The 57,671-nt window shown below is 42.4% G+C and carries 55 protein-coding genes, 1 tRNA gene and 1 pseudogene (2 of these 57 cut by a window edge); 47 read left to right on the top strand and 10 right to left on the bottom strand.

Going from position 1 to position 57,671, the window contains the following annotated elements:
- Positions 1-210 carry the beginning of a GNAT family N-acetyltransferase gene (locus FLK61_RS10400; RefSeq protein ID WP_176009396.1) on the bottom strand. Its footprint begins 306 nt before the window's first position, so the window shows 210 of its 516 coding nt (coding positions 1-210); it begins with the start codon at positions 208-210; the stop codon falls past the left edge of the window.
- A gap of 133 nt (positions 211-343) precedes the next feature.
- Here FLK61_RS10400 and cotE point away from each other — a divergent pair, with 133 nt between their 5' ends.
- The 11 genes from cotE (at position 344) to FLK61_RS10345 (ending at position 13,745) form a co-directional block, all read left to right on the top strand.
- Positions 344-901 (top strand): outer spore coat protein CotE, encoded by a 558-nt coding sequence (gene cotE / locus FLK61_RS10395; protein ID WP_176009395.1) that lies wholly within the window; start codon positions 344-346, stop codon positions 899-901.
- 181 nt (positions 902-1,082) lie between these two features.
- Entirely contained in the window at positions 1,083-3,620 is a 2,538-nt protein-coding gene (mutS, locus tag FLK61_RS10390; RefSeq protein WP_176009394.1) for a DNA mismatch repair protein MutS, read from the top strand.
- 12 nt (positions 3,621-3,632) lie between these two features.
- A complete protein-coding gene (mutL, locus tag FLK61_RS10385) occupies positions 3,633-5,594 on the top strand; it encodes a DNA mismatch repair endonuclease MutL (protein WP_176009393.1) in 1,962 nt (653 codons plus the stop codon).
- Positions 5,594-6,379 (top strand): class I SAM-dependent methyltransferase, encoded by a 786-nt coding sequence (locus FLK61_RS10380; RefSeq protein ID WP_176009392.1) that lies wholly within the window; start codon positions 5,594-5,596, stop codon positions 6,377-6,379. Before mutL ends, FLK61_RS10380 begins: the two co-directional genes overlap by 1 nt.
- Positions 6,376-7,299 (top strand): tRNA (adenosine(37)-N6)-dimethylallyltransferase MiaA, encoded by a 924-nt coding sequence (gene miaA, locus FLK61_RS10375; RefSeq protein WP_176009391.1) that lies wholly within the window; start codon positions 6,376-6,378, stop codon positions 7,297-7,299. Before FLK61_RS10380 ends, miaA begins: the two co-directional genes overlap by 4 nt.
- A 46-nt stretch (positions 7,300-7,345) precedes the next feature.
- Complete coding sequence (hfq, locus tag FLK61_RS10370) at positions 7,346-7,579, top strand: RNA chaperone Hfq (protein WP_176009390.1); 234 nt, start codon at positions 7,346-7,348, stop codon at positions 7,577-7,579.
- Positions 7,580-7,678: 99 nt separating this feature from the next.
- Complete coding sequence (locus tag FLK61_RS10365) at positions 7,679-8,602, top strand: AAA family ATPase (RefSeq protein ID WP_176009389.1); 924 nt, start codon at positions 7,679-7,681, stop codon at positions 8,600-8,602.
- Positions 8,574-9,854: a GTPase HflX gene (gene hflX, locus FLK61_RS10360; RefSeq protein ID WP_176011208.1), complete on the top strand. Its 1,281-nt coding sequence runs from the start codon at positions 8,574-8,576 to the stop codon at positions 9,852-9,854. The genes FLK61_RS10365 and hflX overlap by 29 nt, the downstream gene beginning before the upstream one ends.
- Positions 9,855-9,877: 23 nt before the next feature.
- Positions 9,878-11,119, top strand: a complete 1,242-nt coding sequence (locus tag FLK61_RS10355; RefSeq protein ID WP_176009388.1) for a methionine gamma-lyase family protein — start codon at positions 9,878-9,880, stop codon at positions 11,117-11,119.
- 275 nt (positions 11,120-11,394) lie between these two features.
- Positions 11,395-12,732 (top strand): type I glutamate--ammonia ligase, encoded by a 1,338-nt coding sequence (gene glnA / locus FLK61_RS10350; protein ID WP_176009387.1) that lies wholly within the window; start codon positions 11,395-11,397, stop codon positions 12,730-12,732.
- A gap of 308 nt (positions 12,733-13,040) precedes the next feature.
- Positions 13,041-13,745 carry a hypothetical protein gene (locus tag FLK61_RS10345; RefSeq protein ID WP_176009386.1) on the top strand — a complete coding sequence of 235 codons (705 nt, stop codon included), beginning with the start codon at positions 13,041-13,043 and terminating at the stop codon, positions 13,743-13,745.
- Between the two features lie 44 nt (positions 13,746-13,789).
- Here the strand turns inward: FLK61_RS10345 and lexA are convergent, their stop codons facing one another.
- Positions 13,790-14,407, bottom strand: coding sequence for a transcriptional repressor LexA (gene lexA / locus FLK61_RS10340; protein WP_176009385.1), 618 nt, complete (start codon positions 14,405-14,407; stop codon positions 13,790-13,792).
- Positions 14,408-14,623: 216 nt separating this feature from the next.
- Between lexA and yneA the strand changes: the two genes are divergently transcribed.
- The 13 genes from yneA to FLK61_RS10275 all read left to right on the top strand — a co-directional run bounded on the left by yneA (position 14,624) and on the right by FLK61_RS10275 (position 28,324).
- A complete protein-coding gene (gene yneA / locus FLK61_RS10335) occupies positions 14,624-14,923 on the top strand; it encodes a cell division suppressor protein YneA (RefSeq protein ID WP_176009384.1) in 300 nt (99 codons plus the stop codon).
- Positions 14,920-15,576 carry a YneB family resolvase-like protein gene (locus FLK61_RS10330; RefSeq protein ID WP_176009383.1) on the top strand — a complete coding sequence of 219 codons (657 nt, stop codon included), beginning with the start codon at positions 14,920-14,922 and terminating at the stop codon, positions 15,574-15,576. Before yneA ends, FLK61_RS10330 begins: the two co-directional genes overlap by 4 nt.
- Before the next feature lie 67 nt (positions 15,577-15,643).
- The gene (locus FLK61_RS10325; RefSeq protein ID WP_176009382.1) at positions 15,644-15,877 is read left to right on the top strand and encodes a DUF896 domain-containing protein; all 234 of its coding nucleotides are present in this window, start codon (positions 15,644-15,646) and stop codon (positions 15,875-15,877) included.
- 251 nt (positions 15,878-16,128) lie between these two features.
- Positions 16,129-18,129 (top strand): transketolase, encoded by a 2,001-nt coding sequence (gene tkt / locus FLK61_RS10320; RefSeq protein ID WP_176009381.1) that lies wholly within the window; start codon positions 16,129-16,131, stop codon positions 18,127-18,129.
- Between the two features lie 1,075 nt (positions 18,130-19,204).
- On the top strand, positions 19,205-19,642 hold the full coding sequence (gene sirA / locus FLK61_RS10315; RefSeq protein ID WP_176009380.1) for a sporulation inhibitor of replication protein SirA: 438 nt from the start codon (positions 19,205-19,207) through the stop codon (positions 19,640-19,642).
- 84 nt (positions 19,643-19,726) lie between these two features.
- On the top strand, positions 19,727-19,948 hold the full coding sequence (locus FLK61_RS10310; protein WP_176009379.1) for a YneF family protein: 222 nt from the start codon (positions 19,727-19,729) through the stop codon (positions 19,946-19,948).
- A 216-nt stretch (positions 19,949-20,164) separates the two neighbouring features.
- A complete protein-coding gene (gene mnmH, locus FLK61_RS10305; RefSeq protein WP_176009378.1) occupies positions 20,165-21,241 on the top strand; it encodes a tRNA 2-selenouridine(34) synthase MnmH in 1,077 nt (358 codons plus the stop codon).
- Between the two features lie 6 nt (positions 21,242-21,247).
- Positions 21,248-22,996 carry an ABC transporter transmembrane domain-containing protein gene (locus FLK61_RS10300; RefSeq protein WP_176011207.1) on the top strand — a complete coding sequence of 583 codons (1,749 nt, stop codon included), beginning with the start codon at positions 21,248-21,250 and terminating at the stop codon, positions 22,994-22,996.
- A complete protein-coding gene (locus FLK61_RS10295) occupies positions 22,996-24,789 on the top strand; it encodes an ABC transporter ATP-binding protein (RefSeq protein WP_176009377.1) in 1,794 nt (597 codons plus the stop codon). The genes FLK61_RS10300 and FLK61_RS10295 overlap by 1 nt, the downstream gene beginning before the upstream one ends.
- A gap of 102 nt (positions 24,790-24,891) precedes the next feature.
- Positions 24,892-25,188 carry a metal-sensitive transcriptional regulator gene (locus FLK61_RS10290; RefSeq protein WP_176009376.1) on the top strand — a complete coding sequence of 99 codons (297 nt, stop codon included), beginning with the start codon at positions 24,892-24,894 and terminating at the stop codon, positions 25,186-25,188.
- 13 nt (positions 25,189-25,201) lie between these two features.
- Positions 25,202-27,400, top strand: coding sequence for a heavy metal translocating P-type ATPase (locus FLK61_RS10285; protein WP_249777718.1), 2,199 nt, complete (start codon positions 25,202-25,204; stop codon positions 27,398-27,400).
- Positions 27,397-27,600 (top strand): cation transporter, encoded by a 204-nt coding sequence (locus FLK61_RS10280; protein WP_176009375.1) that lies wholly within the window; start codon positions 27,397-27,399, stop codon positions 27,598-27,600. Before FLK61_RS10285 ends, FLK61_RS10280 begins: the two co-directional genes overlap by 4 nt.
- Before the next feature lie 286 nt (positions 27,601-27,886).
- Positions 27,887-28,324: a DUF2621 domain-containing protein gene (locus FLK61_RS10275; RefSeq protein ID WP_176009374.1), complete on the top strand. Its 438-nt coding sequence runs from the start codon at positions 27,887-27,889 to the stop codon at positions 28,322-28,324.
- Between the two features lie 728 nt (positions 28,325-29,052).
- On the opposite strand, the gene FLK61_RS10270 is transcribed toward FLK61_RS10275, so the two are convergent.
- Both FLK61_RS10270 and FLK61_RS10265 read right to left on the bottom strand, forming a co-directional pair.
- Positions 29,053-29,553 carry a CcdC family protein gene (locus tag FLK61_RS10270; RefSeq protein ID WP_176009373.1) on the bottom strand — a complete coding sequence of 167 codons (501 nt, stop codon included), beginning with the start codon at positions 29,551-29,553 and terminating at the stop codon, positions 29,053-29,055.
- Between the two features lie 122 nt (positions 29,554-29,675).
- Positions 29,676-29,772 (bottom strand) — tRNA-Sec (locus tag FLK61_RS10265).
- Between the two features lie 121 nt (positions 29,773-29,893).
- Between FLK61_RS10265 and selB the strand changes: the two genes are divergently transcribed.
- Positions 29,894-31,780 (top strand): selenocysteine-specific translation elongation factor, encoded by a 1,887-nt coding sequence (selB, locus tag FLK61_RS10260; RefSeq protein ID WP_176009372.1) that lies wholly within the window; start codon positions 29,894-29,896, stop codon positions 31,778-31,780.
- A gap of 42 nt (positions 31,781-31,822) precedes the next feature.
- On the opposite strand, the gene selD is transcribed toward selB, so the two are convergent.
- A complete protein-coding gene (selD, locus tag FLK61_RS10255; protein WP_176011205.1) occupies positions 31,823-32,872 on the bottom strand; it encodes a selenide, water dikinase SelD in 1,050 nt (349 codons plus the stop codon).
- Between the two features lie 186 nt (positions 32,873-33,058).
- Here selD and FLK61_RS10250 point away from each other — a divergent pair.
- The 6 genes and pseudogenes from FLK61_RS10250 to FLK61_RS10230 all read left to right on the top strand — a co-directional run.
- Positions 33,059-33,250, top strand: a pseudogene (locus FLK61_RS10250) (Rdx family protein); the annotation flags it as partial.
- Between the two features lie 450 nt (positions 33,251-33,700).
- Positions 33,701-33,832: a hypothetical protein gene (locus FLK61_RS20200; protein WP_283811904.1), complete on the top strand. Its 132-nt coding sequence runs from the start codon at positions 33,701-33,703 to the stop codon at positions 33,830-33,832.
- Positions 33,832-35,238 (top strand): L-seryl-tRNA(Sec) selenium transferase, encoded by a 1,407-nt coding sequence (gene selA, locus FLK61_RS10245; protein ID WP_176009371.1) that lies wholly within the window; start codon positions 33,832-33,834, stop codon positions 35,236-35,238. The genes FLK61_RS20200 and selA overlap by 1 nt, the downstream gene beginning before the upstream one ends.
- A gap of 166 nt (positions 35,239-35,404) precedes the next feature.
- Positions 35,405-38,125 carry an aconitate hydratase AcnA gene (acnA, locus tag FLK61_RS10240; RefSeq protein WP_176009370.1) on the top strand — a complete coding sequence of 907 codons (2,721 nt, stop codon included), beginning with the start codon at positions 35,405-35,407 and terminating at the stop codon, positions 38,123-38,125.
- 130 nt (positions 38,126-38,255) lie between these two features.
- Positions 38,256-38,954: a DUF421 domain-containing protein gene (locus FLK61_RS10235; RefSeq protein ID WP_176009369.1), complete on the top strand. Its 699-nt coding sequence runs from the start codon at positions 38,256-38,258 to the stop codon at positions 38,952-38,954.
- An 84-nt stretch (positions 38,955-39,038) separates the two neighbouring features.
- Positions 39,039-39,521, top strand: coding sequence for a VanZ family protein (locus FLK61_RS10230; RefSeq protein ID WP_249777717.1), 483 nt, complete (start codon positions 39,039-39,041; stop codon positions 39,519-39,521).
- Here the strand turns inward: FLK61_RS10230 and FLK61_RS10225 are convergent.
- Positions 39,511-40,173: a TVP38/TMEM64 family protein gene (locus FLK61_RS10225; RefSeq protein ID WP_176009368.1), complete on the bottom strand. Its 663-nt coding sequence runs from the start codon at positions 40,171-40,173 to the stop codon at positions 39,511-39,513. The genes FLK61_RS10230 and FLK61_RS10225 overlap by 11 nt on opposite strands.
- A 109-nt stretch (positions 40,174-40,282) precedes the next feature.
- Between FLK61_RS10225 and FLK61_RS10220 the strand changes: the two genes are divergently transcribed.
- From FLK61_RS10220 to FLK61_RS10180, 9 genes are read left to right on the top strand one after another with little or no spacing between them, the layout of a single operon-like run.
- Positions 40,283-42,520 (top strand): AAA family ATPase, encoded by a 2,238-nt coding sequence (locus FLK61_RS10220; RefSeq protein WP_176009367.1) that lies wholly within the window; start codon positions 40,283-40,285, stop codon positions 42,518-42,520.
- The gene (locus tag FLK61_RS10215) at positions 42,514-42,933 is read left to right on the top strand and encodes an acyl-CoA thioesterase (protein WP_430708816.1); all 420 of its coding nucleotides are present in this window, start codon (positions 42,514-42,516) and stop codon (positions 42,931-42,933) included. The genes FLK61_RS10220 and FLK61_RS10215 overlap by 7 nt, the downstream gene beginning before the upstream one ends.
- A 12-nt stretch (positions 42,934-42,945) precedes the next feature.
- Complete coding sequence (locus FLK61_RS10210) at positions 42,946-43,272, top strand: hypothetical protein (protein WP_176009365.1); 327 nt, start codon at positions 42,946-42,948, stop codon at positions 43,270-43,272.
- A gap of 2 nt (positions 43,273-43,274) precedes the next feature.
- Positions 43,275-44,105, top strand: coding sequence for an NAD(+) synthase (gene nadE / locus FLK61_RS10205; protein ID WP_176009364.1), 831 nt, complete (start codon positions 43,275-43,277; stop codon positions 44,103-44,105).
- Positions 44,102-44,962 carry a PHP domain-containing protein gene (locus tag FLK61_RS10200; protein WP_249777716.1) on the top strand — a complete coding sequence of 287 codons (861 nt, stop codon included), beginning with the start codon at positions 44,102-44,104 and terminating at the stop codon, positions 44,960-44,962. The genes nadE and FLK61_RS10200 overlap by 4 nt, the downstream gene beginning before the upstream one ends.
- A 19-nt stretch (positions 44,963-44,981) precedes the next feature.
- Positions 44,982-46,190 carry an EAL domain-containing protein gene (locus FLK61_RS10195; protein ID WP_176009363.1) on the top strand — a complete coding sequence of 403 codons (1,209 nt, stop codon included), beginning with the start codon at positions 44,982-44,984 and terminating at the stop codon, positions 46,188-46,190.
- Positions 46,187-47,344, top strand: a complete 1,158-nt coding sequence (locus FLK61_RS10190; RefSeq protein WP_176009362.1) for an MFS transporter — start codon at positions 46,187-46,189, stop codon at positions 47,342-47,344. The genes FLK61_RS10195 and FLK61_RS10190 overlap by 4 nt, the downstream gene beginning before the upstream one ends.
- 3 nt (positions 47,345-47,347) lie before the next feature.
- On the top strand, positions 47,348-48,016 hold the full coding sequence (locus FLK61_RS10185) for a TVP38/TMEM64 family protein (RefSeq protein WP_176009361.1): 669 nt from the start codon (positions 47,348-47,350) through the stop codon (positions 48,014-48,016).
- Positions 48,013-48,936 carry a DUF2207 family protein gene (locus FLK61_RS10180; protein WP_176009360.1) on the top strand — a complete coding sequence of 308 codons (924 nt, stop codon included), beginning with the start codon at positions 48,013-48,015 and terminating at the stop codon, positions 48,934-48,936. The genes FLK61_RS10185 and FLK61_RS10180 overlap by 4 nt, the downstream gene beginning before the upstream one ends.
- Here the strand turns inward: FLK61_RS10180 and FLK61_RS10175 are convergent.
- Entirely contained in the window at positions 48,933-49,685 is a 753-nt protein-coding gene (locus FLK61_RS10175; RefSeq protein WP_176009359.1) for a hypothetical protein, read from the bottom strand. The two genes, FLK61_RS10180 and FLK61_RS10175, sit on opposite strands and share 4 nt — an antisense overlap.
- Positions 49,686-49,794: 109 nt before the next feature.
- Here FLK61_RS10175 and FLK61_RS10170 point away from each other — a divergent pair, with 109 nt between their 5' ends.
- Both FLK61_RS10170 and FLK61_RS10165 read left to right on the top strand, forming a co-directional pair.
- Complete coding sequence (locus tag FLK61_RS10170) at positions 49,795-50,283, top strand: YwpF-like family protein (protein ID WP_176009358.1); 489 nt, start codon at positions 49,795-49,797, stop codon at positions 50,281-50,283.
- Positions 50,280-51,140 carry an amidohydrolase family protein gene (locus tag FLK61_RS10165; protein WP_176009357.1) on the top strand — a complete coding sequence of 287 codons (861 nt, stop codon included), beginning with the start codon at positions 50,280-50,282 and terminating at the stop codon, positions 51,138-51,140. The genes FLK61_RS10170 and FLK61_RS10165 overlap by 4 nt, the downstream gene beginning before the upstream one ends.
- On the opposite strand, the gene FLK61_RS10160 is transcribed toward FLK61_RS10165, so the two are convergent.
- Entirely contained in the window at positions 51,067-51,486 is a 420-nt protein-coding gene (locus FLK61_RS10160; protein WP_176009356.1) for a YhjD family protein, read from the bottom strand. The two genes, FLK61_RS10165 and FLK61_RS10160, sit on opposite strands and share 74 nt — an antisense overlap.
- 148 nt (positions 51,487-51,634) lie before the next feature.
- Here FLK61_RS10160 and FLK61_RS10155 point away from each other — a divergent pair, with 148 nt between their 5' ends.
- Complete coding sequence (locus FLK61_RS10155; protein ID WP_176009355.1) at positions 51,635-52,438, top strand: peptidylprolyl isomerase; 804 nt, start codon at positions 51,635-51,637, stop codon at positions 52,436-52,438.
- A 482-nt stretch (positions 52,439-52,920) separates the two neighbouring features.
- Here the strand turns inward: FLK61_RS10155 and FLK61_RS10150 are convergent, their stop codons facing one another.
- Complete coding sequence (locus tag FLK61_RS10150) at positions 52,921-54,576, bottom strand: alpha-amylase family glycosyl hydrolase (RefSeq protein ID WP_249777715.1); 1,656 nt, start codon at positions 54,574-54,576, stop codon at positions 52,921-52,923.
- A 243-nt stretch (positions 54,577-54,819) separates the two neighbouring features.
- On the bottom strand, positions 54,820-55,017 hold the full coding sequence (locus FLK61_RS10145; protein WP_176009354.1) for a hypothetical protein: 198 nt from the start codon (positions 55,015-55,017) through the stop codon (positions 54,820-54,822).
- A gap of 200 nt (positions 55,018-55,217) precedes the next feature.
- On the opposite strand from FLK61_RS10145, the gene FLK61_RS10140 reads away from it, so the two are divergent.
- The 4 genes from FLK61_RS10140 to FLK61_RS10125 all read left to right on the top strand — a co-directional run.
- Positions 55,218-56,096, top strand: a complete 879-nt coding sequence (locus FLK61_RS10140) for a chemotaxis protein (protein WP_176009353.1) — start codon at positions 55,218-55,220, stop codon at positions 56,094-56,096.
- A gap of 179 nt (positions 56,097-56,275) precedes the next feature.
- Entirely contained in the window at positions 56,276-56,422 is a 147-nt protein-coding gene (gene yhfH, locus FLK61_RS10135; protein WP_176009352.1) for a protein YhfH, read from the top strand.
- Positions 56,423-56,534: 112 nt separating this feature from the next.
- Positions 56,535-57,176 carry an HD domain-containing protein gene (locus tag FLK61_RS10130; RefSeq protein ID WP_176009351.1) on the top strand — a complete coding sequence of 214 codons (642 nt, stop codon included), beginning with the start codon at positions 56,535-56,537 and terminating at the stop codon, positions 57,174-57,176.
- Positions 57,177-57,218: 42 nt separating this feature from the next.
- Positions 57,219-57,671, top strand: the 5' portion of a protein-coding gene (locus FLK61_RS10125) for a type 1 glutamine amidotransferase domain-containing protein (protein ID WP_176009350.1). It continues 69 nt past the right edge of the window; 453 of the gene's 522 nt are visible here — the first part of the coding sequence; the start codon lies at positions 57,219-57,221; the stop codon falls past the right edge of the window.

Below are 57,671 nucleotides of genomic sequence, written 5' to 3'. Positions count from 1 at the left end.
TTGTGTTTTATCATCAACAATGGCAAAGATCTCGATCTCCCCGGCTCGTTGTTTTGCTAAAACGGCTTGAAGGAACATGGTGGCACCATCCTCTGGATAAGGGTGGGGAATAGTAAGTGTAGATTTCGCAATATCTGGATCACTTACTTCGTGCTGGATCCATGGTGCGTCATCTAAAGAGAGTGGTCGTAACGAAATAGAAACTGTCATTTATGTAGCCTCCTAAGAAAATGTATTCCTTATTTTAACAAATAGAGCGGAAGTTGCAACCTTGCTTTGTCATACTTCGGACAGTCCTGCATATGCTGTCAGTAGATTGCATTCGTAAAGGGGGTAAAAACTCGTGTATCGCGAAATTATAACGAAAGCCATATGTGGTAAAGGGACATCGTTTCAAGAAACATTTGATCGCATCCAGCCAGAAGAGACGCCAACTAACATTTTAGGGTGCTGGATTATCAACCACCGCTTTCAAACAACGCTAGATGGGCAAGACGTAGAGATCAGCGGCACCTATGATATTAACCTTTGGTACTCGACAGAGGACGATACGAAGACAAAAGTAGCAACAGAAACAATCGAATACAAAGAGCCAATTGTCTTAAAAATGTCAGATGGGGACATTCTATCTGACATGGAGATTGTAGCAAGGGAAATTCAGCAACCTCAAACGCTAGAAGCGAAGATATTGGCTGATAAAAAAACGGTCCAAGTGCATGTGCAAAAAGAAATGGGCATTGAAGCTGTTGCAGAAACAAAGCTACTTGTTAAAGTGAAGGAATCTGCTGAAGTAGAAGAGGTGGAATATGAAGAGCAGGAAGAAACGGATCATTCCTTCCCTTCAGATGAAGACTTTGCATCTTTGCACGCTGATTTTTTAGAAGAAGAAGCGAAAAACTAGTAGCGATCGCATAGCAATAGGTATAAGTAGAGCAGGAATCGATATACACAATCGATTCCTTTTTCTATTGTTATATAAATAATGCGACTATTTTTCCTGTCAGCCGTACACCCTGCTTCCTTCCTCCTTGCTATGCTATAATATACGGAGTAAACATGACAAAAAGGTTGGCTGATACATAATGACAAAAGAAACTCCTATGATGAAACAATATAAGGAAATTAAGGCACAGTATACGGATGCCTTTTTATTTTTTAGGCTCGGAGATTTTTATGAGCTGTTTTTTGAGGATGCGATTAATGCAGCAAGAGAGCTTGAAATTACGTTGACAAAGCGTGGAAAAGGAGAAGATGCAACGCCAATGTGTGGTGTTCCTCATCACTCTGCCAGTAACTACATTTCTCAGTTAATAGAAAAAGGCTACAAGGTAGCGATTTGTGAACAGACAGAGGATCCGGCAATGGTCAAGGGGATTGTAAAACGAGAAGTTGTGCAACTCATTACGCCAGGTACTGTCATGGAGGGTGGCGCTCTTACAGAGAAGCAAAACAACTATTTCGTTTCGCTCACGGAAGCCGATGGACAGATCGTTGTTGTAGCAGTTGATATGACAACTGGCGAGGTTCGTGTAACAAAAGTAAATGAGACAGACGCGCTAAATGAAATTTCGTCTTATCGAGCAAGAGAAATTGTACTCGCATCGGAATTAAGTGAGGCGTTCCTTCAGCAAATAAAAGAGCGCGTTTCAGCCACGTTTTCAATAGAAGAGAATGAGACAGCGCTAGAAGAAGCGGAGACAGTTGCAAGCTCACTACAAGATGATGCGTGTAAACGTGGCATTTACCGCGCTATTCACTACGTAAAACGTACAACCAAGCGAGCACTAGATCATTTGCAAGAAGCGACGTACTATGAGCCAAGACAGTTTTTACTCATGGACGTACACTCGAAGCGTAACTTAGAGCTTGTTGAAACCGTAAGAGAGAAGAAAAAAGCTGGCTCTTTATTATCCGTTTTAGATAAAACCGAGACATCCATGGGCGCGAGATTGTTAAAGCAGTGGATCGAACGACCGGCGATCTCTGTTCAGGAAATAAAAGACCGACAAGAGCTTGTTTCCGCGTTTATCGATGGTTTTTTTGAGCGAGTTGAGGTTCGTGAACTTCTGCGAGGCGTGTATGATTTAGAGCGCTTATCCGGAAGAATTTCTTTCGGTAACGTGAATGGACGAGATTTACTTCAGCTCAAAAACTCGTTACTCCAAGTACCTAAGATAGTGGAGAATGTGCGTGCGCTAAACACCTCTTTTGGAGAAAAGCTTGTACAATCAATGGAGGATATGTCCCCAGTGGTTGCCCTATTAGAGGAAAGTATTAAAGAGGATTGTCCAATAAGTATTACAGAGGGTGATCTAATTAAAGACGGCTATAATAGTACGTTAGATGACTACCGACACGTGATGCAAAACGGGAAGAGCTGGATTGCAGAGCTTGAGCAAAAAGAGCGTCAGGAAACAGGAATTAAAACACTTAAAGTTGGGTTTAATAAAGTGTTTGGCTACTATATTGAAGTGACAAAAGCAAATGTTCGACTCTTACCGGAAGGGCGCTATGAAAGAAAGCAAACACTTACAAATGCCGAGAGATACGTTACTCCTGAGCTAAAAGAGCGTGAAGTGCTTATTTTAGAAGCGGAAGAAAAAAGTGAGAAGCTTGAACACACGCTTTTCTTAGAGATAAGGGAGCAAGTGAAATCATATATCCAGCAGTTACAGCTTGTGGCTAAACGAATCAGCACAATTGATTGCTTGCAGAGTTTTGCCGAAGTAGCGGAGCAACATAATTACGTAGAACCTACATTTACAGAGGATCGATCGTTGCAACTTAAAGAATCGAGGCATCCTGTAGTCGAGCAGGTAATTGACGCTGGTGATTATGTGGCCAATGACATTGAACTACGCGATGATCGCCAAATGCTCCTAATTACCGGTCCAAACATGGCTGGTAAAAGTACGTATATGAGACAAGTTGCGTTAACGTCTATCATGGCGCAAATAGGATCGTTTGTACCAGCAACGGAAGCTAGACTCCCAATCTTCGATCAAATCTTTACGAGAATTGGCGCGGCGGATGATTTAGCTTCTGGGCAGAGTACGTTTATGGTAGAAATGCTTGAAACAAAGCAGGCTGTGCTTCATGCGACGGATCGAAGCTTGCTGTTACTGGATGAGATTGGACGCGGCACATCCACGTATGATGGGATGGCGTTAGCGCAAGCGATTATGGAATATATTCATGATGAAATTGGTGCGAAGACCCTATTTTCTACCCACTATCATGAACTCACGGCACTAAGCGAGACATTGCCGAAGCTTTGGAATGTGCATGTATCAGCGAAGGAAGAGAATGATTCCATCGTGTTCCTTCATAAGGTTGTAGAAGGGGCAGCAGATCGAAGCTATGGTATTTATGTAGCAGAGCTCGCGGAACTGCCGTACGGCCTCATAACGAGAGCGAAAAGTATTTTACAGACGCTAGAGTCCGAGCGTGATCGCGAGCCGCAGGCGGAGCCGGAGCAACTTACGCTGTTTGCCTTAGAAGATCCGATGACGAAGACCAAACAGGAAGTATTAGACGAAGTCTCAAAAGCAAATATTTTAACGATGACACCGCTCCAAGTGATGGAGCTCGTAGATAAATGGCAACGTAAACTATCGTAAGGAGGGATTACTATGGCGCTTATTCAACAGCTATCTGATACATTATCGAATAAAATTGCGGCAGGTGAAGTTGTAGAGAGACCTGCTTCGGTTGTAAAAGAACTAGTCGAGAACGCCATTGATGCAAAGAGTACGTCTATTCGCGTCGATGTCAAAGACGGCGGTTTAGCATCTATTCGCGTGTTAGATAACGGGAACGGCATTGAGCCAGATGACCGAGAGACGGCATTCCTCCGCCATGCAACAAGTAAAATTAAACACGACCATGACCTGTTTCGTATTAAAACACTAGGGTTTAGAGGAGAAGCATTACCAAGTATTGCGTCCGTATCTAAACTTACCTTAAAAACGTCATCGGATGGTTTATCGGGAGAAACGCTATCCTTTGAAGCGGGAAAATTAACGGAAAGAGTAAGCTCGTCGGCCAGAAAAGGAACAGAGATTATTGTAGAAGAGCTCTTTTTTAATACGCCAGCACGGTTAAAGTATGTCAAAACCATTCACACAGAGCTCGGACACATAACGGACGTGATGAATCGGATGGCACTCGCTCACCCTACTATTGCATTCACATTAACTCACGAGTCCCATACGCTTTTAGAAACAAGTGGCAAAGGGGATCTACTGCGAGTGATTGCCGCTATCTATGGGGTGAACATGGCGAAGAAAATGATTCCGTTTCAAGCGGAATCACTAGATTATAAGGTGACAGGGTTTTTAGCAAGGCCAGAGGTTACGAGGGCGAACAGATCATATATGTCCACCGTTATAAATGGTCGATTTGTTAAAAACTACGCCATGATGCGAGCCATTCAAGCAGGCTACCACACGTTACTTCCGATAGGGAAATACCCTGTTGTCGTCTTACACGTCGAGATGAATCCTCTTTTAGTAGACGTGAACGTACATCCATCAAAACTAGAGGTACGTTTAAGTAAAGAACAGGCGATGGAAGAGCTAATTCGTGATGCGATTGCCGCACGCTTTAAAGAAGAGACGCTTATTCCGTCGATGCAAAAAGAAAAGCCAAAGCAAAAGGTGCAATCAGAGCAACTAGCGTTTTCGTTTGATCCGGCAAAAGAAAGAGAACAAGGTAAAAACGAGGTCCAGACAGAAGAGACTTCATGGCTTCGTGAGCAGGCTAAGGAATCTGCAGCTACGTATCCAGGCGAGTCGACTCAAGCGTCTACTAGAGTGGAGAAGTCTGATGCTGAGGAGTTAAGAGATGAACAACGAGTTTCGAGTTCGATTAACGAGTATACGAAAAGTCCGGTAGATCATACACCTTCAAATAGAGAAGAGAATGAAACTGATGCAAACAGTGATGCATACTCAAGTGATATGGACAAATCAAGCGATGAGGTAGCTTCTACTGACACAACTACCTCTACCATGCCACAGCTACACGTAATTGGACAGTTGCACGGCACGTATATTTTAGCCGAGAACGAGACAGGCTTTTATATGATTGATCAACATGCGGCACAAGAAAGAATTAAATACGAATTTTATGTAGAAAAATTAGCACATCCAACACAGGAAGTACAAGAACTCCTTGTCCCTCTTACCTTTGATTTTACGCAGCAGGAGGCTAGTATGATTGCTGCCCATATAGAGGACCTAGAACAGGTAGGTCTGTTTTTAGAGCCATTTGGCAAGCTAAGCTATCTAGTACGAGCTTACCCTACTTGGTTCCCAAAGGGAGAAGAGGAGGATACGATTCTTGAGATGCTGGAGCAACTACGTAAGCTTCGCAAAATTAATGTGAAAGAGTTGCGAGAAGATGCCGCAATCCTAATGTCTTGTAAAGGATCCATTAAAGCTAATCATCATCTAGAAAAGCGTGATATGGAGCGTTTATTATTGGATTTACGGTTGTGTCAAAGCCCATATACGTGCCCACATGGACGACCAATTATTGTGCACTATTCTACCTATGAAATCGAAAAATTGTTTAAACGAGTGATGAATTAATGGAAGTAGCCGTAACGACAGCAAGTAAACGTAGAGAAATACTTCAGCCAAAAGCAATGGAGCTAGCCAAGGAGTGGGGCTACACGTATGTACCTCGTGAACGCCACTCTATAGACAAGATGCTAGAAGATAGCGATATATTAGTAGTCGTCAAAGCAACAAGAGTCGATTTGTTCAAAAAAGGACAAAAAGAAGCATTTTATTTCCACCCAAGTGGATCTCATTTGCGCGCTTTAGAAATAAGACGATCAGGACGGGATCCACTCATAAAAGCAGCAAATATTAGTCCTGACGATAAAATCGTTGATTGCACTCTGGGACTGGGATCTGATGCGATTATACTAAGTGTGGCCACGCCTAAAGGGCAAGTTATCGGATTGGAGTCCGTACCGTATACAGCTAACATAGTGAAACACGGTCTCCAAACCTATGAGAGTGAGCTCGATGAGCTAACGCAAGCGATGAGACGAATAACAGTGCAAACATACGACTATACGGAATGGTTGATAGAGCAGCCGACAAACTCTCAGGATATCATTTATTTTGATCCTATGTTCCACGAGCAGGTCGCAAGCTCGAATGGGATAAACGCCTTACGCGCCTTTGCGAATGGAGAAGCTTTATCAGAAGCAGCCGTTTTACACGCTAAACGCGTTGCAAGAAAGCGCGTCGTTTTAAAAGATTCTTATCATAGTCCCGTATTTGACCATTTCGGGTTTGAAAAGATCGATAGGCAAGCAAGTCATATATACGGTGTGATCGACTGTTCGGAGGGGTCCTTATGAAGCCTAAATTAATTGTCATTATTGGTCCGACGGCAGTCGGCAAAACAGAGACAAGCATACGTCTAGCTAAGCATTTCAATGGAGAAGTGATTAGCGGTGATTCGATGCAGGTGTATAAAGAAATGGATATAGGCACAGCTAAGATTAAACCGGAAGAAACAGCCGGGGTTCCTCACCACTTAATTGACGTATTAACACCAGACGAATCATACTCCGCAGCTGATTTTCGCACGCAAGCAACAGAATTAATCGAGGATATTGTAAGTCGTGGTAAGGTGCCGATGATAGTTGGTGGGACTGGCATGTACATTCAAGGCCTGCTTTACAACTATCAATTTTCAGAGATTGGGGAAGATGAGTCGGTGCGTCAAAAATATGAGGCGTATGAGGCAGAGCATGGAAGTGAGGCGCTTCATAAGCTATTAGCTTCAAAAGATGCCGACCGTGCAGCGACAATTCATCCCAATAACATTCGTAAAGTGATTCGAGCTCTTGAGATTATCGAGCTTACCGGTGAAAAAATAGATCAATCAGCAGAAGAGCTAAAAGAAAGTCCCTTCGACTTTATCCTTATTGGACTTACGATGGAGCGTGAAGCATTGTATACTCGCATTAACGAACGCTGTGAGCTCATGATGCGAGAAGGTCTGTTGAAAGAAGCCACACGCCTCTATGAATCAGGCTACGAAAATGCTCAGTCGATGCAAGCTATCGGATATAAAGAATTATTACCTGCTATTCGAGGCGAGGAAGACATAAAAACGAGTTTAGAAGAGCTTAAAAAGCAGTCTCGCAGATTTGCTAAACGGCAATTAACATGGTTCCGTAACAAAATGCCCGTTACATGGTTTGATATGAGCCATTCACGTGATGAAAGAATAAAAGAAATGATTGAATTTATAGAAGGAAAGTGGGCATAATAATAGAATAATACATGTAGTGTAGACAATAGAGGGGGACAAACTCATGAAGCAACAGCCGGTTAATATCCAAGATCAGTTTTTAAATCAGTTACGAAAAGAAAATATTCCAGTAACCGTATTCCTGTTAAATGGATTTCAGCTTCGAGGACATGTAAAGAGCTTTGATAACTTTACTGTCATTCTTGATACGGATGGAAAACAGCAGCTTGTTTATAAGCATGCAATCTCCACGTTTTCGCCGCAAAGAAATGTCTCGCTCCAGCAAGATACAAAGTAAGATGAAGTATCATGGTCGACACTCGGCCATGGTACTTTTTTTACCCTCTCATGCACATCTAGGTCCCTATCACGTATCGTGTAGGGAGGAGGCGAGAGTATGGCTAAAGAGCGACTGAAAGGACGTATATCCTTTACGATCGAAAAAGAGAAGCAGGTAAGTAAGGAGCTTGCTTCATTAGCAACGTTTGTAGGTCTAGCTGATATGAAACGATATCTTGAGCGCTTATATGCATCGCTTCAAATAGATAAAGAGCGAACAAATGCAAAGCTACCGGCTTTGACGAAGGCTCGCCACATGATGTTTATTGGAAATCCGGGGACGGGGAAGACCTCAGTCGCTCGGGAGCTTGCTACTATTTTCTACAAAATTGGGTATATAAAAGAGAATAAGCTTATAGAAGTCTCCAGGTCAGATCTAGTCGGGGAGTACGTTGGTCACACTGCGCAAAGAATGAAGCAGTGCGTCACTCAAGCACTAGGTGGCATTTTATTTATTGATGAAGCCTATGCTCTCTCAAGAGGCGGAGAGAAGGATTTTGGGCGCGAGGCTGTCGATACGTTAGTAAAGCTAATGGAGGATTACAAGGATGAGTTAATTGTTATTTTAGCTGGCTACCCAGTTGAGATGGGGCAGCTTCTGCAAACAAACGCTGGGCTCACGTCTCGGATCGGAGAGATCATTCCCTTCGATGACTTTACAAACAAGGAGCTTTATCAGATATTTATGTCACGACTTGACCAAGCCTCTTTAGTGGGCGAAAATATAGAAAGTGTCTTTATGAGAGAGTTAGCTATTCTGCATTCAAAAGATAATTCGATACCAAACGGGCGATTTATCAGATCGCTGTTTGATCATGTCGTGCGCGCTCAATCTGTCAGGTTGCTTCGAGAAGAAAATCGGACAACGAGGGATTTAACACGTATCCTCCCTCAAGATATGAGGCGTGCATTCGCAGACATGGAGTTTAAAAGTAGAAGGGAGCAAGATTATTATCGACAACGTAACCGAACGCACTCATGAGCGCGTCATCTTAGTTGGCGTCATGCGTCAACAGGTAACGGAGGAGGACTTTGCCTATCGCGTGGAGGAGCTAAAAGCTCTTACTAAAACAGCTGGTGGTGAAGTCGTTCTCACAGTTACACAGGCGCTCAATCAACCTAAAACAGCTACTTATATAGGTAAAGGGAAGCTTGAGGAGCTTTCTTTAGCAATCGAAGAAACGGATGCCTCACTTGTTATTTTTAATGATGAGCTAAGTCCCTCTCAGCTTCGTAATATCTCAAATGCATTAGACGTTGCTGTATTAGATCGTACGCAACTTATCTTAGATATATTTGCACAACGAGCAAAATCAAGAGAAGGTATTTTACAGGTAGAGCTTGCACAACTATCCTATACGTTACCTAGATTACGTGGACAAGGTGTCAGTTTATCACGTCTAGGTGGAGGAATAGGAACAAGAGGACCTGGTGAGACAAAGCTGGAAACGGATCAACGTCACATTCGAAGCCGCATGACGGAAATTAAACGACAGCTCGAACAAGTAGCGAAGCATCGCGTTCAATATCGAGAGCGTCGTAAAAAGAATCAGGCGTTCCAAGTGGCGATTGTCGGGTACACGAATGCAGGTAAATCAACGCTATTAAACCGACTAACAGATGCAAATACGCTAGAGGAAGATCAACTGTTTGCAACGCTAGACCCAACAACGAAGCAAATTGCTCTCCCTTCAGGCTTCTCTGTGCTATTAACAGACACCGTTGGATTTATTCAGCAACTACCAACGACGCTCATTGCAGCCTTTCGCTCTACGCTTGAAGAGGTGACAGAAGCAGATTTTCTCGTCCATGTCATTGATGGATCAAATGATGACGCAGACAATCATGAACGATCCGTTTTAAAACTTATTAATGAGCTCGGAGCTTCTGAGATTCCGATGCTTACTATCTTTAATAAGCAGGATAAAATGAAGCCATCGATCGTAGGAGCTAACAAACAAGCTTTTTACATGAGCGCAGTAGATCCCGCTGATCGTCATCGATTTTTAGAACGTCTCGAAAAAGAGGTATCATCCATGTTCTCCCCATACTTTACTCGGGTGCATGCAAAGGACGGGCATATCCTCCACCGATTTAAAACAGAGACGATCTTAAAGTCTCAAAAGTTTTATGAAGAAAAAGAAGTGTACGAGCTGAGTGGCTTTGTAGCAAAGGACTCCTCTATTTACTTCGAATATTTACAAGAAAAAAGCGATCAACCAGAAAGGTGGTGAAGCTGTCATCTAGACAGCTCCCAATGAGTTACCTACAAGAATTAGCAGACACGATTCACGAATCACAGTTAACACCCTTTTTTAAGCGTAGTAAAATTGCGGAAGAAAATCAGCGTCGCGTATTAACGGCCTTCAGAGAAGAAAGTGTTTCGGAATTTCATTTTCAAGCTTCAACTGGCTATGGCTACGATGATGCTGGAAGAGAGACGCTTGAGCGCGTCTATGCAAGAGTATTTGGTACAGAAGAAGCAATCGTCCGTACGCAGCTCATTTCTGGTACACATGCGATTGCAACCGCACTCTTTGGTTTATTACGACCAAAGGAAGAACTCCTTTATGTCACGGGTAAGCCATATGACACGCTAGAAGAAGTTATTGGCATTCGCGGATCAGAACGAGATGGATCTTTAAGAGACTACGGCATTGCTTACCGAGAAGTTGATTTAGTTAATGGGGAGATTGATGTTGAAACGGTCATCCAAACGATTACACCAAAGACAAAGGTCATCGGTATTCAACGTTCGAAGGGGTACGGTGATCGCCCATCTTTAACGATTTCAAAAATCGAGAAAAGTATTAAAGAAATCAAAGAAGCTTATCCGAATGTTCTCGTATTTGTTGATAACTGCTATGGGGAGTTTGTGGAGACGAGAGAGCCAACACACGTTGGAGCAGATGTCATGGCAGGCTCGTTAATTAAAAATCCAGGTGGTGGCATCGCGAAAGCTGGAGGTTACATAGTTGGTTCAAAAGAAATCATTGAAGCATGTGGCGCGAGATTGAGCGCACCAGGGATAGGTTTAGAGGGTGGTGCGACATTAGGCACACTACTCGATATGTTCCAAGGCTTCTTTCTCGCGCCTCATACGGTAAATGAGGCTGTTAAAGGTGCGATCTTTACTTCCGCATATTTAGAAGCGCTCGGAATGACGACGTCTCCAAAAGCGGATGCAGAGCGAACAGATTTAATTCAATCTGTCTCCTTTAAGGATAAAGAGTCGATGATTGCCTTTTGTCAGGCCATCCAATCCTTTTCCCCAGTGGACGCACACGTATTACCGTCTCCTGCACCAATGCCGGGCTACGAGGATGATGTGATTATGGCAGCAGGAACGTTTATTCAAGGTGCAAGCATTGAACTTACTGCAGATGGACCAATACGACCTCCATATACAGCCTACGTGCAAGGTGGATTAACATTCGAGCACATTAAAGTAGCCGTTGTAGGTGCGACGATGCAACTTGAGCAAAAAGGATTATTATAAAGCTTTTTGGAGAAAATACGAGAAATATAAGCATAGTTAGTTTAAAAGCTGGCACAAGGGGTAGGGGAGAGATATCCTGCCCCTTTTACATTGTCAGAAAATTTCCCTGTCAGATTATCTGACAAACATGAACATATGACTACATACTTTCGTTAAGATACAACTATCGCAGCAAAGCAGTTAGAATGTTTAGAGTATACAGGAAATTTGGCTGTAACTGTTGCAGGATAAAGAGAGCCATTTTGGCTCACATTTTGAAGGAGGAGACTATTTGCATGAGTAATTTTACAAAAGACGACATTAAGCGAATGGCGGATGAGGAGAACGTAAAGTTTATCCGTCTACAATTTACGGACCTACTAGGGATTATTAAGAACGTAGAAGTTCCAGTGGATCAGCTAACAAAAGCACTAGACAACTTGATGATGTTCGACGGATCTTCCATCGAAGGTTTCGTACGTATTGAAGAATCGGATATGTACCTATACCCAGATCTTGATACGTGGGTAGTCTTCCCATGGACTCCGGAAAAAGGTAAAGTTGCTCGTCTCATCTGCGACATTTACAATCCAGATGGAACACCTTTCGAAGGTGACCCACGAGGCGTACTTAAAAAGGTATTAAAAGAAGCGAAGGATATGGGCTACTCTGATTTCAATATCGGACCTGAGCCAGAATTCTTCCTATTCAAGAACGACGAAAATGGCGAACCAACTTTAGAGCTAAACGATAAGGGTGGATACTTTGACCTTTCTCCTACAGATCTAGGTGAAAACTGTCGCCGTGACATCGTATTAGAGCTTGAGGACATGGGCTTTGAAATTGAAGCATCTCACCATGAGGTTGCTCCAGGGCAGCATGAAATCGACTTTAAATACGCGGATGCTGTAACAACATGTGATAACATTCAAACGTTTAAGCTAGTTGTTAAGACAATCGCGCGTAAGCACGGTCTTCACGCAACGTTTATGCCTAAGCCATTATTCGGTGTTAACGGAAGCGGAATGCACGCTAACATGTCTCTATTCAAAGAGGGTGGCGTGAACGCATTCTTCGACGAAAACACAGAAAACCAGCTAAGCGAAACAGCTATGAAGTTCCTAGGCGGAATTTTAGAGCACGCTGACGCATTTACAGCTATCACAAACCCAACGGTTAACTCATACAAGCGTCTAGTACCAGGATACGAAGCACCTTGCTACATTGCATGGTCCATGCGTAACCGTTCACCACTAGTTCGTATTCCTTCTTCACGTGGCCTAAGCACACGTATCGAAGTACGTAGCCCAGACCCAGCAGCTAACCCATACCTAGCTATGGCGGCAATGCTTGCGGCTGGTCTTGACGGAATCCGTCGTAACCTAACACCTCCTGCTGAAACAAACCGCAACATCTATGCAATGGATGAAGCAGAGCGCGATGCAGAAGGAATCAAAGCACTTCCAGCTTCTCTTAAGGATGCGATTGACGCACTTCAAAAGAGCGAAACAATCAAAGCATCTCTTGGTAACCATGCAGTAGAACACTTCGTGGAAGCAAAAGAGATCGAGTGGGACATGTTCCGTACGCAGGTGCACCCATGGGAGCGCGAGCAGTATATCCAAACGTATTAATAGTCAGAACCCTCGACACCACTGGTGTTGGGGGTTTTTGTTTGGTTGTTTGGGAAGGATGAAGAGGAGTTAGAGGGGCAAATTTGCGAGTGCTGTTGCAATGGGTTCATACGGTGTTATAATGCGCGCAAACAGGGTGGATGGAGGAGCAAAGAGATAGACGGGACGCTCAAACCAAGTGCCAGAACGTGCAATCAAAAGCCGAAGGTTCGACCGAAATGCCAGACAATGCTTTTTCCTAAGGCAAAGAGATGGTATGATGAGAATCGGATTACATATGAGATAATCAATATTTAAAGGAGAACACTATGAGAAGAAAATTATTATTCATTTTCGCCGTATTAACATGCCTACTCCTATACGTTGCGATCATGAGTGTTTATTCCATCGTTCAGGAATATCAGTTAGATGTAGAAGTGAACGAGGCGTATGACTTTGAGCAGGTATCTACTAGAGAGCTTTCTCCAGGTAATTCAATTACGTTTGGAGATTTTGATATTACGATTTCAGAACAGGCTGTTGAATCATTTAATGAGGAGGCTCGTGCCGAGGTTATTGTCAAGGTAAATGGGATTAATGCGACGAATCCTGCAGTGATAGCAATTGATCCAGATAGTGACAACCGCTATGCTGGCTCACTAGGACTGATTTTCGTTCAGAATAACGAGACGGGAGTAACAAGGCTTGCTATTGCAAAACGTCTTACACCGAACGTGACAGACATAGAGGATCAAGAATGGAAACTTTACTATGCAAACCGTTTTGGTCAATCTCGCGAGGAGACGATCACGTTTGATACGAGAATGACGTCATCCCTTGGCGTTAAAATCATCAATGACTCTAATATCTCGCCGGAGAGCCTTGGATATCAGTCTAATATCGTACAAGGATATCAGCCGTTGTTTTGGCCGCTTTGGATCGTCTTTTATTTAGCCTTTGCTGCCGTGATCTTTGTTATCATGAGAAAATCGTATAAGCCCGTTGAAAAAACGGAAGAAAAGAACGACGAATAAAAACACGGAAAGGAGCCCATCGGGATATCCTTTCCGTGTTTTTTTTAATGGAGGCTACGGAATACACCGATAACCTTCCCTAAAATTTGTACATAATCTAAAATAATCGGCTCAAGCGTCGCATTCTCAGGCTGTAAACGAAAATGCTCTTTTTCTTTGAAGAAACGCTTTACTGTAGCTTCATTTTCTTCCGTCATCGCAACGACGATGTCTCCATTATCTGCGTAGGTTTGCTGTTTAACAACGACGTAGTCCCCGTCAAAAATACCTGCCTCAATCATTGAATCTCCAGAGATCTCTAAAATAAACGAACGCTCATCGTGCACAAAGCTTGCTGGTAAAGGCAAGTATTCGTCTACGTTCTCGATCGCTGTAATCGGGTTACCTGCTGTAACTTTACCAATTACCGGAATGGAGATGTGAGGAGCTTCGTTGAAGTTGTCCCCTTCCGTATTTGTTACTTCGATTGCGCGTGGCTTTGTAGGGTCGCGGCGAATATATCCTTTTTTCTCTAATCTAGCTAAGTGACCATGAACGGTAGAGCTTGAAGCGAGACCTACTGCTTCTCCAATTTCTCTAACGGAAGGTGGATACCCTTTCGCTCGCACTTCGTTCCGAATGAAATCTAAAATAGACTGTTGTCGTGCTGAAAGCTTAGTCAATCATAACACCCCGTTTTCGTAGTAGTTTCGTTCTATCAACATGTGCTAGCACATACGTTGTAAAATCAGTAGCCTTACAAGGTATATTATACCATGAGAACACAGGTTGCGCAAACGTTCGTTCTATATTTCTTGTTGACACGAACAATCGTTCTTAGTACAATCATATACGAACAGGTATTCCGAGAACAAATATTCTAACAGGAGTGATTTTCCGTGAAAACAATTCGTCAGTATGTAGATGGTTCCATCTTTTTAATCGTGATAGCGGTCGGTTTCTTTGCCTTTACTTTCTTTTCTTCTGATTCAAATGACGTGCCATTTTACCCAGCTGAAGAACGAGTTGTTTCTGAAGGAGACTCTCTTTGGACAATAGCACGAACAGCAACGGTAGACTTACCGATAGAAGAAACGATAAACTGGATGAAGCATGAGAATGGACTTGATAACGAAACAATCGTACCAGGTCAAAAAATTCATGTCCCAGTTTCATTGAATGGAGTTGCTTCTGATTGATAGGAATTATTTACGCGAGAGTGAGCACATCTAAAGAGACACAAAAATCTTCCCTTACTCGTCAAGTAGAAGAATTAAAAGCCGCGGCATCAGCTTGGAATATCGATATCGTGGAAGTAATAGAAGAGTCAGAGAGTGGTTACGAAAGTGATCGCAACGGGATTTTACAAGTGCTTGAAACAGTAAAAAGTAGACAAGTAGATGTTATTTTAGTTCAAGATGAGACGCGTTTAGGCCGAGGAAATGCACGAATTGCGTTAATCCATGAATTTAAAAAACTCGGCTGTCACATTTATTCTTTGCAGGATTCAGGTGAACTACAGCTATCCGAGACGGATTCGATGGTGCTTGATATTGTGGCAATTGTAGAAGAATATCAGCGGAAATTACAAAATGCAAAGATTAGACGAGGAATGAAGAAGGCCGTAGCAAAGGGGTATAACCCAGCTAAAAACTTAAAGCGTACTGGATCGAATGATGGTGGCAGAAAGAGAAATGAAGTCCCCCTTGAAGAAATCGTTCGTTTAAGGCAAAATGGCATGACTTTCCATGAAATTGCAGCAATGCTTCGCGGGTTAGGCTTTCAGGCTTCAAAAGCTACTGTGCATCGCCGTTATCAAGAATATCAAGACGATTTAGAAGGACAAGCCTAGATACTTGCAACTGGGCGATATTTTTACTATCATTGACAAAGCATATTCTTTACTGGAGGAATTCATTGTGATTAGTCAAGATAAATTAGCGCGCATCAATGCGCTTGCAAACAAAGCAAAGTCGGAAGGCTTGTCGTTAAAAGAACAGAAGGAACAAAAAGAGCTTCGCCAAGAATATTTAAAAAATGTACGTAGTTCTTTCCGCAACCAGCTTTCTTCTGTGAAAGTGGTGGATGAAGATGGGAACGATGTCACACCATCTAAGTTAAAAGAAGAGAAAAATTCTCGCTTGATGCACTAAGGTGCACGGACACTGTCTAAAGATAGTGTCCTTTTTTGTATGTAGAATTTATCTCAATTAAATATATGAACCTACCTTCAGCACAAAATTCCCCATCATTTTCCTTAAAAAGCCTATAGAATACCAGTTTGATTGCTTCTTTTACTTGAATTACGATAATTTAGCGCCTAAGGTTGTCTAACGAAAAGAGAAGGTATATCATTGTACTAGGCGTTGTGAATACTACTTAGAAGAAAAGAGGTTTTTATTGTATGACAAATGCGATTGATCAACAGGCAATTAGTACAATTCGAACACTATCTATCGATGCAATTGATAAAGCGAACTCCGGACATCCGGGAATGCCGATGGGTGCTGCACCTATGGCGTATAAATTATTCGCTGACCACATGAATCATAATCCACATAATCCAGAGTGGTTTAACAGAGACCGATTCATTCTCTCAGCTGGTCACGGATCCATGCTTTTATATAGCCTTTTACACCTGCATGGCTATGACCTATCTCTTGACGACCTAAAAAACTTTAGACAGTGGGGCAGTAAGACTCCTGGTCACCCTGAGTTTGGTCATACTCCTGGAGTAGAAGCTACAACAGGACCACTTGGGCAAGGTGTAGCGATGTCAGTTGGTTTTGCGATGGCGGAGCGTCATTTAGCTGCTACATATAACCGTGAGGATCACGACATTATTGACCATTACACATACAGCATTTGTGGAGATGGCGATCTAATGGAAGGTGTATCTGCAGAAGCGGCATCACTAGCAGGTCATTTAAAGTTAGGAAAGCTAGTTGTACTTTATGATTCAAATGATATCTCTCTTGATGGAGACCTTCACGAATCGTTTTCTGAAAGCGTAGAAAAGCGTTTTGAAGCATACGGCTGGCAGGTTATTCGTGTAGAAGACGGCAACGACTTAGACGCGATTAATAAAGCGATTGCAGATGCTAAAACAGATGACCGTCCAACATTAATTGAAGTAAAAACAGTTATTGGTTACGGTTCTCCTAACAGAAGTGGTAAGTCAGCTTCACACGGTGCACCACTAGGGAAAGAAGAAACGCTACTTACAAAAGAAGCGTATAAGTGGGTATATGAAGAAGATTTTTACGTATCAGATGAGGTACGTGCTCACTATAAAGAGCTTGCAGAAGAAGGCGCTAACAAGGAGCAAGCTTGGAATCAAGCATTTGAAGCATACAAGGCTGCTTACCCAGAGCTTGCGGCTCAGCTTGAGACAGCAATTAAAGGTGATCTTCCTGAGGGCTACGATTCTGAAGTACCAGTTTACGAAGCAGGAAGCTCATTAGCATCCCGCGCTTCAGGTGGAGAAGTATTAAACGCATTAGCGAAGCAAGTGCCAAGCGTATTTGGTGGATCTGCTGACCTTGCGTCATCGAATAAAACAAACTTAAAAGGCGAAGAGAACTTCTCCCGTGATAATTATGCAGGACGCAATATCTGGTTTGGCGTGCGTGAATTCGCAATGGCTGCTGCAGGTAACGGTATGGCCCTTCACGGCGGCGTGAAGCCTTATGTAGCAACATTCTTTGTATTCTCTGACTACCTACGTCCAGCTATGCGACTATCCGCTCTAATGGGTATCCCTGTGACGTATGTGTTCACTCATGATAGCATCGCAGTTGGTGAAGATGGCCCAACTCACGAGCCAGTTGAGCAATTAGCGGCGATTCGTGCGATTCCTAACATGTCTGTCATTCGTCCAGCTGATGGCAACGAAACAGCTGCAGCGTGGAAGCTAGCGCTTGAGACGAAGGATCAGCCTACAGCACTTGTATTAACTCGTCAAAATCTCCCTACTCTAGAAACAACAGCGGAGAATGGCTACGAGGGTGTGAAGCAAGGTGCTTACGTCGTTTCTGCAGCTACTCAATCAGAAGTAGATGGTCTACTACTTGCTTCTGGTTCTGAAGTATCTTTAGCAGTTGACGCACAACAAGCTCTTGAAAAAGAAGGCATTCACGTGTCTGTTGTAAGTATGCCAAGCTGGGATCGCTTCGAGAAGCAATCTGCTGCATACAAAGAAAGCGTTATTCCTAAGAACGTGAAAGCTCGTCTTGGTATTGAAGTTGGCGCTACTTTGGGCTGGCATAAATACGTTGGAGACGAAGGATCCGTTTTAGGTATCGATACATTCGGTGCTTCTGCTCCTGGTGAAAAGATCATGGAGGAATATGGCTTTACAGTAGAGAACGTGGTAAGCCAGTTCAAGCAGTTACTCCAAAAGTAAAATAGTGTAATAGGAGCTGGGACAAAAGCAATTATTTTGTCCCAGCTTTTTATGTTGTGGGAGGGATAGTACTTATATGTGTTTGACTGCTTTGTAAGTAAAAAATCGCGCAAGTTAAGTACTTGAATGCGTATGTTTGAAGGGGAACTGCGTGAAAAACAGGTTCAATCGCGTGAAAGTAAGGACCAACTGCGTAAGTTAACGAAAACCGCGCAAGTTGAGGCCAGAATTGCGCAAATCTAAAGAGGAACTGCGTAAAAATCAGGTTCAACTGCGTGAAAATAAGACCTGATTGCGTAAGTTAACGAAAACCGCGCAAGTTGAGGCCAGAATTGCGCAAGTTCAAAGAGGAACTGCGTGAAAATCAGGTTAAACTGCGTGAAAATAAGACCTGATTGCGTAAGTTAACGAAAATCGCGCAAGTTAAGGCCCAAATTGCGCACGTTTAAAGAGATACTGCGTGGAATTTAGGGTCAACCGCGTGAAAGTAAGGTCCGATTGCGTAAGTTAAAGTAAACCGCGCAAGTTGAGGCCAGAATTGCGCAAATCTAAAGAGGAACTGCGTAAAAATCAGGTTCAACTGCGTGAAAATAAGACCTGATTGCGTAAGTTAACGAAAATCGCGCAAGTTAAGGCCAGAATTGCGCAAGTTCAAAGAGGAATTGCGTGAAATTTAGGGTTAACCGCGCGAAAGTAAGGACCAACTGCGTAAGTTAACGAAAACCGCGCAAGTTGAGACCAGAACTGCGCAAGATAAAAAACCACGCAACCTAACCGCAGAAATGCACATGCTGATGAAGATACGAGGTAAAAGAAGGCTCCACCACGCAAAAACATCCCACCCTATCAACTTTTCTACTAATACATTGATCTAAACAAGCCTTATATTAATTAAAATCAGGCTCATCCAAGCATCACATCCTTATCAAGATCTCACCAGAAACTCGCTTCCTCTGGCAAAATTCGTCGAAATGTTTTTCTAGAATCGAAGAGGATCTACACAAATTTTGACAATATTTTTCTGAATATACTGTATAATATAGAGACAGAGAGAATGAGAGTAAGGGGGATGGGAATGCGAGAGTATGAGATTTCGTTGCTTTCTGCAAGTGTCGCAAAACGTTACTACCGAATGGAAAACAAGCTTTATCAGCTCTTTTGTGAAAATCGATTAGCGCACGGGACGTTAAAACTAATTACGACGAAACAAATAGAATACATTCGAAAACCGTTTGATCAGCAAGCATTGGATGAATACTTATATTCTCACTTAGTAACTAAAGAAGGCTATTCACATCACGCATTCTTACACCGTCTCTCGTTTACACACGGGGAAGTAACTGTTTATGTTGGACCGGATTCGATGAAGGTACAAGCAACAGGCTCGTTAGATCATGAACTACATATTTTTGATCTACTAGCGAGCTTCGAGCAAACGTTTTTAGCGATTGAGTTTGGACAGGGAAGGTACGGCTGGGTCTCCCGAGAAGTGGTCAAACAGAAAGTCATATAATATTTTTATCCCGACCTTTTCAGCTTGGTCACCTTCGTGTATAATTGTAGGGGTGCAAGTTACATAAAAAGGAGGGTCAAGGCGATGCATTTATGGCTAGCTATACTACTTATCGTCGTCGCTTTATTAGCCGGAATCGCTCTCGGGTTTTTCATTGCTCGAAAGTACATGATGAATTACATGAAAAAGAATCCGCCTATTAACGAAAAAATGTTACGCGTAATGATGATGCAAATGGGTATGAACCCATCACAAAAGAAAATTAATCAAATGATGAAAGCAATGCAGGGACAGCAAGATAAGTAAGCGTCCTCACGCATATAAAGATAGAGCTATCGTTTGTTAATAGTTATGAGAACCACTTTTTTGCCACAAGCAGAGAGGTGGTTTTTGTGTTCTCCATAGCTTTCAGTGAAGCTTCATTCAAACAAATTCATTAAACGTATAGCTTTTCTCATTTGCTTAAAAGACAATTCCTGTATACTAGAGAAGGGTACTATTAGGTAGATAGAGGTGAATAGATTGGATAATGGAATGCCACAGATTAGTTTGCCTGATCTTGTAAAAGATGAGGCGATTGTGATTGATGTTCGCTCTCCATCTGAATTTGCGGAGTTTCATCTTCCCGGTAGCGTGAATATTCCGCTATTTGATGATGAGGAACGAAAAATGATTGGGACCATGTATAAGCAAGTTAGTCCTGAAGAGGCGAAGCGCGAGGGTATGCGAATTTTTTCTCAAAAGCTGCCGACCTTTTATGAGCAGTGGCTAGAGATCCATGACGGAGCTCGAGATAAAGATATTGTGGTGACATGTGCGAGAGGCGGTATGCGAAGCGGATCCTTCGTGTCAATGATGAGTGCACTAGATTTACCTGCCAAAAAGCTTATCGGGGGTATGCGAAGCGTTCGAAGCTATATCCGAGAAGAACTCGACCGATTCGCACAAACACCGATGCAGGCAATCGTTCTCGGAGGTAATACGGGTACAAGAAAAACGGTTTGGTTACACGAGTTGGAGCGTGAAGGCTACCCAGTGCTTGATTTAGAAGGATTAGCGGGTCACCGTGGATCTGTGTTTGGTCACATCGGACTTGAGCAACGATCGCAAAAAGAGTTTGAATTCTTGCTTGTACAAGCTCTTCAGCGTCTTGAAAACAAGGAGTATGTCTTAATTGAAGCAGAAAGTAAGCGCATTGGAAAGGTCGTCCTCCCAGAGTGGTTGCAAGATGTAAAAGAGAACGGTGTGTTTATTGAGATCGATGATCGAATAGAGAGACGCGTCTCTTATTTGGTCGAGGAGTATCAGCCCGAGGTGCACCATGATAGTGTAGCAGAGGCGCTCTCAAAAATTACAAAGCGTTTAGCAGATGATGTGAAACAGGAAGCTCAGCATGCGCTTGAACAAAAGGATTATGCGACGTTAACACGTATTCTCCTAGAAGACTACTATGATCCGATGTATACGTATAAGCAGCACCGCTATGTAGACATGGAGAAAAAGAAAGATCTTTCTTTTGTCGCTCATAAAGAGGAAGAAATCTTACCTGCGTTAAAAAAAGAAATTGATGAAGCCTATCACGCATTTATAAAGGGGTAGAGGAAGCTGAAAGTATTTAAAGATTTATTTTGGTATTTTAAACAAGAAAAGTGGAGCTATGGGGGCGGTGTCGGGATTCTTTTTCTCGTCTCGCTCCTTACACTTGTGCCACCGTACATAATCGGTATTATTATTGATGCTATCGCAACAAATACGTTAACCGAATCCATGCTCATGCGGTTTATGGGCATTCTACTCTTTATCGGGATTGCCTCGTACGTTCTTCGTTACATATGGCGAATTTTAATTTTTGGTTCATCGATAAAGCTTGCAAGGCTTCTACGTAATAATTTATATCATCACTTCACATCCATGCCTTCGTCCTTTTTCCAACGAAGACGCACTGGGGATTTAATGGCCCACGCTACGAACGATATTCGTGCTGTGGAGCAAACAGCTGGAGCTGGAGTACTAACCTTAGTTGACTCCCTCACGATGGGTGGACTCGTTATAATTACGATGGCTGCAACGATCAGTTGGGAACTCACGCTCATTGCACTCATTCCGATGCCGATTATGGCATTTGCTACGAGTAAATATGGATCCATGCTTCACAAACGGTTTGGTGTTGCACAAGCCGCTTTCTCCTCTCTAAATGACAAAGTACAAGAGAGTATGTCAGGTATTCGAGTCGTTAAGGCATTTGGTTATGAAGAGAAGGAGATTGAGGCGTTCAAGGAGCAATCAGAGGATGTCGTTGCCAAAAACATGCGTGTTGCCAAAGTAGATGCGCTGTTTGATCCGACCATCTCACTCATCGTTGGTATTTCTTTCTTCCTCTCGATCGTGTTTGGCGCGGGTTACGTGATTAATGGAGCCCTCACAATCGGACAGCTAACGAGCTTTACCGTCTATTTAGGTCTACTTATTTGGCCAATGCTAGCCTTTGGATGGCTATTTAATATCGTGGAGCGCGGTCGGGCTTCCTATGATCGCATTCGACTTCTTTTTGAGGAAAAGAATGAGATAACGGAATCGACTTACGCAGTTACCTCTATGGAACGTTTTGATCTTACCTTCCGTATTGACCACCTAACGTACGGAGGAAGCGAGTTACTTAAAAACATTCATGCTCACGTCAAAGAAGGTCAAACACTTGGTCTCGCTGGTAAAACAGGGTCTGGTAAATCAATCTTAATTAAGTCTTTAATGCGTGATTTTGATATTACAGTAGGAGATGTGTTTATAGGGGGCGAATCGATTAAAAACTATTCGCTAGATCGTTTAAGGCAGTCTATTGCCTATGTGCCACAGGATCACTTTTTATTTTCTGCTACGATTGCTGATAATATCGCCTTTGCAAAGCCTGATGCAAGCTATGAAGAAATCATCCGAGCAGCGAAGAGCGCGCGGATCCATGAGGATATCGCGACGTTTAAGGACGGCTATGAGACGATTGTTGGAGAGCGTGGCGTAACGCTATCAGGAGGACAAAAACAACGATTATCAATAGCACGAGCCCTGCTAAGCGATCCTTCTATCTTAATTCTGGATGATTCGTTATCAGCTGTAGATGCTAAAACGGAGGAAGCCATCCTTTCTGAACTAAGGGGACTAAGGTCAGGCAAAACAACGATTATCACGACACACCGTTTGAGTGCGATCGAGCACGCGGATCTTATTCTTGTCTTACATGATGGTGCGGTGTCAGAAGAAGGGACTCATGAGGAGCTCATGCAGAAGGACACATGGTATAGAGCTATGTATCAGTCCCAGCAACTAGAATCGGCTGTGATGAGAGGGGGCGATGCGTGATGAAGGATCATGACTATTTAGCTAAACCACTCCCACAAAAGCAGGTATTTAAGCGATTAATGGGATACGCAAAGGCGCACTGGAAGCTACTCACTATTGCGATGCTCTTATTAATCGCAGGTACATCCGGCCAGTTAATCGGGCCAATTCTTGTGCAGATTTTTATTGATGATTACTTAACCGTGCAAAATTTAGACGTGACGCCTCTTGCGATTCTAGGTGGACTGTATTTATTTCTTCACATAGGGTCGGCCGGGGTTAACTATATTCAGCTTTATTTATTTCAAAAAATCGCACTCGCTATTATTCAACAAGTACGAGTGGACGTTTTTACTCAAGTAGAGAAACTAGGACTATCGTTTTTTGATCGCTTTCCGACGGGCGGCTTAATTTCGCGAATTACAAACGACACGGAGCAAATTAAAGAGCTTTACGTCACCGTACTCGCAACCTTTATCCAAAATATTGTTTTCTTAATTGGTATCTTTATCGCGATGTTTTATTTAAACGCGCAACTAGCACTATTTTGCTTATTCATCTTACCGATAATCTTACTCGTCATGCAACTTTATCGTAAATATAGCTCCGTTTACTACGCTAATATGAGCGAACGATTATCTCAGCTAAACGCGCGAGTCAACGAGACGATTCAAGGCATGTCTATCGTCCAAATGTTTAGGCAAGAAAAACGAATGAACGAGGAATTTAAAGACATTAACCAACAGCACAATAAAGCTTGGTTTAAGAGTATGCAACTAGATGGTCTCTTACTTAGACCAGCGATTGATCTCATTTCGATTATCGCGCTCGTCATTGTACTGAGCTATTTTGGAATCGCATCATTTACTGGACCAGTTGAAATTGGTGTCATTTACGCATTTGTAAACTATTTAGACCGATTCTTTGAGCCAGTCAATCAAATGATGCAACGTCTTTCCATGTTTCAGCAGGCCATGATATCAGCGGGGCGTGTATTTAGACTGATGGACCACGATGAGCCTGCACCGAAGCAGAGTGAGCAACAGGCTCAAGAGATTACGCGTGGAGATATTGAGTTTCGTAACGTCAGCTTTTCGTATGATGGTGTGGAGCCGATTCTCTCCAACGTATCTTTTAAGGTGAATCAAGGAGAAACGCTTGCTATTGTTGGTCACACAGGGAGTGGAAAAAGCTCGATTATTAATGCGCTCATGCGTTTTTATCCTCATAAAGAGGGAAATATAATGATTGACGGGCACCCTCTCGCTTCCTATTCGGACGCGGAGCTTCGTAAAAAGCTTGGTTTAGTGTTGCAGGATCCGTTCTTATTTGTTGGAGATATAGCGTCTAACATTAGACTTTATGATGAGCAACTTACGGATGAAGACGTGAGGCACGCTGCAGAATTTGTGCGAGCATCTACGTTTATTGGAAAGTTAGATAATGGCTATAAAGAGCCAGTATTAGAGCGCGGTTCCACGCTATCTTCAGGAGAAAGACAGCTTATCTCCTTTGCTAGAACGGTAGTAAGAGATCCACGAATCCTTATTTTAGATGAGGCAACTGCATCGATTGATACCGAAACAGAGCAGGATATTCAGCTGGCACTTACACGCATGGCAGCAGGTCGTACGACGATCGCCATTGCTCATCGTCTCTCGACTATTAAGCATGCAAATCATATTATCGTGCTTCACAAAGGAAAAATTGCCGAAGAAGGAACGCATGAGTCCTTATTACGAAAGCAAGGCCTGTATGAAAAAATGTACCGGTTACAAAAAGGCAAGGAGTCATTAGCAGAGACATCGATGTAAATAAAGAGCCCTAAATGCTACCTAGCTTTTAGGGCTTTTTTAAAACAAATAGGTTGATATTTATACCATACGGGGGTATGGTAGTAACAAGAGGTGATACGTATGAAAGATACCGAACATAAAGTGCATCCGCGTTCAGAAGAAGAGAAAGCAGCCTTACTAAGACGCTTAAAGCGAGTCGAAGGGCAAATACGAGGCATTCAGCAAATGGTGATAGATGATCGCTACTGTATGGACGTCCTTGTTCAGCTCCGTGCTGCAGAAGCAGGGCTAAAAAAAGTAGGACTTGAAGTAGTCGAAGAGCATACGAAAGGCTGCATGATGCATGCTATGGAGAAAGGAAATGACGAAAAAGTGGTAGAAGAACTCATGACAATTATTCATCAATACGCAAAGTAAGGAGGGGAGCCATATGTCTACACAATCGCCCAGTAATCAAGAGAGTATGGACTTTTCGATAGAAGGCATGACGTGTGCCGCTTGCTCCGCTCGAATAGAAAAGGTTTTAAATAAACACCCCGACATTCAAGTAGCAAATGTAAACTTGACGATGGAGTCTGCCCATATCGAATATGATCCGTCCTCTTTATCGAAAGAAGATATATACGCAAAAGTTCACAAGCTTGGATATAAAGCGATTGAGCGTGAAGTGACAGAGGAGAAAGCGGAGCGAAAGGAAGAGGCGTTTCAAAAGCAAAAGCGGCTCTTTATTGTAGCGCTAATTTTTTCCGTACCTCTATTTATCACGATGATTGATCACTTTTATCCCCAAGAGATGTTATTGCCACACTGGCTCATGAACGGGTATTTGCAGTGGGCACTCGCAACGCCTGTTCAATTTTATGTCGGCTGGCAGTTTTACCGTGGGGCCTACCAATCCCTGCGAAGCGGTAGTGCGAACATGGACGTCCTCGTTGCCATGGGGACCTCAGCTGCCTATATTTACTCGGTGTATTTAGTACTTCTAGGACAAAACTTATTGTTTTTCGAAACGAGTGCTATCATCATCACCCTCGTGCTTTTAGGTAAATTATTGGAGCTTCGTGCAAAGGGGCGTACTTCTGATGCAATTAAAAAGCTCATGGGTCTTCAACCTAAAAAAGCCCTCGTGGTGAGAGATGGAGTTGAATCCTTACTTGCAATTGATCAGGTCGTGGTAGGAGATCACGTACGTATTCTTCCAGGTGATAAAATACCGGTAGATGGTATCGTCATTAGCGGAAGCTCCTCTGTCGACGAGTCTATGCTAACAGGAGAGAGTATGCCAATAGATAAGCATATAGATGACGAGGTAGTTGGTGCCACGATCAATAAACACGGCACCTTAACGATTCAAGCAACCAAAATTGGCAGTGACTCTGTTCTCGCGCAAATCGTCCAAATCGTAGAACGAGCGCAAGGCTCGAAAGCACCGATCCAGCGAATGGTGGACTTGATCTCGAGCTACTTTGTCCCAGCGGCGCTTGGTATAGCAATCTTGTCGTTTTTAGGCTGGTACTTCGTTGCGGGAGCTTCTTTTGAGGTAGCACTTATTAACTTTACTGCTGTACTAGTCATTGCCTGCCCCTGCGCGCTTGGGCTCGCTACCCCTACGTCTATTATGGTAGGTACAGGAAAAGGCGCCGAGCACGGCATTCTTTTTAAAGGTGGCGAGTACGTGGAACGAGCGCATAAGGTGGATACGATTTTACTTGATAAGACAGGGACAATTACGGAAGGAGCTCCTACCGTAACGGACCTCATAGAGGTAGCTGGAAACGATTCTTCACACGTCCTGCAATTGGTCGCGTCTGTTGAAGCGAACTCGGAGCATCCATTAGGAGCAGCCATTGTACAGTATGCAAAAGACCAGGAACTTTCTCTTTTAGAGACTGACTCATTTAACGCTGTTCCAGGCTTCGGTGTTGAAGCTAAGATTAATGATCAAACAGTTAAGGTTGGTACAAGAAGGTTTATCGGTTCATTTTCTCATGAAGAAGAGATTAAAAAGCTCGAGAATGATGGGAAGACAGTCATGCTTGTTTCTGTCAATGAGTCGTTTGCTGGTGCTATTGCAGTCGCAGATAAGGTGAAGCGGACATCGAAAGAGGCGATTAGCCTTTTAAAGAATGCAGGCTATCAAGTGATGATGATCACGGGTGATAATGAAGCAACGGCGCTCTCGATCGGAGAGCAGGTTGGTATTCTGGATGTGTACAGTCAGGTGCTCCCTGAAGACAAGGCGCGAATCGTCGACGAGTTAAAAGCGAAAGGTAACCGTGTTATGATGGTAGGGGACGGCATTAACGATGCGCCAGCATTAGCCACTGCAGATGTTGGTGTCGCTATCGGCACGGGGACAGATGTAGCAATGGAAGCGAGCCACATCACGTTAATGAGAGGCGATTTGCATTCCCTTTATCAAACGGTGCTTTTAAGTCGTAAAACGATGACAAACATTAAGCAAAATTTATTTTGGGCGTTTATTTACAATTCGATCGGCATTCCAATCGCGGCGCTTGGTTTTCTTGCACCGTGGGTAGCGGGAGCAGCCATGGCGTTTAGCTCGGTGTCCGTCGTCTCCAATTCCCTACGTTTAAAACGAATAAAATTAAAGGAGAGTGTCTCATGAAATCAGTAGTCTTACAAGTAGAAGGTATGACATGCGGTCATTGTAAAAGTGCAGTAGAGGGTGCAGCATTATCCGTTGATGGCGTAAAGCAAGCAGCTGTGGACCTAGCAGCAAATACGGTATCTGTTGAAATGGATGAACAAGTTGACGTTAATCTCGTAAAGCAAGAGATTGAAGATCAAGGATATGATGTTAATTAAATGATCGTGTAAAATCGCCTGGGACATAAGTGTAAACTTTGTCTCAGGCTTTTTTTGCGTTCAAGTTATGAGGGTAGCTAGCGTTTGAGGAGTTGCTGTGATTAACCGAAAATATTGCATTATCGTATAGTTGGTTGATAGGTATGTGGATGTTGTACTTTTTAACGGTGGCTCAAAGTTACTCCTTCATATTCTTTAAACCTAGACTCTATTTAGGTGAAAGAGCTCTTTATCTAAAGGAGAAAATAGCGTAAACTATAAGTGGAAGAGAGGTGAGAATCGTAAAATGGAAGATTTATTTATGTGGTTTATTTTATTCTGGTCCATTTTAGTTTTTGTACTAGTTGCGATCGGTGGCTACTTTATGTTCCGCAAATTCCTAAAAAAATTGCCTAAAGAGGATGGAAAGTCTATTCTTGACTGGCAGGACTACTATATTGATCAAACGATTCACCTATGGACAGACGATAAAAAAGCATTTTTGAATGAGCTAGTTGAACCAGTACCTGAGTTATTCCGTGATATTGCGAAGCATAAAATTGCCGGCAAAATTGGCGAATATGCGATTCAAGAAAAGTCCGATAGGCTTACAGAAGAGCTTATTGTGAAGGGCTACATTGCAGCCACACCTAAACGTGACCATAAGTTTCTTCGCAAGAAATTAAAAGAGAAACAAATTGATGTTACTCCATATGAAGTGTATTTTGCAGAATCACCACGATAAAAAGCGTAGCAGCTGCTACGCTTTTTTTGGTGAGTAGAATAGGGCTTGTAGGTGGTGACGTAGGAGGAGGATCTTCTTCGCGAAGTCCATAACTGCGTAACGCGGCACATAAATCTAGAATGGGGAACATAAATTCAGATTAAGGAACATAACTCTGGGCGTTGCAATCACGAAGTCCATAACTTCGTAACGCGGCACATAAATCTGGAATGGGGAACATATATTCAGGTTAAGGAACATAACTCTGGGCGTTGCAATCACGAAGTCCATAACTTTGTAACGCGGCACATAAATCTGGAATGGGGAACATAAATTCAGGTTAAGGAACATAACTCTGGGCATTACGATCACGAAGTCCATAACTTCGTAACGCGGCACATAAATCTGGAATGGGGAACATAAATTCAGATTAAGGAACATAACTCTGGGCGTTGCGATTACGAAGTCCATAACTTCGTAACGCGGCACATAAATCTCAAATGGGGAACATAAATTCAGATTAAGGAACATAACTTCCTAATCAGGAACATTTTCTCCTAATCAAAATAATAATCTAACCATATTTCCCTTATATATCAAACAAACCTCATGCAAAGCCCACTTCCTCCTCTCTCAAACACTACCTTTTTAACACCTCCGTTGCCAAAGAGCCAACTAGCGAGGTCACAACCGATCACATTCATTACGTTATATACAAAAAAAGCTCTACCCATATAGGGTAAAGCTTTTTATTTGGCTGTTGCTAAGGTGTGAGATTCAGTGGTGTGAAGCTCTGTTTCCATTGCTTTGAATTTTCTGTACATGGCAATGCGCCACGGTAAAATCATTCCGAATGCGAGTAAGAAGAACATGCCTGCTAAAACTTCATATTCAAAATTGATTCCGAAGGTTAATTTGAAGATGATTCTAGCTATTAGTAGTCCAACTAAGATAAATGGAAATACCTTTGATCGTTTCATGTACACATCGTTATCTCTAATTTCAAACGAAGATGTTTTAATAAGTAAGATTGAAAATAAAGCCCCAACTGTTAACGACTCTACCACTTCGAGTGCTGTAATTGCTTGCACGGGAGGGTAGAAAAACATCAAGAAACCCGTCGACATAGCGATAGGTGGAATGAGTATTTTCCTTGCAGTTGCGGGGCGTTTCATCGCACGCATACGTACGAATATAGCCATGATAGCCATAAGCGTAGCTGCGATCATAAAAAACGTTGAATATTCCATAAAATGACCCCCAATCACCTACAATAAGTATAGCATAGCTTAAACGGGTTGAAAGCGTTAATCTTTACAGAAATGTGGCATAAAAAAAGAGACGAAGCTATTCGTCTCGTGTTAAGTGATAGTGGCGGGACCGTGTGGGAATCGAACCCACCGGAGACGGCACGCGCCTCCCTGAAGGCTTTGAAGGCCCCGGTAAGCACCAGCTACACAACCGGCCCCAAAGTTTTAAGCACAAAGAGAATTATAAGTCTCATAAAGTAAAAATGCAACTATTGATGCCTTTATCGATGATTTAAGGCATAACTTCCTGTACAATTATCGAAGGAAAGGGGTGTCCTGAATGGAACCTTCATTTTATACTGTCGGAATGGCAGGGCATATTGATCACGGTAAAACAACGCTCACAAAAGCATTAACGAATATAGATACCGATCGTTTAAAAGAAGAGAAAGAACGCGCGATCTCCATCGAACCTGGATATGCGCCTCTTGATTTAGGAGAGGACATGGCCGTTTCGATCGTAGACGTGCCAGGTCATGAGAAGTTTATTAGGCAAATGATTGCTGGAGTTGCGGGCATTGATCTCGTTATGCTCGTCATTGCAGCAGATGAGGGGATTATGCCTCAAACACGCGAGCACGTGGAGATTATTAACTCGTTAGGTATCGAGCATGGGCTCATTGTCGTAACAAAAGCGGACTCCTTAGATGATGAAATGGAAGAGCTTATTAAAGAGGATATTCAAGATTACGTAAAAGATACATTCTTACGAGACTGTGAGTTTCATTTTGTTGATAGTATCTCGGGGAAAGGGATTACAGAGCTAAAGGACCGCATCGCGACCAAGTTAAAAGAGGTGCCGACTAAAAAAGTTGGAACAACGTTTAGACTCCCAATTGACCAAGTCTTCACGGTTAAAGGGCAAGGTACGGTTGTGCGTGGCACGATTTACGAGGGCAAGGTGAACGAAGGCGATGTTCTTCGCCTCTTACCATCTGACAAAGAAGTACGAGTCAGACAAATTCAAGTTCACCATAAAAGCTATTCTACTAGCCAAGCAGGTCAACGAACTGCTATAAACGTTGGCGGTGTTTCTCATGAGGAAATTAGCCGTGGCGATGTGCTCGTCTCGAGCGGTGACTATGTCATGACGCAGGTTGTCGACTTAGCCCTTACGCCAGTGACACTTTTTGAGCATGCCTTAAAGCAGCGCACAGCTATCAAGCTTCATATTGGTACGGCTGAGGTCTTTGGTAAGGTCGTCTTTTTTGATCGGAATGAGCTTGAGCCCGGTGATACAAATGAGGTGTTGTGTCAGGTTAGGCTAGACGAGCCTGTCGTGACGAAGCGTGGCGATCGCTTTATTTTAAGACGTCCTTCTCCGGTCGAAACAATTGGAGGCGGGATTGTCATTCAAACAAATGGTGGGAAATACCGATTTGGTCAAGCGACAGTCGATCAGCTTTCTAAAATAAAAGAGGGAACTCCTAAAGAACGTGTACTAGACGTATTGGAGGCAAAGGAAGTTGCACCTATAAGCGCACTACATCAAGCTGTCGGTCTTTCGGTAGAAGAGCTACAAATGGTGCAAGACGAGCTTGTAGCATCACGAGATATCGTCTTCATCCATCAGCATGTGATGAGTATGTCTATGTTTTTGCGCTATCAAGCTGAGCTTCTACAAGAGCTCCAGGCTTTTCATGAGCAGCACCCAATGCGACCAGGTAAAGATCTTGCGTCTGTTTGGCCGAATAATCAAGCGTTTGATCCAATCAGAGCGGCATTTATGGATCAGCTTGTTGAGCAGGAGAAGATTCGTCGTAATGGGAATTTTGTTTACTTGCCAGAGTTTTCATCATCGTTTCCAAAACAGTGGGCAAAGCGAATGGAGCAGGTGACAGAGGCGATTAAGGTGTCAGGGATAGAGGTTGCTGACTTTGAGGAGCTTACGGCTAAAGCTGGATTACCTGAGGAGCAACAAGTAGATTTAGCGCACTATCTTATTCGTGAAAAGATTGCCGTGCGTTTAGACGACAAACGATTAGTTTCAAATCACGCGCTTGATGAGGCAAAAAGAAAGCTCCAATCAAGCTTTAAGGAGTCATTTACTCTTCAGGATGCGAAAAGCGTGCTCGGTTTATCACGTAAGTACTTAGTTCCTCTTTTAGAGTTGTTTGATGAGTTGGGTTGGACAAAGAGGCAGGATCAAATAAGAGAGTGGAAATAATAACGAAGGAGCGCAGACATTGTCTGCGCTCCTCTTGCTTAATTACTTAGTAAATACTAAGGACGTTCCTGATGCTTCAGATACAGTTCCGATAATGTGTGCACCAAATTCACTTTGCTCCATATCGTTTACGTATTGCTTCGCTTCTTCTTCAGACATTGTAATGAGTAGTCCGCCAGAAGTGATTGCATCACACAGCATAAGCTGCTGATGATCTTCTATAGAATCAGCGTAGCGAACTTCCTCTTTAAGCCAAGCGTGATTACTCTTCGATCCGCCAGGTACAATGCCTTCTTTTGCTAAGGCCTCTGTTCCCTTTAAGAACGGAATCTTCTTATAATCGATCTCAAACGTAACACCACTTCCGCTTGCCATTTCATGACCATGACCGGCTAAACCAAAGCCTGTAACATCTGTTACTGCAGATGGTGAATACTGCTTAAGGTGAGTAGCTGCAGTTTTATTTAACGTAGCCATTGTCTCTGTAACAGCTTGCTCTTGCTCTGAAGTTAGCTTGTCACGCTTGATCGCTGTTGTCATAATACCAACGCCAAGTGGCTTTGTAAGTACAATGACTTCACCTGGTTTTGATCCGACATTTTTAAAGATTCGATCAGGATGTACGATTCCTGTACAGCTTAGACCAAACTTAGGCTCTGGATCATCGATAGAGTGTCCGCCAGCTAATACGGCGCCAGACTCTTTTACTTTGTCAGACGCGCCTAAAAGAATCGTCGCTAAAACATCGTGCGGGAGTTGCGTAATAGGGAAGCCTACTATATTCATAACGGTCTTTGGCTCTCCGCCCATTGCATACACGTCACTAAGGGAATTAGCTGCAGCAATCTGTCCAAACATATACGGGTCATCGACAATTGGAGTAAAGTAGTCAACGGTTTGCACGAGTGCAATGTCGTCCGTTAACTGGTAAACACCTGCATCATCCGATGTATCTAAACCAACTAAAAGGTTTTTATCTTCTGTGTGTTTCGGTAAATGACGCAAAACTTGCGCCAGGTCGGCTGGGCCGATTTTGCATCCTCAACCAGCCTTTTTTGTCATTTGTGTTAAACGTGGGTGTGTTTCTGACATCATTATTTCCTCCTTCATCGTGCGTTTCTAAGTCATTATACCGCTATGCGCTACCTGCTTCAAATCATCTGACTTCATTGACGAGCCTCTCGTTTCTCGCTAGACTAATAGATATAAACCTTTAAGGAGTAGATAGCCATGCACGTACAAGTAGAATTTTGCATGATGTGAAACTTTGCACCAAAAGCTGCGAGTTTCGCAGAAGACGTTTTTAGTGAGCTACGACATCGCGTGACGAAAATGGAGCTTATCCCTGCATCAGGTGGAGCTTTTAAAATACGCGTGGACGGTGAGCTCATTTATTCAAAGAAAGAGACGGGATCTTTCCCTGATCATGATGAGATTCTTGTGATGTTAAAAGATCGTATCGTGGAATAGTGATGAAATAGGAAAGGGCTGGGACAAAAGCTAAGATTTTTGTCTCAGCTTTTTTTGTGGTGGTGGTTGTGTGGCGATAAACCGAAGTGGGGCTTCGGTAAACCGAACCGGAGCTTCGATTAACCGGAAAGAAGCTGTAATTAACCGAACCGGAACTTCGATTAACCGGAAGGTAGCCACAAAGAACCGAAACGAGGCCTCGATTAACCAGAAGGAAGCCACAAAGAACCGAATCAAACCTCGATTAACCGAATATCTGTTTACACGTTTACCAATCCATCGTTTAGGAAATTGGAATTATACAGTATTTTCTATAAGTGATAAATAAAACAGATGATGTTTTGTGTTATCTCATAAGGAAAAGTTATCGGATTCATTTGTAACTCGTTATTCGACTTTTGGGTGTGACGCTCGTATAATAGGAATCAGATGGAAGAGAGGTGAAGACCTATGGGTAGAATCGCTTTATCTTTAGTAAAAGTCATCGGTGTTATTGGCATTGGTGTTTATAGCGCTGGACTATTAAAAGATCAGCAAAAGAAAGAAGAAATTTTAGAAAGCCGAGAATCTGGGAGGAAGTAATGGCGAAAGAACAGCTAAGGCTTTTACCGCCTATTCACGAACTTTTAGACCGTGTAAGTGATATGTTGCGTGAGGAGCATGTATCTGAGCTACGTGCTAAGGAATGGTTCACGGAGGAATTAGCACAATTAAGAGAGGATCTTCTCCAAACAACTACTTACCATACCTACGATAGAAAAAAATTTACAGACCTTCTTTTAGCTCGTTTTAACGAGCAAATTGGTAAGCTTAACGCTTATAACTTACAGTCTGTTATCAATGCTACTGGCACAGTCCTTCACACAAATTTAGGTCGTGCAAGACTTAGTAAAAAGGCCGCTGATCACGTATATGAAATTGCGACAAGCTACAGTAATTTAGAGTACGATCTTGAAGCTGGAAAGCGCGGATCAAGACTCGCGGTTATTGAAGAACTTCTTGCTAAAGCATCTGGTGCAGAGGCTGCTATTGTGGTGAATAATAATGCTGCTGCCGTGTATTTTGTTTTATCAGCCTTTGCTAAAAATCAAGAGGTGCTCGTATCTCGAGGGGAGCTCGTTGAAATTGGTGGCTCGTTTCGCGTTTCTTCGATCATGGAAGAGAGTGGCGCACAGTTAAAAGAAGTAGGAACAACGAACAAAACGCATCTGCATGATTACCTTGATAATCGGTCGGATCAAACGGCAATGATTATGAAGGTACACACGAGTAATTTTGCAGTTGTTGGCTTCACGAAAAGCGTCTCATCAGGTGAAATTAAAACCGCACTCTTAGATGAGGGAGATACCGATACACTTGTATTTGACGATCTTGGTAGTGGTTCTTTGCATCCGTTTATCCACGAAGGAATCGGTGACGAACCGCTTATTAGCACGGCATTAAAAAGTGGCTGCGATCTCGTTTCGTTCAGTGGGGATAAGCTTTTAGGTGGACCTCAAGCAGGCATTATTGCCGGCAGAGCTGATTTGATCCAAAAGCTTAAAAAACATCAGCTTGCCCGTGTGTTACGTGTAGACAAAATGACGCTCGCTGCACTTGAAGCCACGTTAACCGACTATGTGTACGGCAATAGCGAGGCGATTCCTACTGTCTCAGATATTCGTCGTGATAAAGATGACATAATGTCGGAATGTTCGACGTTTGTGTCGAGCCTTTCTTTATCGAGTGTGCAGCTTGAGCAAGTGGAGGACCTCTCTAAGGTTGGTGGGGGAACAATGCCACTAGTAGAGCTACCCACTGCTGGTCTTGTGGTGAAGCATCCTTTACTTTCTGCTTCACGTTTAGAGACCTATTTTAGGTCTTTTGAAACGCCGATCATTGGTCGAATTAGATCGGACATGTATTTTTTAGATTTTAGAACGTTAACAGCTGACGATCAAAAAGTAGTAAAGCGAGCATTAACTGCGTTAGATAATGAATTTCTTTAAGTAACTAAGCAGGGAATTTAAGGCTTGCATTGAAGGCGTTTTCACTTCATAATTAATGCTGTCGTCTAACGTTTTCTGTGCAAGTTACGCGAAAAGTGTGTAAATAAAAACGATTTAGACAATATGGTTGATCTGTTATATGATTACAAATGAGGAGGGAATACATATGACTAAAGAAACAGTATTATTCGATTCAAAGCGTCAATTCGACGTAAATGGTCAAACGTATCATTATTTTGATTTAAAAGCGATTGAAGAGGCGGGAGTTGCGAATGTCTCGAAGCTACCATTCTCTGTACGTGTCCTTTTGGAGTCCGTACTTCGCCAGCACGATGGTCGTGTTATTAAGGAAGAGCATGTAACAAACCTCGCTAAATGGGGAACGGATCAGGTGCAAAACATTGATGTGCCATTTAAGCCATCCCGTGTTATTCTTCAAGACTTCACTGGGGTACCAGCAGTAGTAGACCTTGCGTCTTTACGTAAAGCAATGGCTGATATGGGTGGAGATCCTAAGGAAATCAACCCTGCTATCCCTGTTGACCTAGTAGTTGACCACTCTGTTCAAGTTGATCACTTCGGTCAATCAAACTCCCTACGTAAAAACATGGAGCTAGAATTTGAACGTAACGAAGAGCGCTATAAGTTCTTAAGCTGGGCTCAAAAGTCCCTTGATAACTACCGTGCTGTTCCTCCTGCAACAGGAATCGTTCACCAAGTAAACTTAGAGTACTTAGCAAACGTTGTTCAAGAGACTGAAACAGCTGAAGGTGAGCGCATTGCTTTCCCTGACTCTCTTGTTGGAACAGATTCTCATACAACGATGATCAACGGCTTAGGCGTACTAGGTTGGGGTGTTGGTGGTATTGAAGCAGAAGCTGGAATGCTTCAGCAACCTTCTTACTTCCCAGTACCAGAAGTTATCGGAGTTAAGTTAAATGGAGAACTACCTGAAGGAGCAACGGCAACGGACTTAGCGCTTAAAGTAACAGAAGTATTGCGTAAGCAAAACGTTGTTGGTAAGTTTGTAGAATTCTTTGGTCCAGGTCTTTCTAAAATGACGCTTGCTGACCGCGCGACAATCTCAAACATGGCTCCGGAATATGGTGCTACGTGTGGATTCTTCCCGGTTGATAAAGAGACGTTAAACTACTTACGTTTTACTGGACGTAGTGAAGAACTAGTAGCATTAGTAGAGGCTTACTCAAAAGCGAACAATATGTTCTATACAGAAGGCTCTGAAGATCCTGAGTTCACAAAAACGGTTGAAATGGACTTAGCAGATATTAAGCCTAACCTATCTGGTCCTAAGCGTCCGCAGGATTTAATCCCTCTTTCTGATATGAAAAAGGAATGGCAACAGGCTCTTACAGCTCCTGTAGGTAACCAAGGCTTTGGGCTTTCACCTGAAGAAATCGCGAAGTCACAAGAAGTCACGCATCCAAATGGCGAGAAGTCTGTCCTTAAGACTGGTTCTATTGCCATTGCTGCGATTACTAGCTGTACGAATACATCGAACCCACACGTTATGCTTGGTGCAGGATTACTGGCGAAAAACGCCGTTGAAAAAGGGCTATCTGTACCTGCATTTGTCAAAACAAGCTTAGCGCCAGGTTCGAAAGTTGTAACTGGATACTTAGAGAACGCGGGCTTAATGGAGCCACTCAGCGCGCTCGGATTTAACTTAGTTGGTTACGGCTGTACAACATGTATCGGTAACTCTGGTCCACTTCCTGAAGAAATTGAAAAAGGAATTGCAGATGCTGACTTAACAGTTGCTTCTGTACTAAGTGGTAACCGTAACTTTGAAGGGCGTATTCACCCATTAGTGAAGGCGAACTACCTTGCTTCTCCTCCATTAGTTGTTGCTTATGCATTAGCAGGTACGGTAGACATCGATCTATACAATGATCCAATCGGTCAAGATGCTTCTGGTAAAGACGTATTCTTCCGTGATATCTGGCCTTCAAACGCTGAGATTGATGCTGCGATGAAGTCTGCACTAAGCTCCGATCTATTTAAGAAGGAATATGAGCGTGTGTTTGATGATAACGAAGAGTGGAACAACCTTGATACTCCGGATGGCGATCTGTACAACTTTGACTCTGAGTCAACGTACATTCAAAATCCACCGTTCTTCGAAGACCTTTCTCCAGAGCCTGAAGAGGTGAAGCCTCTATCAGCACTTCGTGCAGTTGCGAAGCTTGGTGATTCTGTTACAACAGACCACATCTCTCCAGCGGGATCTATTGCAAAAAATAGCCCTGCAGGAAAGTATTTAATGGAAAAAGGGCTTAGCCCAGCTCAGTTCAACTCGTATGGATCACGTCGTGGAAATCACGAAGTTATGATGCGTGGCACGTTTGCAAATATTCGTATTAAGAATCAGCTAGCTCCAGGTACAGAAGGTGGTTATACGACTTACTGGCCAACTGGTGAGACAATGGCGATTTACGATGCGTGTATGAAGTATCGCGATATTGATACTGGATTGATCGTATTAGCTGGACAGGATTACGGTATGGGAAGCTCTCGTGACTGGGCAGCGAAGGGGACGAACCTTCTTGGCATTAAAACAGTTATCGCAGAAAGCTTCGAGCGAATTCACAGAAGTAACCTTGTACTAATGGGCGTTTTACCACTTCAGTTCAAAGCTGGAGAAAGTGCTGATTCGTTAGGACTTACTGGTAAAGAGCACTTTGACGTACAAGTAACAAATGATATTCAGCCACGTGACCACGTAACAGTGGTAGCGAAGGATGAGGAAACAGGCAAAGTGACAACGTTTGAAGTACTTGCTCGTTTCGATAGCGAAGTAGAGATTGATTACTACCGTCACGGTGGTATCCTTCCAATGGTACTTCGTAATAATCTTCAAGAAGCATAAAAACGTTTTATCTCAAAAGCCTAAGGTGATCGCACCTTAGGCTTTTTTGCGTGCATGATTGTGTTGACGTGAATAACTAGCCCTTGTTCAACAAAGCCTAAGGAGACGTTTACAGAAGAGGGTGACGGACATGGAATTTTGGACTGGAGCAGAGGACTTACCTATTTGGGGGTTTTTAATTCGAGCCTTTATTATTTATGTGTATATCTTTTTAGTATTAAAAATTCTTGGACAGCGCTCTCTATCGGCGGTAAATCCAATTGATTTTTTATTTGGCGTCATTATAGGGGATGTGGTGGGGGAGCCTTTAGCTGCGGGAGATGTGGCACTTGGAGGTCCGCTGTCAGCTGCTGGCTTAATTGCCTTTCTACATTTGTCTCTTTCTTACATTTCTCTTAAAACACCAAAATTTAGACGAGTAGTCGAAGATGAACCTATTTTACTCATTCAAAACGGCCAAATCTTAGTGAAAGCCATGCAAAAAGCAAAAGTAACGGTAGAGTCTCTTCTTATGGATCTTCGTTTGCAAGGGTCCATTGATTTAAATGAGATTGATTATGCTGTGTTAGAAGCAAATGGTCAAATTAGTGTCATTCGCTATGCGGAAAACGAGCCAGTACAAGCAGGTCAACTTCAAGTAAAGGTTACGAAGAATGGGTATCCATCCATTGTGATTCAGGATGGTCGGTTCATTGATGCAAATATAGAGGGAAAGACTACGAGAAATGAGATTATTAAGGAATTAAAAAAGCAGCAAATTCAATCTCACAAAGATGTATTTTTAATGACATATAATCAGGCTGGCGACTTTTATATAAGTGTGAGGTAAGGAATAAGGTGTAGCTCGTACTTGTAAATTAGCGGTGTTCATACGATAATTGTACATGACGTACATTAACGAAGGAGCATCATTGTGAAAACTCGACACCGACTATTTACTAGCACGACATCTAAATGGATGATTGCCTTTTTATTTTTTGCATACACCTTTCTCCTACTCTACACAGTCTTTTTTGCTTGGAATCACGGGTCGTCTTACGGACCGGCTGGGCCGGGTGGTAGAAACTATAATTTAGAGCCATTCTTAAGTATTTACAATATAGCAACATATAGTGATACAGTTTGGATACCTCTACGAATTTTAGTTGGGAATGTCATTTTATTCATGCCTTTTGGATTCTTATTTCCACTCATGGTAGAGAAATTCCGCAAGGCACGAGTCGTCTCAGGCATGATTACACCAATCATACTATCGTTTTTACTTTCCGTCACAATCGAGATAAATCAGTTCTTATTTACAATGCGTGTTGCTAACGTTGATGATGTGATATTAAACACATTAGGTGGCACACTTGGTGTTCTAATTTACCGAATCATGCGTTTAATTAGGAAATGATAGAGGGATCCTGCTTTTCAAGTGCCCTTTTTTCAATTTTTCTCAAATAAGAGCGATGGAACATATAGACAGCGAGTAAGAATACGCCGTATATGAGGACCATATAAATTAAGTCAATTGGGTTATTCACAATCGAATCTCCAACAAACGCAAATAGTGTCATAGCCGGAATTTTACCTAATGCAGACGCAATCGCATAAATAAAGAACGGCACTCGGCTTAGCGCTGAGTAGGCATTGATAATAATCGAAGGTATGACTGGAATCATTCGTAGGATCGTGATCGAAAGAAAGGCGTTGCGCTCAAAAAGAAGCGTAATTTTATGAGTGGCTTTGTAACCGTGCAGAATCTCTTGCCCTTTTTTCTCAAAACCGCCGTAGCGAATGAGGAGAAAAAAGAGGATGGAGGCACAGGTTGAACCGATCCAAATGAGTAGCGCTCCTTGAAATGGACCAAAGGCGGCACCAATAACTCCTCCTACGATTGGGTATGGGATAACAGGGAATAAAGACATAAGGGTTGCGATGACGGCAGTGATCATAAATGATTCCTGGCCGTTTTCGCTTAACCAAGCTATTAATTGCTCATGATACATAGCTAACACGAAAACAGTGATAGCAGTAACGATGATGACAGACAGTTTTCGTAGCATCGGATTAACCTCCTCAAAACGTAACTTTTCCGCATCATTATAGCATGAATGGAGTGTAAATCGTTTGTTTCACACTTGCACACGAGAGAACTAGGAAGGGGACTCGCATATGAATCAACAAAAGCCATATAAACCTATAGATGAACGACTAGAAGAATATAAGCGAATGCCTTTCTCAAATCTACATGAAGGCGAGCTCGTCCGAGCGCTAGAGGAAGCAACAACTCAATTAGAAGACTGGTATGCGTTATGTGCAGTTGCCCGATATGAGCGCAAGAAAGAATGGGATTTGCGGATAGAGGAGTGGCTGATTAAAGCAACAAAACAACAAACATCCTTCGTTAATAACGTGGTCTCTCATATTGTAGAGAAGGAGCTCCCTGTTAAGATCTTTGAGGATGCTTTCCCAAAGGTTCGCGAAACAGATCATAGCCAAGGAAAAAAGCAACAGCTCGGTAGATTAGAAGCTATGCTCGAAGACGGGCGTCAGCTACTAGCAGCGAAGATGAATTTACGCTCGTATAGTAGTGACAATCATTTACAAGAGAAGCTAGAGCTCTTAAATGAGATACAACAATCTATTTTAGAGGCTCTCCAAGCAGTGGAGGAATATCGAAAAACAATCAGTGGAATTTATTCCTCTAAGGATAAAAAGCAAGAGTTATCAGGAAAAATAGAACAAATTCAGTCGGCTGTAGCAGCATGGGACGACTTGCAAAATGAGGAAGAGAATGATGAGGCAATTGAAGAGCTTCATCGAATGATTGGTCTACATGAAGTGAAGAAAAAAGTAGAGTCCTATTATCAATACTTGCAGTTTGAAAGAGAGCGCTCGCGACAAGGCTATCAGCTACAGCATGGGCGTAGTCATCATATGATTTTAACTGGGAACCCGGGTACTGGTAAAACAACGATTGCGAGGCTACTTGCTAAGATTTATTACAAGCTAGGTGTTCTTGAAAGAGAGGACGTTGTTGAAGTCGATCGTTCTCAGTTGGTTGGGCCTTACGTAGGTCAAACGGAAGAACGTACGATGGACGTGATTAAACAGGCAATCGGAGGCGTATTATTTATTGATGAAGCCTATGCGCTAAAACGCGAGGGATCACAAGGCAGTGATTATGGTCAAACGGCGATTGATACCCTTGTGTCAGCGATGACAAATGGAGAATACGCAGGTCGCTTTGCGGTTATTTTAGCTGGGTATCCAGAAGAAATGAGAACCTTTTTATTAAGTAATCCTGGACTACGTAGCAGGTTTCCAGAATCAAATCACCTTCATTTACCTGATTATTCTCCGAGTGAGCTGACTGAAATCGGCGAACAGGTTGCTCTAGACAACGATTTTTTCTTAACAGAAGAAGGAAAAAAGGCGTTATTAGATCGTATAGCAAAAGAGCAGGTAGACGAAACCTTTGGGAATGCGCGCACGGTGCATAATATTATTTTAGACGCTATTTTCACGCAAGGAGCGAAGGCGACTCGTGAAGAAAATTATTCACGAGAGTCATTTGCTGTGTTAGATAAAGAAGCGTTTGCGCTTGATACGCCGTCTTACCATGCTGAAGAAAAACTAGAAGCACTTATAGGGCTAGAAGAAGTTAAAAAGCAAGTCAAGCAACTAGCGGCATTTGTGAAAGTACAACAGGAACGAGAAGATAAAGGCTTAAAGACAGTGCCGATTCAACTACATTCTGTATTCACAGGACCTCCAGGGACAGGAAAAACCACCGTTGCGGAAATTTACGGGCACATTTTGCATGAACTCGGACTGTTAAAGCGCGGACATTTAGTTGTTGCAGGTAGAAGTGATCTTGTAGCAGGGTATGTGGGCCAAACAGCGGTGAAAACGAAGCGAGTAATAAAGGATGCCCTTGGTGGTGTGCTATTTATTGATGAAGCCTATTCCCTTTTACGCGGGGGAGGAGAGGATTTTGGTCGTGAGGCCATCGATACACTCGTAGATGAAATGACAAAGCACGATGAGAATTTAGTTGTCATTATTGCTGGGTACGAAAAGCCGATACAGTCTTTATTAGAGAGTAATCAAGGGCTTGCTTCTCGGTTTAAAAAGACGATTACATTTAAAGAATATAGCATAAATGAGCTACTTTTAATTGCTGATTTTTATTTAGATCAGTTTGGGTACGAGCTAGAAAGTGGCGTTCGTGATAAAATTAAAGAAGCGATTATAAAATATCCACCTAAAGCGAACGCACGCTCAATGAAAGATCTTGTGCTTGAGGCCATTCAAGTACAGGCTTACAACGTATTAAGTGAAGAACGAGCAGACGTCGTTACATTAACAGAAAAAGACTTTGCTTTTTTATTGGAGGCATCATCATGATAGTCGAAACAACCGCAGACGTAAGATATGCAGAAACAGATCAAATGGGTGTCGTGTACCATGCTAATTACTTAGTCTGGTGCGAGATTGGACGAACCGCATTGTTAGATGCACTAGGGTATCGCTATGCGGATCTAGAGAAGGAAGAAATCCTGTCTCCAGTAACAAGCTTAGAAATGAACTACAAGCACCCTGCTAAATACGGAGAAACTGTTACGATCAAAACGCGTGTAGAAGCATATACAGGGGTGCGCGTCACCTATAGCTATGAAATAGTAAATGAGAAAGGCGATAGCTGTTTAGAAGGTACGAGCACCCATGCGTTAGTCAAAAAAGGGAGCTTTAAACCAGTTTCAATGAAACGAGTGAATCTAGAGATGCATGAGGCTTATTTGCGTGCAATAGGTAAGTAGGAGGGCATAAGGATGGCGTTTGGTGTGACGAAAGACGAACTGCGTCAATATAAAATACAGGCAGCCTCCGGAGAAATTGCTTTTTTAACGCATTTTTGGTTTGATGAACGCTTTCCACAGCATCAAACTGTGACAAAAGCTGCATCAAACGATAAACAAAGGCTAATCGAATGGGGGAAGCAGTACGGATTAAAGGAAGAGTGGATCCATGACGATGGACACTTTCCTCATTTTGATTTAATAGGTTCAACGGAATGGCATGTTTTACATCAAGAAAATAAAGCGGACAAGCTTCTATTGCTTCGAGCTAAATCTATGAAAAAGAAAGGAAGTTTTTAACGATGCACACGCAACAAAAAGAAATTATTCATGCACTCCAGGTGAAAGATCATATTGATGTAGAGGAAGAAATTCGTTCGCGTGTTAATCTTTTAAAAGCATATTTAAAAAAATCTGGACTCAAAGGATACGTACTCGGTATTTCAGGTGGACAGGACTCTTGTCTAGCAGGTAAATTAATTTCAATCGCCATCACCGAGTTAAATGACGAAGAGGAAAACGGAGAGTATCATTTTGTTGCTGTACGTTTACCTTATGGTGTTCAAGCAGATGAGGACGATGCACAGCTCGCACTCAAGTTTGTCGAGCCTACGAAACAAATTACCGTAGACATTAAGCCGGCAGTTGAGGCGTCAAATAACTCCTTCCACGCGGCAACTGGAGAATGGATGTCTGACTACGTAAGAGGAAATACAAAGGCACGCGAGAGAATGAAGGTACAATTTGATTTAGCTGCACACTATTCTTGCTTAGTTGTAGGAACGGATCATGCCGCTGAAGCTGTAACTGGCTTTTATACGAAGTTTGGTGATGGGGCGTGCGATATTACGCCATTATTCGGCTTATCAAAGCGCCAAGGAAAAGCCCTTTTAAAAGCTCTTAAAGGACCACAAAAGCTGATCGAAAAAGCGCCAACTGCTGATCTAGAGGATGATCGTCCTCAGCTTGCTGACGAAGAAGCGCTTGGTCTAACCTACGAACAAATCGACGACTACTTAGAAGGGAAAGAGATTGAAGAAGACGCGAAGAATAAGTTAGAAGATAAATATCGGAAAACGGAGCATAAGCGACAGTTACCTATTACACCTGCTGACTACTGGTGGCAGTCGTGATAGAGCGAGCTGATCTTCACATGCATTCCACAGCATCTGATGGTGGCTATGACAGCGTCACACTTATGCAAAAGTGTAAAGATGCAGGGATGACACTAGTCTCTTTAACAGACCATGATACAACGGAGGCTATACCAGCTGCGAGAGAGAAAGCAGAAGCGCTCTCTATGCTCTTTATAGAAGGGATCGAACTTTCCACAGCCTACGAAGGGGAGAGTGTTGATATACTTGGGTATGGGATTGATATTACTAGTGAATCCTTGCAAAAGACACTCTCTTTTCACCGTACTAAACGTCTTGATCGTATGAAGCAAATGATCTCGAAGTGTCAAGAGGAAGGAATGTCCGTCACACTTCCTGAGGTAGAGCAATTTGTGACTGGAAGTACGTATTCGCGACCTCATTTAGCGAAGCTATTAGTGGAGAAGGGCTACGTTGCTTCTGTTCAAGAAGCTTTTGAACATTATTTGGGCTATAACAAGCCTTGCTACGTAAAAAAAGAGGACGAAATGTCTCCGTCTGAAGCTTGCGCGACGATCCATGAAGCTGGCGGACTTGCCATTGTTGCTCATCCTGTTTACTACAAGATTGATTCTGCTATCTACTCGTGGCTTGTGAATGGGGAAATCGATGGCGTAGAAGTGTATCATCGTGATCACTCTTTAGACGATATAGAGCGCTTTAGGCATATTGTTGAATCAGCGGAACAAAAAACGGGGCGTTCGTTTTTTCAAACAGGAGGAACGGATTTTCACCATGAATCGTTCGGAAGAGATGGGGAAGTACTTGGTGAGTCTAAGTTACCCTACGCTCATGCAGATAAACTTTTTCGAACGATTTTTGCATCACGAATTTAACTGTTAGGGGGGAATAATTGTGGATGCGCTATACGTAATGGATCGCATGGATACGATTCACCCTTATTATCAGCCTGTTATTAATGCAGATGATTTTAAGGTAATTGGGTATGAAGTACTTGGAAGGATCGAAGGGGAATCAGGGGTTACCTCTTTAGGGCCCTTTTTTACGGACGCCACGATACCACCTGAGTACAAATGGGAAGTGGACCGCGAATTATACAAACAGGCTGTCGCGTGGGCGTTAACAGATGAGTCGAAGCCAAAGCTACACTTTAATGTAGATGCATTAGTTCTCGGACCGTTAAATAAAGTTGAGGAGCTCATGCAACTGTTTGCAAGCTTTGAAAATGATGGGCTTTTAAAACAGCAAGTCGTATTTGAAATACGATTACAAGGCTTTAAAGGTGAATTAGATGAAATGACGCACGTGTTCCACTATATGCGAGCAAGCGGTTATACGGTGTCTTTAGATGATGTTCGCATTACTGACACGCATTTAGATCAGTTCTCTACACTTGAGCCAAACATCATCAAGGTCGATGTCTCCGATTTACGCGAAACAACGTCGTATACTACATACAGTGAAATTTTAGATACGTTGGCTTTTTACACGCGTAAGCTTGGGACAACGTTGCACTTTAAGGGAATCCAAAATACGCATCAGCTTCAAATGGCATGGAGGCATGGAGGCAGGTATTTACAAGGCTATCTCTTTCAAAAGCCTGCGTCTGAACGTATTCCTGTTGAGTCATTCAAAGATCTTGTAAAAGCGAGCATTAACACGTTTATTGATTCTCAGCATAAGAGGCTCTCAAAAGAGTTAAAGCTATTAAAGCGTTTTGACAGATCTGTTGTTGATTGCTATAAAAAAGAAAATGAAGAAGCATTACTCGAGAAGTTATCCGCTATTTTCCGTCATGAATCGTTCCGGATGTATATTTGCGATAGCTACGGGTATCAGCTCTCACCAAACTGGCGTAAAAATGAAGAGATCTGGGATCGTGACGATAGAGCAGTAGGGAAGAACTGGAGCTGGCGTACGTATTTCCTCGATCAAGTGATGGAAATGAACTTTAATAAAAATGGCATGCTGTCTGATAAATACAGAGATATCGAAACAAACGAAGTGATTCGCACGTACTCGTTTCCAATTAACGAAGAAGCATATTTGTTTATCGATTTAGATCCACTTTATCTATACGAGCAGAATTGGTTGTTACAATGAAGCAAACCGCTACATGGAAGTTAAAAGGAACGTTATTTTTCTTCCATGCTACGATGACAATCATTATTAGCTATCTTCCTGTCTATTTTCAATATTTGGGACTAGAACCCGGCGAAATTGGGATTTTATTAGCGGTTGGACCAGCAGCTGCTATTTTAGCTCAACCATTTTGGGGATTTATGAGTGATAAATGGAAAACCGTTCGAAAAATTCTGTTGTTATGTTTAACATCAGGGCTTATTATCGGCTTTTTTCTCTTTCAACTATCTGAATACCTTCTAATTATTCCGATTATCTTTTTATTCTTCGCATTTCTCTCACCGGCTGGAGGCCTTGGAGATAGCTTGGCACAAAAAGTCGCGGTATCTCGCGGTGTGTCTTTTGGAAGCATTCGCATGTGGGGGTCTTTAGGCTTTGCCACCTCCTCACTTGTCAGTGGGTACTTATTAAGCATTATCGGAATTGAATTCATTTATAGTGTGTTTGCCTTATTATTAACAATTGCGATTGTGTTTGCATTCCTATCTCCAGATAGTGAACCATCTAAAAAACCAGTCTATTTAAGCCAAGTGGGTCAGTTGTTAAAAGAAAAACGGCTACTCGTGTTTTTGCTCTTTATTTTATCGATTAGTCTAACGCACCGGATGAATGATAACTATATGGGGCTGTATATCGTTGAGCTCGGTGCCGATGAGGCGACAATTGGATTAGCGTGGTTTATTGGTGTATTAGCCGAGGCAATTGTTTTTGCGACAAGTGCAATATGGCTTGCTCGTTTTAAACCACTGACACTCATTATGTTTGCCGCATTTCTATATGTCATCCGTTGGGGAATCATGTTTATTGTACCAGATGCCTCTTACGTGCTAGCAATACAAGCACTGCACGGCTTGGCCTTTGCAACCTTCTATTTAACCGGCTTCCAATTCGTATCAAGGCTCGTGCCAAGTGAGCTAGAATCAACCGGTCACCTTCTTTTCATTTCCGTATTCTTTGGACTTTCCGGGGTGATTGGATCATTAATAGGTGGGACAGTCATTCAAGCATTTGATGTGAGGAGTCTATACGCTGTCATGGCAGGTTTAGCGTTTATTGGATTTATTGCCTCCATTCTCTACCGACACTATTACACAGAAAAGAAAGTGGCAACGTAACGTATGAAAAAATATATGATTCTTTTATTGTGTGTCGTAACGGTAGCTGTTCTTATTACGCAGTGGGATACTATATCGGAATTACGCAGTGAGGATGCAACGGTACTAGCAGATTCGCTTTTTGATCGCTATGGCTATTGGATGCTTTTACTCACCATTACTCTCACCATTATTCAAAACGTGATTACCATTTTTCCTATTCTTATTATTATTACGATCCACTTTTTAGTATTTGACGTGACAACAGCATTTATAGCAACAGCAATCGCAACAACGATTGGTGCTAGCGTCTGCTATCTACTTGCTAAGTATGCAGGACAACGTTTTGTTGAACGTTTTTGGCAAAAAAGGCAGGAAACTGCTAACAGAGTTGTCGAATTACTTACTACATATGGCGTACTCATGCTCATCATTTTAAGAAGCCTTCCATTTATGCCGAGTAATGTCATATCCGTTGCTGCCGCAGTAACTCCCATGCGAACATCCACTTATATGATTGGTAGCGCGCTCGGTAATATATCAATGGTTTGGCTATTAAGTTTATTAGTAGCACCACTTTGGGCAGAATCTTTTACGTCATACCTTATCTCCTATATCATATGTATAACGCTACTTTTACTTGCGACTACAGTCGCTGTGTTGCGTAAAAAGAGAAGGAGTGGATCAGTATGATTGTATCCGTCTCATTGCTTACTATTACGGCGTTACTGACGATTTTTCTCGTCGTGAAGACAATTCGCGCTCCTTATGCTAGCCCTGCTATTAAAGAGATTGCGCCTGCTATATCTAGCAGCTTAGTTAATGGAAGCTCGATGTTTAGTCACCATTTAACGGCAACCTTATTGCACCTTACTCAAAAAGGGGCTATTGTTCTTCAAAAAAACGAGGAGCAAGTAGGATTTCGACTAGGGGATATGAAAACAACTCTATTAAAGCACGAACGTTTTGTCATGGAGTGGCTCCTCCCAGCTAATCAGGAAGGCATCTTTTATCCTGAGAATGTCCGTCAGATGACGGAATCGGAGGATGGGAGAGCAGCATTTTTAGATAACCTGACTGTGTTTGAAAAGAGGGTGAAAGAGGACTTACAGGAGATTGGCTTTGCGCAGTCGTTTGATTCTATTAAGAAGCCACTTTTGTTAATCGCTTTTGTCCAATTAATTGGAGGTGCAGCCTCTCTGTTTGTTACGACGCTAATAGGCGTTCTTCTATTACTAGCATCTCTATGTACGTTTATTCTTGCTATGCAGGCCTCTTGGCTGACACCAAAAGGACGCGCTGCGAAAGAATATGTCCAAGCTAAGAAGGAGCGGTTGCGTTTTGGTGATATTAGTGATGATCAAGACGGACTTACAGCTGATTATGTGGAGGCAATTGGTCTTGGTTTGAAGCAGGATTACATCAAGCGTTTTCCACTTCGTGAAACGTCTCCACTTAGACAGGATGTCGTTCCGCTTTATGCAATGGTACCGGGAGTGACCGCGCTTAGCGTGGAGGGAGTTAAGGTTACAGACGATATGGATGCTGCTTTTTCAGCTGCAACGATCGGTGAGGTAACCCCATACTCCTTAGATGATAGTAGTTTGGATTAAGATCTATAGCGCTTAAACTGCCACATCACCATTTTGTGTAAGGTAGCCTGCGTAAAACGGTACATCCACCAAGGAAGGGATGGTTTATAGTGGGTAATCGCTGTATAAACCATTCCTTCTTTTTGATTCGATCGCATGAACCATAAGCGCCCTAATGTACGTTGCTTTCTGTTTGTTAATAGCCCTCCTGATATAACATAAGAGCTAAAGCAGGCATCGTCATGATGCTTCTCGCGACGAAGGGTCAAAAGCGGCAGGCGAAGGAATGCTAGTTGAAATTCTATCTGCTCTTCCAAATTGCGAACACGAATGAGCTTTTTTGTAAACAAAGGTAAAAATCGAAAGTAGCTTGCTGCAAGTTCGTCTGGATGAACATCGCTAGCTTCCTGCCAAGCTTGGACGGACGTTACGCTCTTTTTTGTATCCTTTACTTGTTTAATCGAAGCTTGTCGTTTAATCGTTAATTTACAAGCGTTTTTATCTGCGTAATAAGTAAATAGCTCTAATAGAAATGCTTCTCTAATGACGTGGTTACCTTGCTGGAGTTCGTCACCTGTTGAGAGTGGGGTTAACAGAGTGAGCTTATCATACTGCTCACAAACTCTATTTAGAGCAGTTGGGCTTATTCGAAGTTGTCCCTTTTTTAGAGCACCGCTTATATGTAAAAGATCTGTATGACCGTATTTTTTTCTTTGTAAATCACGAGCTGTTGCTTCGTGACTATTATATATAATCGCTTCTTTCTTCACGACGATCACCTCTATTTAACGTAGATTCTGATTAATATCTTATCATGAATAGAGAGCTCTAAATATTAGAATTGTATGAGAAATAGATGAAAAAAAGGAGGAAATATTGATGAAAACCTTTACATTATGTTCGTTCGATATGTTACTTGAAAACAAAGACCAACATACTGAAAATCACTCTGTCCCACTTCTCGATGGATTAATTATTAATAAAGAGGAAGCGCAAAAAAATTGGTTAATTGAATTAGTGGTTCATGAGGAGTGGAAAACATTTTTTGAAGAGTATAAGCTCAGTCAAAAAAAGGTGTTGTCTCAGGCGACGATCACAAAAAAAACGAATGATCCTGCTACGTTATCTTGCACAGTGACATCGGTTTTCCCGTTAAAAGAAGAACAGATCGTCGTACATTTAGAGGGATCGATTGTTACACAAAAAGACGACGTGACAGACTTGCTTCTTGAAACGTTAATTGAAGAGGGATTTACGGGGAAAGAACTGTATGAAGAATTCCGTAAACGAAAAAAAGACCGAGGTCGTGCTATTCAAAGCGTTTTAACGCATTCCCACTCAGAAGAGGAAAAGCGTGATAATCAATGAAAATAATTGATGCACACATTCATCTTTCTCACATTGAATCCTTTAAACAAACAGCTAAAAAGAGATCCTTTGTCGATTACCGACCTAGTGGCTATGTAAAAGAAATGAAGGAGAACAATGTGATAGGCGCTATCGGCATGGGCCTTAGAGAGCTTGAAGGAAGTGAAGGCTTCCCTGATTCACGAGCATCGTCTCCAATGGAGCTTGATATGCTAAAGAAAGAAAGCTTACCGATTGGACTGTGTCCTGGCATTAACCCATATAAGCTTGGCGCAATAGAATTAGAGCGCTTAGAGCAACTCATTTTGCAAGATCATGTAGTTGGAATAAAAATTTATTTAGGTTATTATCCTTTTTATGCGTATGACCGCTGTTACCAGCCAGTGTATAAGTTGGCAGAGGATTATCACATTCCTGTCGTCTTTCACACCGGAGATACATATTCAGAGCGAGGGCTACTTAAGTACGCTCATCCACTAACAATAGACGAAGTGGCAGTTGCTCATCCTAATGTAACCTTTGTTTTAGCCCATCTAGGCGATCCTTGGATGCTAGATGCAGCTGAAGTCGTCTATAAGAATAAACGAGTTTATGCCGATCTATCAGGTCTTATTGTAGGTGATCAGAAAGAAGTACAACGGATCTCTACTACACCGCATTTTTTCGATCACTTTAAACACGCGCTCGCTTTTTGTGATAGCTACGATAAGCTTCTTTTTGGCACGGATTGGCCACTCGTTCCAATTGAGCCGTATGTGAGATTCATTAAAGAGCATATCCCTTCTAAGCATTGGGAGTCGGTTTTTCACGATAATGCGCTAACTGTTTTTCCGAAGCTAAAAAATCTGCTGAAATAGAGCCTGTAAAGAGCTTCTCTAAGTAAAACCGAACACGCTGGCGCAATTGCACGTTCACATACTTAATTGTAACGACATAGTTGCGAACAACGACTGTATATTCACTAAACGTTTTATCACGAGTAGAGGACTGGATCGTAATTTGTTGCTGTTCTAGGTGCATTCGAACTTGATAGAGTTGTTTACTAATCTCTTGTAAAGATAGATGAAGCAGGTGTTCGTAGGCCTCTTTTATTTTAAATGGACTTTTATCAACCAGTTTTAAATCTCGTTCTAATACGGCTCTCGATAATGTTAAGACAATGTATGTTTCAATAAAGTTTTCTTCTTGCTCGGTGAGCTTCATACGTTTCCCTCCAAACTAGAACGTATGTTCGTATTTTATATTTTACTTCTTTTTTAGCGAATGTCAATCAGAAAGCTTGCACTTGAGATTTTTTCCAACTAGCTTTACAATGATGAAGGTAATGAACAGCATGAAAGGATTGGGACAAATGAAAAAAACAGCAATAGCATTAAGCACACTTTTCGTATTAGCTGCTTGTGGTAATGACGCGGCAAATGAAGGTACGATTGAGATGGACAACACGAACAATACAAACGCAACAGAAGAGACAAATGAAGCGACAAATTCGTCAAACAATGCCTCAGAAGAAGGAAACAATGAGCCTACTGATGATGCAATGGAGGAAGAAATCGATTTAGAGAATTTAACGTATCCTCAGCTTGAGGATACTGTAGCTGAGAATGAAGAAGAGGCCATTATTACTACTAATTATGGGGAAATTAGAATCAAATTATTCCCTGACGTAGCGCCACTTGCAGTAGAGAACTTTTTAACGCACGCAGAGGAAGGCTATTATGACGGATTGATTTTTCACCGAGTTATCGAGAACTTTATGATTCAAGGTGGAGATCCAACTGGTAGTGGCATGGGCGGAGAAAGTGTCTTTGGTGAATCGTTTGAGGATGAGTTTGATCCATCATTAGCTCATTTTAAAGGTGCACTATCGATGGCAAACAGTGGACCAAATACGAATGGTAGTCAGTTCTTTATCGTTCAAGCAGGTCCTGACGCAGTATCTGCAGAAATGTTTGAAGGCAGTGGATTCCCTCAGTCAACAGTAGATATTTACTTAGAACAGGGAGGCACACCTCACCTTGACTTTGGTCACACGGTATTCGGTCATGTGATAGAAGGTATGGATGTTGTTGATGACATTGCAGCCGTTGAAACAGGGGCCGCAGACCTCCCTGAAGAAGAAGTGATTATTGAGACAATTGAAGTAGTAGAGTAACGTTATATGGAGGAGCCAGCATGGGTTATGTTGGCTCCTCTTTTTTTGTGGTTTTTGGGAGGGTTGGTGTAATCGCGCAGGTTTGAGGGGGGATCGCGCGAGTTGGAGTGGCAACTGCGCGAATCTCAAGCACAACCGCGCGAAAAACACGTCTGACTGCGTATCGTGAAAATAATCGCGCAAGTTTGAAGGGGGATCGCGCGAGTTAGAGGTACAACTGCGCGAATCTCAAGCACAACCGCGCGAAAACCACGTCTGACTGCGTATCGTGAAAATAATCGCGCAAGTTTGAAGGGGGATCACGCGAGTTAGAGGTACAACTGCGCGAATCTCAAGCACAACTGCGCGAAAACCACGTCTGACTGCGTATCATCCAAAACCCGATCTCCCCAAAAACAACCAAGCCGACTAACCACTCAATCACACCCACATAAAAAAGAGACCAAGACAAATGTCATTCACATTTATCTTAGCCGCTTTTACTATTCCTCTATAATGGCGGATGAATATGGAGGGAGGATTAAAGTGTTCGCATCCATTCTCGCTTCATCACTATCTGCAAACAAAAAGTGAGTGCCACTCACATCTGCTACTTCCACCTCTTCACTGCTCATATTATGATACACGTAAAGAGACTGATCTTCGGACTCGCGTTTAAAGCTAATGACATTCTCATTTTCAGTCGGAGCTTCCTCTAAGTCTCCAGTCAAAAGTGCTTCTTGTTGTCTACGAAGATGCATCCATGTCTGATAGTGACGCCACATAGAGCCTTCCTCTTCCATTTGACTAGCTACTGATTTATCTTCCTCTAATGGGTGACGAGCAGCGATCCAATCCGTTTCCTTCTCTCCCTCTCCCCATATGAATGGTTCTCTAATATGCTCATCCGGCTTACGCCCTTCCATTCCGAGCTCTTCCCCATAATAAACGAAGGGAGCGCCTGGTAAAGTTAAGAGGAGAGAAGCCGCCATTTTAGCACGATCTTCGTTCCCTTGAAGCTGACTCATCACACGATCGATATCATGATTGGTTAAAAACGTCGCGTCTATATACGTGTCCGAGTACTCTTCGTATCTTTCTAATACAGCTAAATGTGACGAGACAAGGCGTGATCCGCGCTCACTTCGAGCCGCAGACAAGAGTTCTTCCGCCAAATTAAAGTTAAATGTAGCATGAAGCGCGTCATCTAAGTATGGTCCGACTACTGCTGGCACATCCCATACCTCTCCTAGAAGAAAAACATCCTCATGGCGTTGTTCCATTTCAGCGCGGAATTCTTGCCACCAAGCTACACTTTTTTCGTTTTCTGATGGGAAAATATGTTTTGCGGCATCTAATCTAAAGCCATCCACACCCATACTTAGCCAGTAGTCACCAATATCAATGAGTTCCTGTCGAACTTCTTCATTGTCTAGGTTTAAATCTGGCATACGATCCCAAAATACGCTCATGTATTGATTGGGAGCTGTTCCATGCCAGTAAGACTGTCCCCATTCTCCGCGTTCTGATAGATTCGTCTCTTCGTCCGCCCATATGTACCAGTCACGGTAGTCACTATCTTCATTCGAAATAGCATCCATAAACCAAGGATGATCATAGCTTGAATGATTCACGACGTAATCCATGATAATTTTAAGGTCCATTTCCTCTGCGGTCCGTAAGAGCTCCTTGAAATCATCGAGCGTACCGTATTCTTCGTTAATACCGTAGTAGTCTGTCACATCGTAGCCATGATAGGAGGGAGAAGGATTGATTGGCATAAGCCAAATCCCTTCCGCACCTAGCTCCTTAATATAGTCTAGGTTTTCTGTTAATCCTTTAAGGTCGCCAATCCCATCGCCGTTACTGTCGGCAAAGGCACGCACAAATACCTCGTAATAGACGGTCTCAGGATAGCTGTTTAAAAGAGGTGTGTCCATCTCTGTGACTGTGCGATGAGTAATACTAGGTAGCTCGTTTATCTGATTTTCACTAGTCGAAGAAGTATCACTCGTGTCCGTTGAATCTCCGTTACTAGAGGAATCGTCTATTGCAATCGGTTCCGTGTTATCGCCATTCTCATCCGAGCTAGTAGCCGCATTGTCCGTGCAGGCAATAAGTAGGCTTGCTAGCAATGGATAATACCATAATCGCTTCATTATCATCATCCTTTATTTATCATTGAAAACGTTTGCTTTAATAAGTGTATACGGGAAGATAACATCTGACAAGACAAAAATGCAACCGGTTGCAATTAATTGTATAAGATCACGAGTTAAGTGGCTCGGATGATGATAAGTCATAGAGGATGAGGCTAATAAACGATTTAAATCATTAGAATTTCCTTAAATTCGATACCAAATAAAAAAGCCCCGCACTAAACTAAGTGCGAGGACAGATTTTTATTTACCGTGATCACGTAGCGTATAAAATGCCATAATTCCTAAAACACCAAAAGATAGTACGGAGAACGCTACCAATGTAAATCCAGTTAATTCTCCACTACTATCTCCGCTACCACCGCCAGCTGCGAATGCAACCGTAGGAAGAAGCATAAGAATAGCGACTAAAACACTAACGGGTAAAAAACGTTTCATCATTTTGTGACCTCCAATTCTACTTCCATATCCTCTCTATTATAAAACGAATGAAGAAGGCATTGCAATAACCTTTCAAGAACAATCCATGAACACTTATAGTTCTTTTGTATTACTATAATATATGCAGAAAATCTGGATTTTACTAGCAAGACATGGTAGTATATGAGTACAAGTACATAGATGCGGAAGGAGAATGACCGTTGCAAACAGAAATCTTACTCGAAAGCGGTACAAATGAACTCGAGGTAATCGTTTTTGAAGTTGGTATTGGTACATTTGGTATAAACGTAATGAAGGTCCGAGAAATTATTCAACCAATGGATGTTACCCTGATGCCGCACGCGCATCCGCACGTTGAGGGTATTATTCGCCTGCGTGAAGAAATCATTCCGGTTATTGATTTAGCAAAAGCAATAGGCTATCCACCATCAGATACACCACGCTCTGATAAGCTGATTGTAGCAGAGCTCAATCAAATGAAGGTAGCCTTTCACGTTCACTCTGTCTCACGCATTCATCGCATTTCGTGGGAGCAAATTGAAAAGCCAAATCAACTTGGTCAGGGTCTTCAAGACTTAACAATCGGCGTTATCAAGATGGAAGACAATATGGTGCTATTATTAGACTATGAAAAAGTTGTTTACGATATTATGCCTGAAGCGGGTCTTGCTGGTGCGACTGTTACAACGAAAAACGAAAATCGACAGTATAAGAAGCTCTTAATTGCGGAAGATTCCCCAATCTTAAGACAGCTGTTACATGACACACTTTCTAAAGCTGGATATTCTGATCTTGTTTTTAAAGAGGATGGGAAGCTTGCGTGGGAAGAATTATCAGCTAATGCTACAGCGTATGACGGAATTATTACTGATATCGAAATGCCAACGATGGACGGTCATCATTTCACTAAAAAGATTAAAGAAGATGCCGAGCTCCAATCGTTACCTGTAATCATCTTCTCTTCGTTGATCTCAGGAGATTTGTTTCATAAAGGAGAAACAGTGGGAGCAGATGCACAAATCAGCAAGCCAGAAGTAAATATGCTCGTAAACCACCTAGATCGACTACTACATGTGTAACTGCATAAAAAAAGCCTGTTGCTATTCATTAGCAGCAGGCTTTTTTTTGTATAAACTCTATTAACAAAAAATTCACACAAATACACAATTGTTTTATAACAAAAGGTTGTAATCTGCATACTGTTATAATACAATGAAAACAATTAAGAACAAAACAATTTATTTGGAGGCGATTTATCGTGTTGATGACAAGTAGTGAATTTTTCCGTAACCTACCGCCAAAGCAGTGTACAAAATGTGGATCACATTTAGATGAAATGCACGAATCATATGTGCAAGAATGTGATTCGTGTCAAACAGAAGGTATTTGGGCAAAACCAAACTAAATCTGTTACAATCCCGTGGGATTTCCTACGGGATTTTGTTATGAGCAAAAGGACATTTGCCGAAATCTCACCTATTAACGTATACTTACTACGTTAATAGGAGGTGGTACAGATGCAAAAATGGATTGAGCAAGCAACCCATGATGTACGTGTATTTTTTGAATCAGACTCGACAGGGCATGACTTCGCCCACATAGAGCGAGTGAGAAGCATGGCGCTACGTCTGGCAGACATAGAACATGCTGATAAAGCGGAAGTTGAGTTAACCGCTATCCTCCACGATTATGGTGATGAGAAGTTTTATGCAACCAAAGAAGATGGGGGAGCTGCGCTTAGACAATGGCTTGACCAAACAACGCTACTACCAGAACAAAAAGATAGAATCGAGACAGCAATACGAACCGTGGGGTTTAAAGGCGGGACAAATGAGTCACCGAAGACACTGCTTGCTAAAATTGTTCAAGACGCGGATCGTCTCGATGCTATTGGCGCGATTGGAATTGCACGCACATTTATGTATGCAGGAGCAACGGGGAGTAAGATGCATGAGGATAAGCAGCAGATAAGAGACGCTATGACTGCCGAAGAATATAGAGATGGGACATCTACTGCTACCCAGCATATGCATGAGAAACTGTTAAAACTAAAAGACCTCATGCAAACAAAAGCGGGCAAACAAGAAGCGGAGAAAAGACATCAGTTTATGCTAGACTTTTTAGAGCAGTTTAACAAAGAATGGAATAGGGGAAACTAGTAAAAGAAGCTTTTAAACTCTAACAGGAAAGGATGAATACATATGAGACTAGAAGGAAAAAAAGTATTAACCGTAATTGAGGACGATTTTGAAGACTCCGAGCTTATTTATCCGCACTACAGAATGCAAGAAGAGGGGGCAATTGCTCACATTGCAGGGCTCGAAAAAGAGAAAGTATATGTAGGGAAAAATGGGGTGCCAGTAACATCTGATTTATCTTTTGATCAAATTGACATTACAGAATATGATGCTCTTTTAGTGCCAGGTGGTTGGGCTCCAGACAAGCTACGACGCTATCAAGAAGTACTTGATATGGTCACGTACATGCACGAGCAAAAAAGAGTCATAGGGCAAATTTGTCATGCTGGTTGGGTGCTCATCTCCGCGAATATTTTAGAGGGCGTAACAGTCACAAGTACACCAGGAATTAAAGATGATATGACGAATGCTGGAGCTACGTGGCTAAACGAGGAAGTCGTAACGGATGGACATATT

This window comes from Paenalkalicoccus suaedae, from assembly GCF_006965545.2.
GTDB lineage: Bacteria > Bacillota > Bacilli > Bacillales > Salisediminibacteriaceae > Paenalkalicoccus > Paenalkalicoccus suaedae.
The sequence above is the reverse complement of the archived record's forward strand: the minus strand, read 5'-3'. Positions and strand labels throughout refer to the sequence as shown.

Coding starts and splice junctions, on each gene's coding strand:
- FLK61_RS10180 (WP_176009360.1), top strand. CDS start 48,013: ATGATTGTATCCGTCTCATTGCTTACTATTACGGCGTTACTGACGATT.
- acnA (WP_176009370.1), top strand. CDS start 35,405: ATGACTAAAGAAACAGTATTATTCGATTCAAAGCGTCAATTCGACGTA.
- FLK61_RS10290 (WP_176009376.1), top strand. CDS start 24,892: ATGAAAGATACCGAACATAAAGTGCATCCGCGTTCAGAAGAAGAGAAA.
- selB (WP_176009372.1), top strand. CDS start 29,894: ATGGAACCTTCATTTTATACTGTCGGAATGGCAGGGCATATTGATCAC.
- FLK61_RS10235 (WP_176009369.1), top strand. CDS start 38,256: ATGGAATTTTGGACTGGAGCAGAGGACTTACCTATTTGGGGGTTTTTA.
- FLK61_RS10310 (WP_176009379.1), top strand. CDS start 19,727: ATGCATTTATGGCTAGCTATACTACTTATCGTCGTCGCTTTATTAGCC.
- FLK61_RS10130 (WP_176009351.1), top strand. CDS start 56,535: ATGCAAAAATGGATTGAGCAAGCAACCCATGATGTACGTGTATTTTTT.
- FLK61_RS10160 (WP_176009356.1), bottom strand. CDS start 51,486: ATGAAGCTCACCGAGCAAGAAGAAAACTTTATTGAAACATACATTGTC.
- FLK61_RS10165 (WP_176009357.1), top strand. CDS start 50,280: ATGAAAATAATTGATGCACACATTCATCTTTCTCACATTGAATCCTTT.
- FLK61_RS10365 (WP_176009389.1), top strand. CDS start 7,679: ATGGCTAAAGAGCGACTGAAAGGACGTATATCCTTTACGATCGAAAAA.
- FLK61_RS10185 (WP_176009361.1), top strand. CDS start 47,348: ATGAAAAAATATATGATTCTTTTATTGTGTGTCGTAACGGTAGCTGTT.
- FLK61_RS10225 (WP_176009368.1), bottom strand. CDS start 40,173: ATGCTACGAAAACTGTCTGTCATCATCGTTACTGCTATCACTGTTTTC.
- FLK61_RS10150 (WP_249777715.1), bottom strand. CDS start 54,576: ATGAAGCGATTATGGTATTATCCATTGCTAGCAAGCCTACTTATTGCC.
- sirA (WP_176009380.1), top strand. CDS start 19,205: ATGCGAGAGTATGAGATTTCGTTGCTTTCTGCAAGTGTCGCAAAACGT.
- FLK61_RS10285 (WP_249777718.1), top strand. CDS start 25,202: ATGTCTACACAATCGCCCAGTAATCAAGAGAGTATGGACTTTTCGATA.
- FLK61_RS10355 (WP_176009388.1), top strand. CDS start 9,878: ATGAGTTACCTACAAGAATTAGCAGACACGATTCACGAATCACAGTTA.
- mutL (WP_176009393.1), top strand. CDS start 3,633: ATGGCGCTTATTCAACAGCTATCTGATACATTATCGAATAAAATTGCG.
- tkt (WP_176009381.1), top strand. CDS start 16,129: ATGACAAATGCGATTGATCAACAGGCAATTAGTACAATTCGAACACTA.
- mutS (WP_176009394.1), top strand. CDS start 1,083: ATGACAAAAGAAACTCCTATGATGAAACAATATAAGGAAATTAAGGCA.
- nadE (WP_176009364.1), top strand. CDS start 43,275: ATGCACACGCAACAAAAAGAAATTATTCATGCACTCCAGGTGAAAGAT.
- FLK61_RS10210 (WP_176009365.1), top strand. CDS start 42,946: ATGGCGTTTGGTGTGACGAAAGACGAACTGCGTCAATATAAAATACAG.
- FLK61_RS10190 (WP_176009362.1), top strand. CDS start 46,187: ATGAAGCAAACCGCTACATGGAAGTTAAAAGGAACGTTATTTTTCTTC.
- FLK61_RS10280 (WP_176009375.1), top strand. CDS start 27,397: ATGAAATCAGTAGTCTTACAAGTAGAAGGTATGACATGCGGTCATTGT.
- FLK61_RS10275 (WP_176009374.1), top strand. CDS start 27,887: ATGGAAGATTTATTTATGTGGTTTATTTTATTCTGGTCCATTTTAGTT.
- hfq (WP_176009390.1), top strand. CDS start 7,346: ATGAAGCAACAGCCGGTTAATATCCAAGATCAGTTTTTAAATCAGTTA.
- FLK61_RS10270 (WP_176009373.1), bottom strand. CDS start 29,553: ATGGAATATTCAACGTTTTTTATGATCGCAGCTACGCTTATGGCTATC.
- FLK61_RS10295 (WP_176009377.1), top strand. CDS start 22,996: ATGAAGGATCATGACTATTTAGCTAAACCACTCCCACAAAAGCAGGTA.
- FLK61_RS10380 (WP_176009392.1), top strand. CDS start 5,594: ATGGAAGTAGCCGTAACGACAGCAAGTAAACGTAGAGAAATACTTCAG.
- selA (WP_176009371.1), top strand. CDS start 33,832: ATGGCGAAAGAACAGCTAAGGCTTTTACCGCCTATTCACGAACTTTTA.
- FLK61_RS20200 (WP_283811904.1), top strand. CDS start 33,701: ATGGGTAGAATCGCTTTATCTTTAGTAAAAGTCATCGGTGTTATTGGC.
- FLK61_RS10145 (WP_176009354.1), bottom strand. CDS start 55,017: ATGATGAAACGTTTTTTACCCGTTAGTGTTTTAGTCGCTATTCTTATG.
- FLK61_RS10170 (WP_176009358.1), top strand. CDS start 49,795: ATGAAAACCTTTACATTATGTTCGTTCGATATGTTACTTGAAAACAAA.
- FLK61_RS10155 (WP_176009355.1), top strand. CDS start 51,635: ATGAAAAAAACAGCAATAGCATTAAGCACACTTTTCGTATTAGCTGCT.
- glnA (WP_176009387.1), top strand. CDS start 11,395: ATGAGTAATTTTACAAAAGACGACATTAAGCGAATGGCGGATGAGGAG.
- FLK61_RS10220 (WP_176009367.1), top strand. CDS start 40,283: ATGAATCAACAAAAGCCATATAAACCTATAGATGAACGACTAGAAGAA.
- FLK61_RS10345 (WP_176009386.1), top strand. CDS start 13,041: ATGAGAAGAAAATTATTATTCATTTTCGCCGTATTAACATGCCTACTC.
- miaA (WP_176009391.1), top strand. CDS start 6,376: ATGAAGCCTAAATTAATTGTCATTATTGGTCCGACGGCAGTCGGCAAA.